This is a genomic window from Sphingobacterium sp. 18053, assembly GCF_902706145.1.
In the GTDB taxonomy this organism is placed as follows: Bacteria; Bacteroidota; Bacteroidia; order Sphingobacteriales; family Sphingobacteriaceae; genus Sphingobacterium; species Sphingobacterium paramultivorum.
In genome coordinates, this window is the sequence record NZ_CACSJW010000003.1 from 692058 (window position 1) to 736881 (window position 44824).

39 protein-coding genes and 1 tRNA gene (1 of these 40 running past the window's edge) are annotated in these 44824 nt (G+C 38.5%); 18 read left to right on the plus strand and 22 right to left on the minus strand.

The annotated features are described in order from the left end of the window. Positions 1 to 278, minus strand: the beginning of a protein-coding gene (locus GVK91_RS09665; protein ID WP_159728223.1) for a hypothetical protein. Its footprint begins 565 nt before the window's first position; the window shows 278 of its 843 coding nt (coding positions 1-278); the start codon lies at positions 276 to 278; its stop codon lies off the left edge, out of view. Between the two features lie 843 nt (positions 279 to 1121). On the opposite strand from GVK91_RS09665, the gene GVK91_RS09670 reads away from it, so the two are divergent. Next, positions 1122 to 1496, plus strand: a complete 375-nt coding sequence (locus tag GVK91_RS09670) for a nuclear transport factor 2 family protein (RefSeq protein ID WP_159728225.1) — start codon at positions 1122 to 1124, stop codon at positions 1494 to 1496. Between the two features lie 104 nt (positions 1497 to 1600). Continuing rightward, the gene (locus GVK91_RS09675; protein WP_159728227.1) at positions 1601 to 2650 is read left to right on the plus strand and encodes a DKNYY domain-containing protein; all 1050 of its coding nucleotides are present in this window, start codon (positions 1601 to 1603) and stop codon (positions 2648 to 2650) included. 104 nt (positions 2651 to 2754) lie between these two features. On the opposite strand, the gene GVK91_RS09680 is transcribed toward GVK91_RS09675, so the two are convergent. Further along, positions 2755 to 3684, minus strand: coding sequence for a ketopantoate reductase family protein (locus GVK91_RS09680; protein WP_159728230.1), 930 nt, complete (start codon positions 3682 to 3684; stop codon positions 2755 to 2757). 248 nt (positions 3685 to 3932) lie between these two features. Between GVK91_RS09680 and GVK91_RS09685 the strand changes: the two genes are divergently transcribed. Further along, positions 3933 to 5114 (plus strand): MFS transporter, encoded by a 1182-nt coding sequence (locus GVK91_RS09685; protein ID WP_159728232.1) that lies wholly within the window; start codon positions 3933 to 3935, stop codon positions 5112 to 5114. 98 nt (positions 5115 to 5212) lie between these two features. On the opposite strand, the gene GVK91_RS09690 is transcribed toward GVK91_RS09685, so the two are convergent. Together GVK91_RS09690 and GVK91_RS09695 are read right to left on the minus strand one after the other, a co-directional pair. Further along, positions 5213 to 5593 carry a YidH family protein gene (locus GVK91_RS09690; protein WP_153846473.1) on the minus strand — a complete coding sequence of 127 codons (381 nt, stop codon included), beginning with the start codon at positions 5591 to 5593 and terminating at the stop codon, positions 5213 to 5215. Positions 5594 to 5802: 209 nt separating this feature from the next. Beyond that, positions 5803 to 7014: an enolase C-terminal domain-like protein gene (locus tag GVK91_RS09695; RefSeq protein WP_159728234.1), complete on the minus strand. Its 1212-nt coding sequence runs from the start codon at positions 7012 to 7014 to the stop codon at positions 5803 to 5805. Between the two features lie 336 nt (positions 7015 to 7350). Here GVK91_RS09695 and GVK91_RS09700 point away from each other — a divergent pair, with 336 nt between their 5' ends. After that, the gene (locus GVK91_RS09700; RefSeq protein WP_159728236.1) at positions 7351 to 8199 is read left to right on the plus strand and encodes an NAD(P)-dependent oxidoreductase; all 849 of its coding nucleotides are present in this window, start codon (positions 7351 to 7353) and stop codon (positions 8197 to 8199) included. A 29-nt stretch (positions 8200 to 8228) separates the two neighbouring features. Here the strand turns inward: GVK91_RS09700 and GVK91_RS09705 are convergent, their stop codons facing one another. The 5 genes from GVK91_RS09705 to GVK91_RS09725 all read right to left on the minus strand — a co-directional run bounded on the left by GVK91_RS09705 (position 8229) and on the right by GVK91_RS09725 (position 12864). After that, positions 8229 to 8660, minus strand: coding sequence for a hypothetical protein (locus tag GVK91_RS09705; protein WP_159728238.1), 432 nt, complete (start codon positions 8658 to 8660; stop codon positions 8229 to 8231). Positions 8661 to 8875: 215 nt separating this feature from the next. After that, positions 8876 to 9532 (minus strand): CPBP family intramembrane glutamic endopeptidase, encoded by a 657-nt coding sequence (locus GVK91_RS09710; RefSeq protein WP_159728240.1) that lies wholly within the window; start codon positions 9530 to 9532, stop codon positions 8876 to 8878. Positions 9533 to 9567: 35 nt separating this feature from the next. Beyond that, positions 9568 to 10263 carry a VIT family protein gene (locus GVK91_RS09715; RefSeq protein WP_159728242.1) on the minus strand — a complete coding sequence of 232 codons (696 nt, stop codon included), beginning with the start codon at positions 10261 to 10263 and terminating at the stop codon, positions 9568 to 9570. Between the two features lie 185 nt (positions 10264 to 10448). Continuing rightward, positions 10449 to 11546: a TlpA family protein disulfide reductase gene (locus tag GVK91_RS09720; protein ID WP_159728244.1), complete on the minus strand. Its 1098-nt coding sequence runs from the start codon at positions 11544 to 11546 to the stop codon at positions 10449 to 10451. A gap of 19 nt (positions 11547 to 11565) precedes the next feature. After that, on the minus strand, positions 11566 to 12864 hold the full coding sequence (locus tag GVK91_RS09725; protein ID WP_159728246.1) for a hypothetical protein: 1299 nt from the start codon (positions 12862 to 12864) through the stop codon (positions 11566 to 11568). Positions 12865 to 12989: 125 nt separating this feature from the next. Between GVK91_RS09725 and GVK91_RS09730 the strand changes: the two genes are divergently transcribed. Continuing rightward, positions 12990 to 14396: a hypothetical protein gene (locus tag GVK91_RS09730; protein ID WP_159728248.1), complete on the plus strand. Its 1407-nt coding sequence runs from the start codon at positions 12990 to 12992 to the stop codon at positions 14394 to 14396. A 149-nt stretch (positions 14397 to 14545) separates the two neighbouring features. Here GVK91_RS09730 and GVK91_RS09735 read toward each other — a convergent pair whose 3' ends face one another. Continuing rightward, complete coding sequence (locus GVK91_RS09735; protein WP_159728250.1) at positions 14546 to 16957, minus strand: outer membrane beta-barrel family protein; 2412 nt, start codon at positions 16955 to 16957, stop codon at positions 14546 to 14548. A 3-nt stretch (positions 16958 to 16960) separates the two neighbouring features. After that, positions 16961 to 17389 (minus strand): PepSY-like domain-containing protein, encoded by a 429-nt coding sequence (locus tag GVK91_RS09740; protein WP_153846480.1) that lies wholly within the window; start codon positions 17387 to 17389, stop codon positions 16961 to 16963. A gap of 356 nt (positions 17390 to 17745) precedes the next feature. On the opposite strand from GVK91_RS09740, the gene GVK91_RS09745 reads away from it, so the two are divergent. Next, on the plus strand, positions 17746 to 18825 hold the full coding sequence (locus GVK91_RS09745; protein ID WP_235032850.1) for a fatty acid desaturase: 1080 nt from the start codon (positions 17746 to 17748) through the stop codon (positions 18823 to 18825). Between the two features lie 21 nt (positions 18826 to 18846). Further along, entirely contained in the window at positions 18847 to 19419 is a 573-nt protein-coding gene (locus GVK91_RS09750; RefSeq protein WP_159728252.1) for a hypothetical protein, read from the plus strand. Positions 19420 to 19625: 206 nt separating this feature from the next. Here GVK91_RS09750 and GVK91_RS09755 read toward each other — a convergent pair whose 3' ends face one another. Further along, a complete protein-coding gene (locus tag GVK91_RS09755) occupies positions 19626 to 22439 on the minus strand; it encodes a PAS domain S-box protein (RefSeq protein WP_153846489.1) in 2814 nt (937 codons plus the stop codon). 426 nt (positions 22440 to 22865) lie between these two features. Here GVK91_RS09755 and GVK91_RS09760 point away from each other — a divergent pair, with 426 nt between their 5' ends. Beyond that, positions 22866 to 23588, plus strand: a complete 723-nt coding sequence (locus GVK91_RS09760) for a ferritin-like domain-containing protein (protein ID WP_159728255.1) — start codon at positions 22866 to 22868, stop codon at positions 23586 to 23588. 21 nt (positions 23589 to 23609) lie between these two features. Further along, positions 23610 to 24443, plus strand: coding sequence for a ferritin-like domain-containing protein (locus tag GVK91_RS09765; RefSeq protein WP_159728257.1), 834 nt, complete (start codon positions 23610 to 23612; stop codon positions 24441 to 24443). A 64-nt stretch (positions 24444 to 24507) separates the two neighbouring features. Here GVK91_RS09765 and GVK91_RS09770 read toward each other — a convergent pair whose 3' ends face one another. The 3 genes from GVK91_RS09770 to GVK91_RS09780 all read right to left on the minus strand — a co-directional run bounded on the left by GVK91_RS09770 (position 24508) and on the right by GVK91_RS09780 (position 26530). Then, the gene (locus tag GVK91_RS09770) at positions 24508 to 25344 is read right to left on the minus strand and encodes an anti-sigma factor (RefSeq protein WP_159728259.1); all 837 of its coding nucleotides are present in this window, start codon (positions 25342 to 25344) and stop codon (positions 24508 to 24510) included. A gap of 2 nt (positions 25345 to 25346) precedes the next feature. After that, positions 25347 to 25913, minus strand: coding sequence for an RNA polymerase sigma factor (locus GVK91_RS09775; protein ID WP_159728261.1), 567 nt, complete (start codon positions 25911 to 25913; stop codon positions 25347 to 25349). A 296-nt stretch (positions 25914 to 26209) separates the two neighbouring features. Continuing rightward, entirely contained in the window at positions 26210 to 26530 is a 321-nt protein-coding gene (locus tag GVK91_RS09780; RefSeq protein ID WP_159728263.1) for a hypothetical protein, read from the minus strand. Between the two features lie 435 nt (positions 26531 to 26965). On the opposite strand from GVK91_RS09780, the gene GVK91_RS09785 reads away from it, so the two are divergent. The 4 genes from GVK91_RS09785 to GVK91_RS09800 all read left to right on the plus strand — a co-directional run bounded on the left by GVK91_RS09785 (position 26966) and on the right by GVK91_RS09800 (position 30069). After that, positions 26966 to 27955: a preprotein translocase subunit SecD gene (locus GVK91_RS09785; protein WP_159728265.1), complete on the plus strand. Its 990-nt coding sequence runs from the start codon at positions 26966 to 26968 to the stop codon at positions 27953 to 27955. Between the two features lie 162 nt (positions 27956 to 28117). Further along, on the plus strand, positions 28118 to 28561 hold the full coding sequence (locus GVK91_RS09790) for a hypothetical protein (protein ID WP_200845578.1): 444 nt from the start codon (positions 28118 to 28120) through the stop codon (positions 28559 to 28561). Between the two features lie 173 nt (positions 28562 to 28734). Continuing rightward, on the plus strand, positions 28735 to 29793 hold the full coding sequence (locus tag GVK91_RS09795) for a hypothetical protein (RefSeq protein WP_159728267.1): 1059 nt from the start codon (positions 28735 to 28737) through the stop codon (positions 29791 to 29793). 194 nt (positions 29794 to 29987) lie between these two features. Further along, positions 29988 to 30069 (plus strand) — tRNA-Leu (locus tag GVK91_RS09800). A gap of 66 nt (positions 30070 to 30135) precedes the next feature. On the opposite strand, the gene GVK91_RS09805 is transcribed toward GVK91_RS09800, so the two are convergent. Then, positions 30136 to 30519, minus strand: a complete 384-nt coding sequence (locus tag GVK91_RS09805) for a hypothetical protein (protein WP_145330466.1) — start codon at positions 30517 to 30519, stop codon at positions 30136 to 30138. Between the two features lie 241 nt (positions 30520 to 30760). Next, positions 30761 to 31729: an ROK family protein gene (locus GVK91_RS09810; protein ID WP_088162509.1), complete on the minus strand. Its 969-nt coding sequence runs from the start codon at positions 31727 to 31729 to the stop codon at positions 30761 to 30763. Positions 31730 to 31986: 257 nt separating this feature from the next. Here GVK91_RS09810 and GVK91_RS09815 point away from each other — a divergent pair, with 257 nt between their 5' ends. Beyond that, entirely contained in the window at positions 31987 to 33279 is a 1293-nt protein-coding gene (locus tag GVK91_RS09815; protein ID WP_159728269.1) for a TIGR00341 family protein, read from the plus strand. Positions 33280 to 33519: 240 nt separating this feature from the next. Here the strand turns inward: GVK91_RS09815 and GVK91_RS09820 are convergent, their stop codons facing one another. Continuing rightward, the gene (locus GVK91_RS09820; protein WP_159728271.1) at positions 33520 to 34011 is read right to left on the minus strand and encodes a hypothetical protein; all 492 of its coding nucleotides are present in this window, start codon (positions 34009 to 34011) and stop codon (positions 33520 to 33522) included. A gap of 168 nt (positions 34012 to 34179) precedes the next feature. Here GVK91_RS09820 and folE point away from each other — a divergent pair, with 168 nt between their 5' ends. Both folE and GVK91_RS09830 read left to right on the plus strand, forming a co-directional pair. Beyond that, positions 34180 to 34851 (plus strand): GTP cyclohydrolase I FolE, encoded by a 672-nt coding sequence (gene folE / locus GVK91_RS09825; RefSeq protein ID WP_153846501.1) that lies wholly within the window; start codon positions 34180 to 34182, stop codon positions 34849 to 34851. Positions 34852 to 34917: 66 nt separating this feature from the next. After that, positions 34918 to 35928 (plus strand): GTP-binding protein, encoded by a 1011-nt coding sequence (locus GVK91_RS09830; protein ID WP_159728273.1) that lies wholly within the window; start codon positions 34918 to 34920, stop codon positions 35926 to 35928. A gap of 91 nt (positions 35929 to 36019) precedes the next feature. Here the strand turns inward: GVK91_RS09830 and GVK91_RS09835 are convergent, their stop codons facing one another. Together GVK91_RS09835 and GVK91_RS09840 are read right to left on the minus strand one after the other, a co-directional pair. After that, positions 36020 to 37507 carry a SusD/RagB family nutrient-binding outer membrane lipoprotein gene (locus GVK91_RS09835; protein ID WP_159728276.1) on the minus strand — a complete coding sequence of 496 codons (1488 nt, stop codon included), beginning with the start codon at positions 37505 to 37507 and terminating at the stop codon, positions 36020 to 36022. A 23-nt stretch (positions 37508 to 37530) separates the two neighbouring features. Continuing rightward, the gene (locus GVK91_RS09840; RefSeq protein WP_159728278.1) at positions 37531 to 40698 is read right to left on the minus strand and encodes a SusC/RagA family TonB-linked outer membrane protein; all 3168 of its coding nucleotides are present in this window, start codon (positions 40696 to 40698) and stop codon (positions 37531 to 37533) included. Between the two features lie 457 nt (positions 40699 to 41155). Between GVK91_RS09840 and GVK91_RS09845 the strand changes: the two genes are divergently transcribed. Then, complete coding sequence (locus GVK91_RS09845; RefSeq protein WP_120336360.1) at positions 41156 to 43195, plus strand: M13 family metallopeptidase; 2040 nt, start codon at positions 41156 to 41158, stop codon at positions 43193 to 43195. 61 nt (positions 43196 to 43256) lie between these two features. Here GVK91_RS09845 and GVK91_RS09850 read toward each other — a convergent pair whose 3' ends face one another. Both GVK91_RS09850 and GVK91_RS09855 read right to left on the minus strand, forming a co-directional pair. Next, the gene (locus tag GVK91_RS09850) at positions 43257 to 43892 is read right to left on the minus strand and encodes an IS3 family transposase (RefSeq protein WP_159728280.1); all 636 of its coding nucleotides are present in this window, start codon (positions 43890 to 43892) and stop codon (positions 43257 to 43259) included. A gap of 200 nt (positions 43893 to 44092) precedes the next feature. Then, positions 44093 to 44626 (minus strand): helix-turn-helix domain-containing protein, encoded by a 534-nt coding sequence (locus GVK91_RS09855; protein WP_159728282.1) that lies wholly within the window; start codon positions 44624 to 44626, stop codon positions 44093 to 44095. 90 nt (positions 44627 to 44716) lie between these two features. Here GVK91_RS09855 and GVK91_RS27740 point away from each other — a divergent pair. Beyond that, a partial coding sequence (locus GVK91_RS27740) for a PT domain-containing protein (protein WP_159728284.1) occupies positions 44717 to 44824 on the plus strand: 108 nt, incomplete at its 3' end.

Consider the following 44824-nt stretch of genomic DNA (forward strand, 5'->3'; position numbering starts at 1 on the left):
CTGAAGAAAAAACTTAACGTAAGAATCATAAGAAATAGGATGACACTCATACTTCCCCAAAATATACTATGATATTGTCGATGTTTAAGATCTCTCTCAATTGTGTTCAACACTTCAACAATTTCCGTTCCCTGTCCATTTTGACTTAATTGAATATCCTTAGTCCCGCTCCCTAACAATCCTTTCGTTCTCCATTGATAAGTCACATGCAATAACGGCGTAACATATGCTTTACCTAAATATGTTCTTTCCAACGAATAAAAGAGCTTTTTTTTCATCTTTATGGCATATACTGGAATATATCCAGACCTTGTAATATCTCTAGAAATTTTTTGATTAAAAAATAAACCCTTTACCATGATAAGACCTTTCATTATTAAGTTTCTTGATTTCAAATAAGATTCGCATAAACAGCTTTTGATCCATGTAAACGACCGATAAATGGTGTACAACAACAAATTGAGCATGTGTATCGTGTTACTTTTCGGTAGGCACCTTTCATTGGCGGTTGATTTATGGCTGAAATCTTTCTCTAACAAATAAGCCAAAAATTCAAAACTTAATCAAGGGTTAAAAGGCTTCAATTTGACCACAAAAACATACCAGAACGACAACAAATCGACTACAACATGCTACAAATTCGTAACTCAGAATATAAAACAATCAATTGCAACATAACACGCGCTGTACAAGAACATCGTTAATTAAAATATTTTCGGTCCTTACTTCAATAGCACTCTCCCATTTTCTCAAAATTTCGAAGACAGAAATAATGCCATAACCAATCACTCTTGTAGCTAAACAACTACAACTATATCCCCTAAAATCATTCGACTAGAGCTCGTACCTGTTCCTGTCATATTGCGTCTATTATCAGGATGTTGTTTTCATTCTTGATAGCGTGAGGATTAGTAAAAATAGTGTGATTCAAAAGCTTTTTTAGCAAAAAGAAATAGTAAATCAGAAGAAATAGTCGTGAACTAGCTCTATTTTTTTTACGTTAATTAAATTTATCATTCTGCTAGCAGGTGTCTCAAAAAAATTAAAACCGAAACAGAACGACAATGATTTACTATTTTTAAAGTAATAAGCACAAAAAAAATTAACAATCTGATAGGGATATGGATAAAATCACGAAAAAAGAAATTGCAGAAGCAGAGAACCAACTTTTCTTGGCACAGCTAGCCAGTAATGTAGATGGTCTTGATCTCCTCCTATATGACGACCTTGTTGCTGTAGCACCTGATGGTCAAATGTTAACCAAAGAAATGGATCTAAATGCACACCGATCAAAAGCTATGATTATTGAAAATGCTTCAACAGAAATTGATGAGATCAGAATAATTGGGGATACCGCGCTTTCCGTTACTACGATGACGGCAAAAGGCAGGGTAATGGGAACACCATTAGAAGGAAAATTTAGATATTTTAGGGTATGGAAACGCATTGACAACACGCTAAAAGTCATTGGTGCCAGTTTTATGCAATTGCCTTAATAAGGGAACGGAAAACTGAAAATTCGGTTTTTTAATTTTGTCGTTGTAAATTTATATAGATGGGTATGATAAATAATAAATTTAGGATTATATGCAATGCAAAAATGAAAAAATATACTTTTTTTCTGGCTTGTATTTTACTTTGCTTTTTTATTTCTTGTCGAAATATTGGCAAACCTGTTGATAAACAAAAATCCGGTTCTTACTTCATCGATTCAAAAGGGCAGATAGCTTATTGTCAGAATGGAAATTGGTTTAGTTTGGGCATTTCACAAATGCAGGCTGATACAAAGTCATTTGAGGTTTTGTCAGAAGATATAGCTAAAGACAAAAATGCGGTATATTTTCGTGGCACGACTCAAAAATTTGTGGACAAGAATTCCTTTTACGTCGATAATCAGATTCCAAAAGATCGTTTTCATGTCTATTATATCGATCAGGCCCTAGGCTTTAATATCATCCAAGGAGCAGATCCAAAAACATATGAGCTCGTAAAGGACCATATAAACTGGGCACGCGACAAGGACCATTACTTCTACAGTAATGACATGATAAAGGCAGATCGGAAAACCTTTTCGTTCGTCAATGACTATTTTTTAATGGATAAAGATTCAGTTTATGTCTCTCCGAATATAGGTGCCTTTAAAGCAGTTGTTGCTAACTCCGGAAACATTGAAGCCATAAACAAATATTACATGAGAATTGGCAATACTATTTATTACCCACCATTTCAGCAGGGATCAGATGTCATAACGAGGTCTTTTAAGACCATTGATAAAATTCGTGTACTTGATCATGATCATATTAGTGTTGACAACAAAACGATCCTATTCAGGGGGAAAAGCTTCAGATATGAACAGGTAGATGCTCCTTCCTTTGCGTTATTCCCGATTGATGAAAAGAATGATGTGTACGGAAGCAACTCCTATTCAAAAGACAAGAATAATGTGTACTATAATCAGGAAATAATTCCGGGTGCCGATATTAAAACGTTTATACCTTTAGGTCACGATTTCGGAAAAGATGCAAAAAATGTCTTTTATCAAAAACAGCTGCTTGAAGGAGTAGATGCAAATAGTTTTAAGAAGGACGGTGATTTTTATAAAGACAATCGAGGCAATAAATTCAGCGGCCTTACAGGAAATAAAATCTAATCAGCTTTCTTTTGACAGCTAAACCTACTTTTTGTATTCAAAAAAAGCTTGTCCAGAGGAATTTATCGATTGAAATTTCCAACTCGCAAACTATTTTAATACAGCTAGTCAGATTTTAGGCGTAATACATCAAACATTAGTTGATATTCAGGTGTCTCGAGATTATACTTTTTAGATTCACGAATAACGTAAGCTGTCAAAGATGCCAACTCTGTTTTCGGTCGTTTATTAAGATAATCCGTATGCATGGATGAAGTCGCATCGTAAGGCATTTGTTCCATTTTGTCCAAGGTCCTATGTACAATATGATCAGCAATAACAATTCCTTTTTCCTGAGCTAATGTTGTAACCTCCTGAATAAGTTTAATAACCGCATCTTTCTTCTTTGGATCTTCCATTATCTGACCAATAGAACAATCAAAATAAGAAGTAGCTGTGGCCATAGCGGAAATAAAAATAAATTTGTCCCATATTATTTTCTCAATTTCATCGGAATAATTCACATGGATATCAGCCTGTTGCACAAGATGATATAACCTATCCAGTCTTTCATCATGTTCTCCATTCAATCCGAAATTCATTGTACCCCATTTTCCTGTCACTTCAATTACTCCGGCAGCCTTTAACCGGGACACAATATAGGCGCAACCATCCACAACCAAATTATTCGGATAATATCTGTTGATACGTTCTTTGCTGTCCACTCCATTCTGTAAGGGTATGAATACTGTATCTGCGCTCACACACGGTCCTAATAAGGCCATAGTATCTTCTAGATCATAAGATTTAGTACAAAGAAAAATGTAATCCATTTTTGTGAAGTTTTCAGCCTCACTGGAAGCCTTATAGGGCTTCGCTGTAAAACTTCCCTTTTCTAATAACAGCTTTAAACCATGTTGGTTAATCTCCTCAAGATGGTTACCTCGCGCCAAAAAATTGACATGAATATCAGTGTTTTCATACTTGCGCGCTAACATACCGCCAAAATATCCGCCCACTCCCCCCAGGCCCACAATTAATATATGCTGTTCCATTAGTTTTTTTATTTCGTATTCCTTATCTGTATTCAACCTTAAAATAAATCTAAAGTGAATATAAAGGAACTTTTGACAACACACAACTTATCAATGTCAGGCGGAGATCAATTATTCAGGAACAACTTTTCTTTTACCATTACTTACAAATTTGTTAGTAACACACAAATAGCTGCTTTACATCCAGAAGCAAGTATTTGCCTTTACATTTGCTCGTATAATTAATCATGTACAACAAGTTTTTATTTATGAAAAAATACGCATACATCGGAGCTTTGGGTTTTCTCGCAGTAATCACAACCGAGTTTGGCATTATTGGCATCTTGCCCCAAATAGCCGATCATTATCATATCAGTATCGACAAAGCAGGTTATTTATTAAGTGCTTTTGCCTTGATCATCGCCTTAACTGGGCCATTTATGACATTGTTGGCTTCGGGATTCGACCGCAAGAAAGTCATGTTAACTGCCATCGCTATTTTCTTAGTCACGGCGATTGTCTCTTCATTATCTCCTCCTTTTTGGTTATTACTTACTGTAAGAATTCTTCCTGCCTTTCTCCAACCTGTCTATATTGCGACAGCATTGTCTGTCGCCATTTTAAAAGGGGGGAAGAAAAATGAAAATGAACTTATGAGCATTGTTTTTAGCGGTGTTGCAATTGCTATGGTGACAACAGTCCCCTTCGCCACCTACATTGCCAGTCTCTACTCCTGGACATATTCTTTCACGATACAGGCTATTGTCAGTATTATAGCACTGCTGGCAATCTATTTTGCCATTCCTCCTTTGCCCATAAAAGAAAAAAAATCCTACGGCAGTCAGATGAAAATATTAACCAAACCCATTTTTATGGTCAGTACCGCAATGAATTTCTTTATGGTATCAGCTTGGTTTTCTACCTATAGTTACTTCGCCGAATATTTAAACAAAGCAAAGAATATGGACAGCACCATGGTTAGTTATATGCTATTTGTATTTGGTATTATTGGAGTCATCGCAAACTGGGTGGCAGGGAAAATGCTCAACCGAAATATTACGTTTACCACAGCATTCTTCTTATCGGGTACACTTATTATTCCTTTATTACTGTATTTTTCAGATGGCAATATGTTCGCTACGGTCTGTACGATTGCCTTATGGGGATTTCTTTATTCTCCTAGCTTCTTAAACGCATCTACCTATATGATTTCTTCCGCTCCCGAGGCGCTAGAATTTGCCAATAGTCTAGCGACTTCATTTGGCAATCTCGGGGTAACTTTGGGAACTACCATAGGTGGCTGGATTATCGTTTCGAAAGGTATAGAATTTTCGCCCTGGCTTACGATGGCTTTTGGTTTTCTCGCCTTTCTGATGATCGCCCTACGACAGTTTTTAGAAAAACGTGGCACAACAAATCAAATCACCGCGGTACAGTGTACACAGCAATAATATATTTTGCCGGTATTATAAATAGCCAATGCACGACAATTTAGATCTAGTTAGCTTGGATAATCATTCCAGCGCGAACTAGATCTAACGCTTTCTCCTTAAAGACCATCGATAAGATACCAACTCAGAATAATACCTATGACAAAAATTAATACGGCCACAATTGTGATGCTATTTGAAGTTTGAGTAAAGTTTTCTTCTTCGATTTGTTTGTTCGTTTTACGATATTTAAAGAAAGCGACAATAACCGTCAATGCACCAATGACCACAATGGAAACGCCAACAGCACCAGAATGTTCATGCTGGGAGCCTGCAACTACATCTTTTTTTAAAATGAGCTCAATCTGACGAATAAATAGTGAAAACTTAACAACCACAAAACCGAATCCCATAATCCCTAGGCTTGTCCGGATCCAAGCAAGGAAAGTTCGTTCATTAGCAAGATGGTCATTTACCTTTTGTGGAGCATTTTTAGACATTCGAAATAATTTTGATCAACAACTAAGTTAAAAGAATTATAAAACCCATTCCTTGGCCCTTAAACAACGTTTTACAGCTGTGACTATGCTTTAGCTCATTTCGTTCACAGGTTAGTCAATTTTTTAAGGTTAAGAAGTCATTTTGTTTGTTCTTCATTAAACGCTGCAAAACGTTGAAAAGTTTGAAAAATATTTTAATGTTTCTTCTTTCAGATCTTTTTTATTAATGGAATACCGAACCCTGCAGATGAGGAAGGAATAAGTTTCCCATCTTTGACGAGATATCCCGACAAATCCACATCATCAGATGTACTTGTAACCCCTTCAATGGTTACGGTATTTCCGAGCCCTCCGGCTAAATGCGCTGTATAGTAGCTCTTGAGAAGCGATCCCCAGGCATGTGGAGATGCTTGTGCTCCGAGTTGTATTAACTTTGGCATTAAGTTCCTCCAATTCGTAAATCCAAGGCCTTCAATATCCGTAAGGTGAACATCCAGCAGTTTCTTTTCAAATAAGGTTCTCAGCAAGTTCTGATCAGGATCTGCTTCGCCATCCGCCAGCAAAGTATTTATGCCTTCCGATTTTAAAAAGCCGCTAAGCTTTTGATAATCCATCACCGTTTCATGAAAAGGTTCTTCTATCCAAAAGAGATTTACCATTGGGATACCTTTTAAATACTGAATAAATTGGTCTGATGTAAAACCGTTATTTCCATCAACTAAAATTCTGCAGTCAGGAAATGCGTCTGCCACTGCTTTTGTAACCTCAATATCCCGTTGAAGTCCTTTGGAAAAAGGCATCCATTTATGCCCCCTTCCAATTTTTAACTTAAATTGCCTGTACCCCACTCCATAATCATATTGGCATTCCTCAAGAATACGGTCAATTCCTGATGGCCTATCCGCTGGTTCTAAGTCATCGAAATAGATCATACCACTATAATAATCTGTTATGATCGGATCTTTTCGACCAAGTATTTCATAAACAGGTTTATTTAAAATGACTCCTGCGAGATCATGAAGAGCCATATCAAAGGGAATATGTGTCTGCAGCAGTGTACCGACTTTGGGAGAAAAAAGATCTGACATTTTCTTGCCTATCAATTCTCCCGAAATTTTTTCAGCTTCACGTCTTGAGCCACGGAGTGAGGCCCAGCCCATTGCTCCCTGATCTGTCCTTATAACACATATTTCCACATCAGGTCCATAACCATGTAGGTCGAGACGGGCATTTTTCCCCACAAGCCTCGGATAATTCATCTTTACGGTAAAAAATCTGATATCTTTTATCTTGTGATAGGACAGGACCTTGTTTCCTGGTTCAGCATCAGAGGAAAATAAAATTTCATTTGCGTAACCTTTATACAACGTAGCTGAGGCAATGCCAAAATTCAGCGCCTGAATAAATGTTCTTCTTTTCATAGTTGATTTATTTCGATTATCCGAAACCGTCAGGAAAGACTTGTTTCTAGTTTTTTCCTTTACACAGCGTAGGCATAACTAGCCATCTAACCAAAGCTTTATAATTAGTTTATAAATATCCATATGAAAGATACTGCATACGCGTTTGTATTTATTGACAGGCCGTATCAATTGCTGTACAATTTGTATCATTTTTTTTTATAAATGTCTCTGTTGTGTACAATTACCGTATGACTATCTTTACTGCTTCGAGCAGCCTTATTACCTCATACCAATACCGCAGAAAAAAATTGCATATAAATACCTATGTCTTAAATTTTCCTTTATTTTGTATATATGCGCATATTGGTAACAGGATCTTCGGGAAAATTAGGAAGTGTAACAGTTCGGAATCTACCTCGGGCTGGACACGATGTTACGGGAGTTGATTTATTGGAAAGCGATACCACTGATCAATTATTAGATGTAAAACGAGCCGGGTCAGTTAATGAATTCACAAGTGGTTATGAAGCCATTATCCATGCTGCAGCGCTGCATGGTAGACATATGGATTTGAATTATAGCCGGCAAAGTTTTATAGATACCAATATAACAGGAACATTAAATCTGTTAAATGCCTGTGTAAAGAACGGAATAAAGCGTTTTCTTTTTACCTCTACAACCTCCATATATGGCAATGCACTTGTTGATGCGGAAAAAGCGGTGTGGGTTACAGAGGAACTTATAGCCCAACCCCGTGATATTTATGATATTACCAAACAGGCTTGTGAAGAGCTCTGTAGAGACTTTTTCGAAAAAGAACAGCTAATGACCAGCGTCTATCGCGTTGGCCGATTTCTTCCAGAACCCGATAACCTTATGCTAAATCATCGTTTGTATCGGGGATTAGATGAAAGAGATGGAGCTGAGGCTCTTCGACTAGGTGTTGAGACCAACTTTACGTCGTTTCAGATTTTTAATGTTTCTAGCGGTTCGCCTTTTGAAATTGAGGATTTAATTGAACTAAAATCTAACCCTTCCCATATCATCGCTAAGCGTATCCCAAATGCCGTTGAAATATACCGACAGAGAAGCTGGAGTTTTCCAACATCGATAGATAGAGTGTACCGAAGTGATAAAGCAATGCAATTACTTGGTTACACTCCGCAGTATACTTTCGAATTTCTTCTCAATCAACTTCCATAAAACAGCAAGACGGCACTTTAGTTATTGATCTACACCGATAAAAACGCCTTCATTTTATTTATTGATTGCAAGGAAATAGCTAAATCTTTGTTGAGCACGATTTGTCCACTTGATTTTTCCCGAATAATTAAATTAGCATATTGTGTTCTAAATAATGAAAAAAGTGGCCTATCCTTTAGCGGTAGATACTTTTCAACAATAGAAACTGCGTAACTATCGAAAACATATTCTTTTTTTCCAATGCTTATCCGGTCACTGAATAGCGTACAACGGTTTTGCCGATAGGTGGAAACAAGTAAGGCTGGTAAAAGAACAAATCCAAAGAGAGCAAAGGCTCCAAAAGAAATAACCGTACTTGTACCTGAAATAATTCCCAAAAGATTATAGATTGATCCGAAAATAATAAAGGGCGCCAAGACACCATAAAAAATAAGTGTACGCTGTGATAGATTGATTTTCATACTAATTATAAAAAATTGATTTAATACACCAAAATAGTTAAAAGCAAAAGGAATCTCCCACATAATATAATTATCGCTTTGATCTCCTTAATATTCGTCCACTATCAATAAATAAGGGTAATACTTTTGCCATATTTAGTCGGCTGTTTTTCTATCGCCAGATTCTTGTCTGAGCTTACAAAGCATATGAAACAAGTCTCAAAAAACAACAAAATCTATATAAGTTTTCCAAATTTCCCAGTATAGATTAGGATAAGGGTAATCATATCGAATAGCGCATGTGAAATGATTGAAACCCAAAGATTATTATTCCATTTTTTATATAAAATACCCCAGTACAATCCTCCCAAACAAGCAGCTATAACAGCAAATATATCTTGCTGCAGATGATAGAGACCGAAAAGAATACTGGTTATCACGATAGGCAACCAACGTCCAATTCCTTTAAACAATCTTTTTTCGAGTATATTCTGGATATAGCCCCGAAACACAACTTCCTCATAAAATCCACCAATAATCCATGCTGCAACAATTGTCATAATCAATCTCGCTATACTACTCCTAATAAAATTATACTCCGTATAATCGGGAACATTAAATAGATGTTTGATAACTGGAATATATATTATCTGCATAAATATTACCCAGGCTAATGCAGAGAGAATTCCTAAAAGAATAGCACGCGAAGAAAGGTTTTTCTTATCTAATCCCAAATCCCTCAATGTCCTGCCTTTTCTTCTTAAAACAAGAAAAATTGCTAGAAAACAAATGACTGCATAGGAATAAAAAGGTAATGGCACAGCATGTGGAAATACGACAAGAAATAGGATGAACCCGATATCCTGAATTATTGAAAATGCTTTCCTTTTCATAGGTGCAGTTATGAAGTGCGTATTATTTCAAAAATTTAAGCAACTGTAACACCAAAAAAGTGTCCTATTAACGCTGTCACTCCCATTGCTATTGTCCCCCAGAAACATATTCTGCCTACTGCAACTCCGATACTCGAGCCTCCAGTCTTGGCCGCAATCGCTCCAAGAACCATTAAAAAAATAATCGTAAAACCATACTGCAGATAGACCATCTGCTTAATTGGTGCAAGCAATGAAACCATAAATGGAAGTAGCGCTCCTAACGCAAATGAGCCCAGAGATGCCAGTGCAGCTTGTAGAGGTTTAGCTTGTGTAATCTCATTGATACCCAATTCGTCATGTGCATGGGCGCCCAATGCATCATGTGCCGTTAGTTCACGTGCAACCTGTAAGGCGGTTTCTTGACTGACGCCTCTTCTTTCATAAACGTTGGCTAATTCCTGTAGCTCGATTTCAGGCATTTCTTCAAGTTCCTTTTTCTCACGTAGGAGATCGGCCTTTTCGGTATCTTCCTGTGAGCTTACGGAAACATATTCTCCTGCTGCCATAGACATTGCTCCCGCAATCATGCCCGCTAATGCTGCCAAGACAATGGTATTGCGTTCAGGACTTGCCGCTGCAACTCCAATTACAATACTCGTCGTCGATAATAAGCCATCGTTGGCACCTAAAACAGCAGCGCGAAGCCACCCAACCCGGTTGACATAGTGTTTTTCTAATGGATGGTGCATATCAGTATGTGTTTGTGAAAGACACTTAAATTTAGCAATTATATTTATTTAAAGCCACACTGATATCGCTGTAAGTCAACAACCTATCAAATTACCTACAGTGCCATCCTGATTTTTTTCAATTGTGGTTATCCCTTTTAACCATTACCTTTCAACATTTCGCAAACTTTATTCTACTCAGGGGCTTAAAGAGAAGGTGTTAGGTTTTCTTTTAAGACACGTTCAAGGTCAACTCCAGATCCTCCAGTTTCAAGGATAATCCCATTTCGGTCAATGATATAAACTTTTGGTAACCCCTGTACCCGATAGGTGATGGCCGTTTTACTGTGTAGTGCTTGCTGATCGCCAACATTAATCCAGGATATGTTATCTTCAACGGCAGCTTTTTTCCAGATCTCCCTATTCGTATCTAGATTAAAGGATATAATCTCTAATCCTAGTTTTTTATATTTAGCATACAGCATCGGTAGCTTTTTGTTACTTTGTCTGCATGGAACGCACCAGGCAGCCCAAAAATCGAGCACAACAATCTTTCCTCTAAAATCAACTAGTTTTAGATCATTATTATTAACATCTTGTGCAATAAAGGATGGAGCCAAGTCTCCCTTTCTAAGTTCTTTTGCTTGAATAAATTCCTTTAAAAAGCGTCCAGTCCTACTATTTTTTATATTCTCCGGAAATCTACCATAAGCTAACTGTAAGGAATCTCTTGTTAATGATGTTCTTAGGAAATAGAGTTCCTGCATAAGCGGATAAGAAGGTTTTTTATTAAAAATATTATCGATTCTTAATTGTCTTATGGACCAATAATAGTGATCCGATGCAATTCTCAACTCAGTCTGTTTGACTGAATCAGTTTCAACTTCTATCTCCTTATCAAGTGCAGCGGCTTTTTTCCACATGGGATCCAGCTGTTTATTGATCGGAATGGCCTCAGCTTGTGATCTAGAATTCAGCACTTCGATATTTGAAAAATTCAGGCTATCGCCCAAAATCTTCATCCGTGCAGGCTCTATCCAAATCACGGTTCTCAAATTGGGCTTTGCAGTTAGTATATATAAGGTTGGTTCCAGCAAAGTTCCTTTTATCGTACATTTTCCATCCGTAAGTACACCTGAATAAGACTGACTGTCATTCTGAAAACTGCTCAGTTCAAACTTTGAACCATTAGAAAATCCTGAAAGATCAAATTGAATTTCGAAAAGCTTTCCTTTTTTTTGCTGAGCCAGGCAAGCGAGAGGTAAGAAAAATAAAAAAAGAAGTATTTTTTTTACTATCATCATATGCGTATTAGTTTCCTTATCAAAAAATAATTTCCTTCATCTCCGATCCACTTAAACGAGTATTTCTAATAAAACCTGCCCCCTTAAAACGATATTGAAGACCGACTATTTCAGTTGGTGCATTTTTAATCGTAGTTGCATATACAGGTTTATCATTAATCCAAAATCTAATCTGCTGGTTTTTACAGACTATTTTAAGCTTAGTCCATTCGGAAAGATCACAGCCAAATCCACTGAGGTCATCTTGTTTACTATCCGTATAAAAACCACCAGCTGTAAGGGCTATGTCACCGATACAGGCTGTGTTTACTAAAGGTATAATAAATATATCGTTTTTAGACTGTAAGAGTACTTCCACACGTTGGCAAATATTGCCACTATTGACTATCCCTGTTTTTATGTCCGTTTCAAAACTAAAATTATTGGTCATAACTCCTGTCATATTCTTTTGATTGTAAAATCTAACCGGTGGAGCTTCAGGGAGGAGATCGACCTTATAACTTTTCAGCAGCTCCTGCGTAACGGCAATTTCATGTGGCAATGTGATTTCAGTTTTTTTGAAATATAACGGTTCTTTTCCCCACGCTGCTTCTACCAATCCTAACCAGCCATCTGTTTTAATCTGTATATCATGTTCTCGAACAATTTTGTCCCCAATAATCAGCTTGGCCCTGAAGTAACCTGGATAGTAATAAATAGCGGAGTGATGTTTGTCGTTTCTATCCACCTGCGTCTTGCGGCTAGTGTCCCAGCTTTGTGCAATGAATACCGAATCGTCTTCATTTGCTGCCGAAGCATCATAATCAAATACAACTGAATTGGGTAACCCCTGTGTCAGCATTGTCTTGGACGAAAAGTGGAAAGCGTTACCATTAAAATGCTTCTTTTTTTGGACAAAGCTATTACCAAATAGTAGGACCACGACAAGGACAATGACAGATGAAATAGCTATAATCAATATAGAACCATACTTTTTTCGTACGCTCACTTGTGGCTCAACAGCGGATTTACTATATAGCTGATTCTGCGTTATCTCTTTCTGTACATAAGCATTGCGGAAAGCTCGCCAGTCTTCATAACCAAGATACTGTGCCAATGTATTTAATGTCGTCAGGGCAGGTTTACTTTGGTAATCAATCCTACCAAAAATCCGCTTCAATGTAGAAATGCTAAGTATAACCCCCGTTTTTTCCTGAATCTTTTCCGAAAGTTTTTCGAAATCGGCGGTACTCCAATTGGAAGTTTCACCCCATTCAAGTTTATTTTCAATGGAATTCTTAAGATGCTGAAATAATTCAGGATGACTCGACTTAATCATAATTTACTACATATCAGAATTTTAAAAACAAACAATCATCTTGAACAAACTTGAATAAACTTGATGCAAGGTTGAACGCGTTAAAATAATGCCTACACGCTAAATTTATCAAAAACTTTATTAACATGAAAAAAACATTCTTGATACTAGTCTTAATATTGGTCGCTTTATTCCAAAGTGACGCTCAAGAAAAGAAAATTAAGACATCAGCAGGCACAAATATTACACTAAGCGCAGAAAAATGGGTCTTTCAGAACGGAAAAGTGGATTTTCTAAATTTTAAGGGCCGTAGAGCAATAAAAATCGCTCCAGCATCTGGTCCGGTAATGATTAGAGACTTAATTTTCAAAGATGGAACCATCCAGTATGATGTGATACCTGCGAAAACAGAATTTGCCAGCGCCATTTATTTCCATCGAAAAGATGAAAGAGAACAAGAGATTGTCTATCTGCGAGTGCCTAAAATGACCGACCCTTTTGCCAATGAAGGTATTCAGTACTGTCCTATCTTACACGGTGTCAACATGTGGGACATGTATCCCCAATATCAGGCTGCTGCAGCGGCCAAAGCAGATGAATGGAACCATATTAAACTCGTCATTTCCGGAATGCAAATGCAGGTTTTTGTCAACAATAGCCTCAGATTGACGGTGCCAAAACTTGAGGGGCGCGAACATAGCGGATACATTGCATTTGACGGCGACTCCTACATCAGCAATATCGAGATCAAACCCAACGAAACGGAAGAATTACCACAGGTTGAAGGTGTAGACCTGACCCGCCATGAAGCAAATTATATCCGAAATTGGTCTATAACCCAGTCCACGACTTTGGAGGAAGGAAGGGAGCCAACTACTTTTCGTGACCTACCTAAAGACGAAGCCTTTACAGAAAAAATAGCCGCTGAGCGATATGGATTGATAAACCTGACAAGACGCTTTGGTGCTGCAGAAAAACGCAGGATAGTTTGGCTAAAAGCCGTTATTACCGTGAAGGAGCCTACGTTCGTCAATCTCCAGCTCGGATTCTCGGATGAAATATGGCTTTATCTAAATAATCAGATCACCTACACTGACAAAAATATCTTCCGTCAGAATATGAAAAAATATCCTGACGGAAGAATATCTGTACAGAATGGAAATGCTCGATTAAAGCTTAAAAAAGGTGAAAACCAATTACTCGTAGGAGTATCCAATGATTTTTATGGCTGGGGATTAATGGCCCGTTTGGAAAATATGGAAAATATTACCGCTATAGAACCATATCAGGAAAGAAAACATTCCATCGAACATATCGATAGCTATTTGGGTACCTATGCGGATGAGACAGCTCCCACATCTAAGTTAACCTTTGTAGAAAAGGATGGTATGTTAATTTTAGAGGCCCCTAATCAAGAAAATGTAGCACTCGATTATCTCGGAAATAACTTGTTTAAAATGGGCCTCGGTATAGAATTGCAATTTACGCCCGATTTACAACAGGTGGTGAGAAAAGAGAATGGATTTGAGATGAAATTTATTAGGGAACGATAAAATAAAATCACTTCATAGCGCAGTATATACCTTGCCTCAACAGCTCAGTCCAATTTCAATTAGGACTGAGCTGCTTGGTTCTCCTATCATCCATCTCGCGGCAACTTTCGCACCCGTGTTTGTGTTTTTCCTTCAGAACGTTACGCTCTTTAAAATTTATAATTATATCCTAGTCTCAGCACCTGCGTTTCGTAATAATCGTGGCTTGTATAATTAAAACCAATACCATCTATTTTTCGCTTAATAACCATCGTATTTAATAAATCCGTTGCATTAAAGAAAAGCTCGCCTTTTCCTTTTTGAACGGATTTTTTTAGTCCTGCATCTATTGAAAACCTCGATTGGATTTTTCCCTGCGGTATAATATCCGGTGCCAAATAGATTGCTGTAATCTGCCCGTCCCATCCTCTTGCAAAACGAAACATATTGTTAAACTTCAAGTTCCCTGAAAGTGCAGTCTGCCGATCTGCTGAAAAAGTATTGAGTTCGGGATAAAGATTTTCTACTGTAAAGGCATTGATTTGGTTTCGATAGAGATTACCATTAATATTAAAGGAGTAAATTGAAGATACTTTTTGATTCAAGATTGTTTCAATCCCCGTATTGAAGCTCTTTCCTGCATTTTGGAATACAGCATAAATTAATTTACTGTCCGGAAGAGTACTCGATATCCGTGTAAAAGTTCCATCAGCGAAACGGTGATACATTGCGGCGTAAAAGTAACCCTTGCTCCAGGTGTTCTTATATCCCAATTCGACAGAATTGGTGAACTGAGGACGCAAGCCTGGATTTCCAACCTTGATAATTTCAGCATCATCATACTTTGGAAAAATACGAATGTCAACTTCATTAGGTCGGTCCACTCGCCGATTATAAAAAGCCGAAAGCTTGTTATTGTCGTTAAGTTTGTAGGCCAATCTCATATTGGGAAAGGGTTGCGTATAATTGTACCCATCGCTTTTATAGGTGTTATGATTTGGATTTACATCATATTGAATTTTCACATATTCTAGACGCAAGCCTAATTCAGCCTCCCATTTTTCATTTTCGAAAACATAATTCCCATACACTGCTTGTATTAATTCCTTGTAATTTGCCCAGCCGCCAGCATCCATATCAAGAACAGAGTTGGCGCCCGGTTTAAACTCCATATTAGTTGGAATATTCCGGTTTCTCACCTTTATTCCGGTTTCAATACGTCCATATTTCAGCGGTTTGATATAATCTACATTAACATCATAAACCTGTTCGTCAGATAGCAGCTTAAAAGAGTCTGTTCCTTTCGAAGAAGGTAGATAATTGTCATAGAAGTACTTTTCGTCTTCTCGATGAAATGTATAATTAAAACCAACATTGAGCAAATGCCCGGCATCTTTAAATTTGTGCTGATAAGAAGTGGTCGCCATGGCTGTTGTCTTCAATTCATCTTCCAAAAATTGCCAAAGACGCAAGCGTGTTGAAATATCAGCATTGAAAAAAGGTTGATCGCCCCGGTCAATAATCTTCTCACTACCATACATCCCCGAAATAGTCAGATTATTCTGCTCGTCAATATGCCAATCTATCCCCGCTTTCGTCGTTAGAAAATTCGTATTCCGATTTCGTTTCAGCTGTGAGTTAATTATTGTACCATCTTCATATTTACGAGTTACAAATTCATTCTTGTTCAGTGTCTGTGTATAGAGATTATCGGCCTGTATGAAAATGTTGACCTTATCTTTTCTGTAATTTAATGATACACTGGGATTGATTTTAGGTGTTAAAGTATATTGTGGTCTTATGGTTGGTAGATTTTCCTTCCGTATCCATAATGAACCCAATCCGGAACTGAAACCTACTTTACCATTAAATCCATTTTGATTACTTTTCTTCATAATGATATTAATAATACCTGCATTTCCGTTGGCATCATACTTCGAAGAAGGATTATTGATGATCTCTATTTTATCTATCGCTGATGACGGAAGATTATCCAACCCAGATTGGCTACCAAAACCTGTCAAGGCGGTTTGTTTTCCATCGATAAGCACGGTGACTTTGTCATTGCCTCTCAGTTGAACTTTGCCATCCTGAACCGTAATTCCGGGCAAATTTTGCATCGTCTGCAAAACAGAACCGCCGGTCTGACTTATATTATCGGCAACGGAATAGATTTTCTTATCCAGTTTATTACTTACATGACCTGCCTGAGCAGTCACGGTAACCCCTTCTAATGCGATGGAACGCTCCTCCAACTCGATCGTTGGGATATCCAAAAACTCCGAAAGACTACCAACAAATAGGGATTGCTTCTTATCCTCAAACCCTGTAAATGAAATGTTTAATTGGTAATTTCCTGGCTTAATTTTGGAAATGGTAAACCGGCCTTCATCGTTTGTCATCGTTCCGGCGATAAAAGCGTCGTCTTTATCAGATTTGACCACAACATTAACGTATTGAATAGCCAATTTATCCGTCTTATTTTTTATAATACCTGAAAGGCTAACAGACGATACCTGTGCAGAAACAACCGAAGAAAATATGACTAAAATAAAAATAAAAAATAACCGTAATTGAACCATAATCTAATCCCTAACCTCCTTTAGAAATTTACCCTTATCATCAAAAATTAAGTCCCTACCATCGACTTCAGCCTCATAGCTAACATTATTTCTAGCATCAGTAATTTTAGCTGCTTCTTTGATATTTTTATGTGGATAGTTTTTGATTACATAAGCTTTAGCGTCTGCAGGAAGCTCTCCGGCAGGAATTCCAACCTCGGTTTCAATAATATCTCCTGCGGCATTTATAAGGACGGAATAATTAATTTTCCCATCCTTAAATCCAGCTTCATAATTTCCCTTTTCTTTTTCCCATTTAACCGACTTTACATTAGGGTATTTCTGTTGAAACGCCAGCCTAATTACTGATGGAACTTTCTTTTCTGAGACTTCTTGAGCTTTGGCCAATGATACGCTTACCATCAGGGCCAAAATAAAAATTAATCTTTTCATGTTCTTTTTATTAATGATTCCATAAAATTCAAAAACAATTTAGAAGAAATTTAGAACTCAATACCAACCAGGACAATGGAAATTGTGGAGCTAATGAATAGCTATCATCTTCGGAGATTACTCGGTGCTTGTTCGGTGCTTGTTCGGAACTTCTTCGGTGCTTCTTCGGTTGGAAGCGAATAAATAGCGATTAAGTTCCGAGGAAAAAACGTCGATTGTATGAGTGAATATCGAAAACTATATAAGATTAAACTTACCGCGTATGGGATTCGCTTTCCTTACAGTATTTTATTTTTCCAAATAGCCTGATACATCTTAAGGATATGTTAAACTTTTCGTATTAACACTTTTTAACGATGTTAAATGGTAGCTTTAGCAAATATTATAATTTACATCAACCACAAATGCCCTTTTTAGACCATGTTCTGCAAGTTCCTACCTACGGATGGAAAGACAACGATGGAAACCTCGTAAAGCCAAGCAAAAAAGAAATTTTCAGCGAATTCTTCAAACGCCTCAATATTTTTAAAGATAAAAGAAATTGGTTACCCTTTTTTAGCTGGCTAAAAGTAGCTTGCCTCATCCCCTTTTTTATCATCTTTTTGGTGTATCACTTCAGTTGGTGGACTGTCTTGGCAGCATTTGTCTACAGTATGATCGTTATGGGGACTCATGGTACGATATGGCACCATCGATTTGCAACACACGGCGCATTTAAATTCCGGAACGGATTCTGGCGTTTTTTCACACAGAATCTGACTATTAATGTAATTCCAGAAGAAATATATGTGATTTCACATCATGTTCATCACGCAAAATCTGACACCCCTGGTGACCCTTATAATGCACAAGCTGGCTTTCTATACTGTTTTTTAGCCGATGTAAATCATCAGCCTATTGCTAAGGACCTTACGGAAAATTCATATAACCGTGTCAAATTACTGATGCGACACACTGGTGTAACCGCCAATAGTTATGCACAATATCGAAAATGGGGGTCGTACGTAAATCCTTCTCATGCTATCGGATCCTGGATACTAAACTGGGCTTTTTGGTATGCCATTTTCTATTTGATCGGTGGCCACGCACTTGCCTGTACACTCTTTGGTGCGGCCGGTTTCTGGGCAATCGGTGTACGGACATTCAACTATGAAGGCCATGCAAAAGGTGAAGACAAGCAACGTGAAGGTATTGATTTCAATGAGAAAGACAAATCGATAAATCAGTTATGGCCCGGAATTGTAGCGGGTGAATGGCACAACAACCATCATTTATATCCTAAGAGTGCACGAAGTGGTTTTAAACCTTATCAGATTGATCTCGCTTGGTGTTATATCAAAATGATGCATAAACTCGGCGCAGTCAGTAGTTATCGTGATGACAAGAAAAGATTTGACGAACAATATCGTATCCCCTACCTAAAATCTAAGGGATAATCAATCGCTCTTATTATAATTTTGTTAAGCAGCGTTGGAGCTGATTTTGATGCTGGAACAGGACCAATTCGCGGTCTGCACCAAATTGAAGAGATATACAAAACACTACGCGATGTTCATATTACCTTTTTGCGTGCCGGATATTTCTACACGAATTTTTATAACGATATTCCATTAATCAAAAACGCAGGTATTGAAGGATCAAACTTCCCCGCAGAGATAAAAATTCCATTGGTTGATCCCTTAGATATTGCTACTGCCGCAGCCGATGCGCTCCAAAATTCAGAAGTTGGACATCACGTGCGTTATATTGTTAGCGATTATGTTTCAGGAGCAGAAATTGCCCACACATTGGGAGCTGCTATTGGTAATCCAAACCTGCCATGGATTGAATTTACCGACGAACAAGCTTTGGACGGTATGTTAAAGGCGGGACTTCCAACAGAAATTGCATCACTCTATGTAGAGATGGGGCAGGCAATCCGTGCAGGAAAATTACAACAAGATTTTGAAATTCAGGGTCAGCCTATCTATGGTAAGATCCAATTAAATCATTTTGCCATTGATTTTGCTAAACGATTCCAAAAACTATAGATCAATAAAAAAGGGTATTTTAAGTTGTAATAACTAATAAGATCGGCCCTTTTTTATTAAATTTAATAGCGATGAGCACGATATTCAATCGGACTCATCCCTATTAAATCTATTGAACTAAACATCCTGCGCAGCTGTCTGAATAGGTTATGAAAAGCTTGAACTTCCTTTGTATCATACCATTAAAATTATCCATGTGCCTAAAGTTAAACGGAAATACTCTTTATTAAAACAGAATACAGGTCTTCAGGCTTGACAGGTTTGATTAACCAGCAATTTATAGCCAGAGAGTGACAAAGCAGCTCTATGTCTTGCTCTTCAGCACTAAAAATGGGAATTATGTTGTGCTCAAAATTGTTATTAAATTTTTTTTCGCGAATATTCTTTATTGTTTCGATACCACTGATAATAGGCAATTGATTGTCGATCAAAATAGCGTCAAAACAGCGTCCTCCTTTTAACATCTGTAATACTTCAAATCCAGTTTTTGCCTGTACGCTATCAATATTCTTTAAAGATAACATCCGAGCCAAGGCATTTCGTTCAGATTCTTCCTCGGCAACAACGAGTACATCCTTTATTTTTTTCAATCCCTCCCACTCATTTATTTCCCAGATAGAACGCACATGAATGTTGAAAAAGAAACGGCTTCCTACACCAAAAGTACTCTCCAACTTCAATTCACTGTCCATCATTTTAAGCAGTTTATTCGATATCGTCAGTCCTAAACCAGTGCCGCCATAACGTTTAGTCATCGAGTTATCTTCTTGCGTAAATGCATCAAATATCCGCTCCAATTTATCCTCTTTGATGCCTATGCCTGTGTCTTTGACACTAAAACACAGAACAGCATGTTCTGTATCATGTGATTCTACTGTAATGCTTAGTTCAATGGTTCCCTTCTCGGTAAATTTTGTGGCATTGCTCAATAAATTCATCAATACTTGCTTGATGCGTAGGGCGTCAACCCAGATATAATGCGGTACATCGGCAGCGATATTCAGATAAAACGCTAGATTTTTGGTTTTGATCTGCAGATTAAGAAAGTTCGTCAGCTGAATAACCAGGTCGTAGAGATCGGTCTGTTCAATCTCCAGTTCTAATTTGCCGGCTTCAATTTTAGAGAAGTCCAGAATGTCGTTTACGATTCCAAGCAATAAATTAGCGGATTGATCAACGATCGTAAGGTATTCGCGTTGCGTATCTTCAAGTGCTGTTCCAAGCAATAGATCGGTAAAGCCAAGAATTCCATTCAGCGGTGTACGAAGCTCATGGCTCATATTTGCCAAAAATTGTGATTTTGCTGCACTTGCCTGCTCGGCTACTAATTTTGCCTTTTCCAGCTCCTCGCGTTGATGAATAATCCGGCTTATATCTGTCGCAATCGCAAGATAACCGATGACATTATCATTAATATCCCTAATAAGTGTAACTGCTAAGGAAACATGTAATTGAGATCCATCTTTTCGACAATAGGTCCACTCTCTCTGCTCAGCACCGTGTAGCTCTGCCATATCTACAAAGAAACGAAGTTTATCTACCGAACGTCCCAATTCGACCTCCAGTTCTTTCGTCCTCAACACGAGCTCCTCTTCTAAATGAAAGTGTGCAAGACCAAATTTACCAATCACTTCTTCACTACGATATCCCAAGAGGTTTTCAGCCCCTGTATTAAACAATGTAATTACACCTGCGTTGTCGGTCGCAATAATACCGACAGCAGAAGTTGCATCCAACACTTCTGCAAGTAGTTTTTTTGAATTTGAAGACTCTGCTTCGATACGTTTACGCTTATCAATATCCTGAAAGGTACCGTATAAACGTACACAATGACCATTTTCAAAATCAGCATTTCCCAACGCACGTATCCACAGTTCATGACCAGCGAAGGTGACAATCTCTAGTTCCAAGTCCCAAGCTTCTCCCGTAGCGAGTGCGTGTTCAATTGCAGTCCATATTTTATTTCTACTTGCTCCCGCTTTATAGAACTGTAACGCAGTTGTCAGCTCTGGTTCATAGTCTTCGGGTACCTCATGAATTTCTCTCGTAATTTCGGACCAAACAATCTTCCCATCAGCAGGCGTATATTCCCAGCCCCCAATTCTAGCTACCCTTCCAGTCCGCATCAATGTCGCCTGTGCATGCTTAAGCTTCTTTTCTAGAAAATGTTGTTCTGTAATATCTACTGCATTACCAATCACATAAGGTATTTTGTTCTCACTGGTCTGCAGAATATTGTTAAACATCCAGATACGCATGTCACCCGAACGAGTCATGGTACGCATTTCTCCTTTGATTGTTCCATGCCGAACAATCGCGTCCAGGTAGTCCTGTAAATTCTTGTGCCCCTCCGATGGAACAATATCAAAAAGAGATAAAGTCTGAATCTCATCTCTCGTATAGCCTAAGATCCTGGCTCCAGCATCATTGACGGTGATGAAATTCCCTTTCAGATCATGGGTACACATAAGCCCCTGAGAATTATCGAAAAATGCTTTCAGCTTTTGTTCACTTTCCCTGTACTTTTCTTTCTCCTTTCTGTTGACAATAAGCGTAACAACTTCATCCCGGAGAAGGGTTAGAATTTCTTTTTGATGCTGGTCGAGCTGCCTTGGAACACGATCGATAACGCATAGCGCACCTAAGGCATAGCCATTGGGATCGATTAATGGTAAACCAGCATAATAACGGATATTTGGTTCTCGGGTAACAAGCTCATTTGATTTGAAACGTTCGTCTTTTTCAGCATCTTCAACTTCCATCAGTTGATCTTCTTCCAAGGTATATTGGCAGAAAGATACATCCCGTCTGGTTTCTTCAGTCTCCAAACCAACGCGCGACTTAAACCACTGCCTGTCTTTATCCACCAATGAGATCAATGAAATAGGTGTACCGCATACAAGCGATGCAATTTTTGTAATGCGATCGAATTCTTCCTCTGTTGCAGTATTTAAAATTTCGTACTCATGCAACACGCGTATTCGATCCGATTCATTTGTAGGCAACAATTTAGCATTCATACAAAAGCCTGTATTCGTTATTAGTTTTATCTTCGAAATCTTTATAGGTCCTAATGTCTAGCTTGCTCTAGCGTATAAATAATATTTCACTAATCTTCTAACGATTGATTTAATCATTCCAATGCCCAACTAATCTGGATTTAGTATTGACTTTCCTGAGTCTACAGTAAAAAGTAGAAAACCAGCGGTAATAGCATAATAAAATATAAACATGAACACCGCTACACTAAAATAGTTTTAAATAAAAAAATAAACTATAAAACTAAAAGTGCATAAACAATGAGCTAGAGCGTTTCTTTTTGCTTGATTTTTCAATGTGAGGAAATATATTTAAAAAAAAAATGAACTTGTGAAATCCAAGCCTTCCAAAAAGTCGTAAATGGGTATAAGTACAGAGAAAAAATTATAAACTAAAAGACTTTTGTTATGGAAAAGATAACCTCCCACAACGAAACACTATTGAACTCCAATAGTGACATGGACAAAAGAGATCTCAGACGAAGAGACTTTTTAAAATATGCAGGAGCCAGCGCAGCGACATTAGCCATACTCGGTATATCGAGCTGTAAAAAAGACCGCGATGATGGCATGGATAATGGCGGCAAGGGCATGTATTTTGGCAGCGGCGACATTGCTATCCTAAATTATGCCTATGCACTTGAACAACTTGAAGCTGCATTCTACATCCAGTTAGTCAATAATCCCTATAGCGGTATGACGGATATGGAAAAATCTTTTTTCACCGATATCCGTGATCATGAAATTGCTCACCGTGAGTTCTTCAAAGTGGCCTTGGGTGCAAAAGCCATTTCAAGTCTCGAATTTAACCTAGCTGGCGTCAATTTCAGTAGCCGTGAAACAGTACTGGCAACAGCAAAAACATTTGAAGACCTTGGTGTTTCGGCCTACAATGGTGCTGGTTGGCTAATCAAAGATGTCAATTATTTACTATTGGCAGGTAAGATTGTTTCCGTTGAAGCACGACATGCCGCTTGGGTCAGGGATATGATCGACAACGGCAGTTTTGCCAATCAAGAAGTAGTGGATTCAAATGGTCTTGATCTCGCAAAGAGTCCAAGCGTGGTGCTTAGTGCCGCTGCACCATTTATTAAGTCCAAGATTGATGTTAGTGATCTACCAACCTATTAATTCACCAAAAATCTGATTATCATGAATCTCTTAAACGTTTTTGAACAAATAAATGCTGTAGATCCTGAATTCAGCGATCGCATCAGCCCTCGCCGTGAAGCAATCAAAAGTTTGGCTTCAATGAGTAAAAAAGTAACCTTGGCTGCCCTGCCCTTTATGATAGGTGAACTCTTTAAAAAAGCATACGGTGCCACCGCGCCCACAGATGTAAATGGTGTACTCAACTATGCCTTGACATTGGAATATCTCGAAGCAGAATATTACACAATGGGTGTTGCCAAGGCAGGTCTTATCCCCACAGGTAAACCACTTGGTGCGATAACCACCATTCGTGACCATGAAGTTGCACATGTGAATTTTCTTAAACAGGTATTGGGCAGTAAAGCTGTTTCAAAACCAACCTTTGATTTTACTGCTGGTGGCACTTTTGGCAATGTTTTCAGTGACTATGATACATTTCTAGCTGTCGCACAAGCATTTGAAGACACTGGTGTAAGAGCTTATAAAGGCCAGGCGGGAATTTTACTTGGCAATCGCGTTGTACTGACTGCCGCGCTGCAGATCCATTCGGTTGAGGCAAGACATGCCTCCCATATCCGTCAAATGCGCCGTGCCCGCGGAGGTGGAGCCGCCAATCAAAAACCTTGGATTACAGGAAGCAATGACAGTGGTATAGGAGCAGTTGTCGATCCGGTATATGCAGGCGAAAATAATGTGACACAAGCGGGAGTGGATATTACGACTTTGCCAGGCGCCTCGGGGAAAATTTCGACCAATGCGGCAACCCAGTCATTCGACGAACCTCTAACTGCAGAAGCTGTACTTAATATTGCAGGTTTATTTATAAAATCCTAACAAAAGACGTAGTTTACCTGTTTTTAGCATGTCCTGATCGGTTTATCCCATCAGGGCATTTTTTTTATATACTCCCCATCACACATAATGCACTGAGCGTTGGCGCATCTTTCCCGCCTTCATCTTCCAGCGTAATGGCAAAAGCCTGGGCCTGGGGAATATCGAGCATCTTACTTGCAGTGTCTCCTTTTGAGTCCAATGGAACAACACCTGCATTAACAGGTTTACCGTCAACCATTGCCCACAGCTGATATTGCTTTCCTTTAGGTGCAACTGGCATGTGCTCAATGCTTAGATAAACTGCCTTTGATGCCTGATCCCAAAATACCAAGGCACGGTAGTCGGGTGTATGCTCAACTCCCTTAAGAGGGATCGTTTTTATCGTTGGATTTTGAACGAGGGTCCATTTATCCTGTAAGGTTGCGAGTTTTTCTTGTTCAGCATCAAGTAAGGACGTTGTCTGATTTAACTTATTTGCTGTATCCTGTTTACGTTGATATAAGAAAATATTGGCACCAATACTAACCGCTAACAATAGACTCGCGGCAACCGTCCATGTGTAAGATCGAGCACCGAGCGTTTTCTTGTCGGCATCGATAGCAATTACTTCGTTATGGACTGTCGAGGCGGGGGCAAGTACTTCGTTGACTTCCTGATCTTCGCTTGGCACTAGATTTTCCGCTATGAGTTTATTCCATATATCTTGTTTGAACTGCATAGGCATCTCCATCGCTTGGCTATCAGCCAACTCTTCGAGTGCAATTTCTGCTTCGATGATGGCTTGTTCCACTTCGACATTATTTTTTCGAATACAATTCAAGATGCTCACTTCCTCTTCAGAAGCCAGCCCCAAAACGTACGATTCAATAATCCCCGACGATATGTATGCTCTAATATCCAAAATTAACGATACTCCTTTAGTAATTGTTGTAACTGTATAAATGCCGCTCTGGTACGAGTTTTTACCGTTCCCAGCGGGACATCAAGTTGTTCAGCTATTTCTTGTTGTGTATATCCTTCATAGTAGGCCATCTCAATCAAGATACGCCATTCAGGCTTCAATTTATCTAAAATATTTCTGAATCCAATAAAATCTGCTTTCGTATGTAGTTCGCCCTGACTTTGATCTTGTTCTTCCTCTCTATTTACGATATTTGAAAGCGGTTGGTTTTTCTGTTCGTTTACGATCGCTTTTGATTTTCGATGATCGAGGGCTGTATTACGGGCAATGTTGATCATCCAGGTATAAAGACGGCCTTTTTCAGCATCGAAAACATCGATGTGTCGCCAGATTTTGACAAATACGTCTTGTATGACTTCTTCCGCATGCTCAGTTGAGGCCACTATACGACAAACCACACCAAAGAGCGCATTGGCATAGTGATCGTAAAGATAACTAAAAGCCTGCTGATTCTTCTTTTTCAACAAAAGAATCAATGTTTCTTCAGAAAGGTTATGTAATGGACTCAAATTTCACGCTTATAATGATCTAAAGATGGATATTAAAAATCAGAAAAAAAAGCAACTAAAATAAAATAAGTTAAAGTACCTATAAAACAGGTTAAAATACCTACTATACCATAGCATATATGCGGATGGCATTTGTTATTAGTATTTTACATTACTCAATTCCTGTTTTTGGTTACTTAATTCCACTAGTAGTCCCACTAGAACGGATCAATTTAACTTAATTAGGCCAGATAATCAGCTTGTAGTTTTCATTTTCCGCTAATCTGGTATCCACAGTTAGATTTACTAAAATTTATCTAATAGCTTAATTTACAAGAAGAATTCCCCTTAGAAATTGGATTTATCAACAGCATATCACATGTCGCCAGATAAAATTCATCAATTAACTGGATAATCAAATCATCTCTTTCGTTATTAAAAGCTAGTCCCACCCAATTTTTGGAGGGAAGATATTTACTCCGAGTCCATTGAACAGGCTGTTCTAGTTGTTTTTCTGAACGTAACCATTCTAATCCACTATCATTGAAATATATCTTTTCATTTGACAAATCCATCACGATGAAAGGTCTTTTCTTAAAATAGAAAATACTCATATCAAGATCTGCAATTACATTCATTCGAATATGTTTTTTGAGATGCATATATGCATTTATACGGGTTAGTGTTGACATCTATTTATCTTATTGGCTATAAAATCATCATAAATTTCCATGAACATTCAAAGCAGGCGAAGTGTTCATCAGACGAGAATCAAAGATATTCGAACCAGCGGTGTAAGTGGGGGTATATTTTGTTCTAATAGGTGGAAAAAAATATTAATGTAAGTTGAAATTACGACGGATAAAACCACTAATTTACCAAGCGAAAGGATATGTGTCAGTTTGCCCCTTACAGGTTTCGGCGAATCGTAAAATCCCTGCACGGATTGTAAATACCACCATTGAACCAGTGTTGCAATGGTTTAAATTTGATAAACAACAAAAGATATGCGGAAAGAAAGTAAAAGCACGTCATTCATTAAAAAAATTCTAGGCTTAATTAGTCTTATCCTTATGGTAACAAATAGTAAAGCACAGCAAGTCACGCACTATTTTCCAAGCGGAAAAGATAAGGCAAAGACAATCAGTGGACAGTATGGTGGTAATAGCGGAATTTGTCTTTTTGAAGATGGCAAATTTCTGTTATATGGTTATGCTACATCTGTTTTCGGGTCCTATGTTTTTGAAAAAGATTACCTGCTTTTCTATCCGGATGAAGCCCCTTTATTTCAACTGTATGGGCGTCACAATGCTAACTTCAAAGACAGTACTCGTTTCAATCTGGCAGGTTTTGAAAGCGGAAAAACCTATGTACAATTTGATAATGACAGTACAAATCGGGTTTTCAATGACAAAGCAAACTGTTTCAGCCCTCCTTTTGTTCATCAGGAATCCAAACCGGTTCAATCGCTTAAATTCATTGTACAAAGTCAGTATATGGAAGATGATAGCACTTATCAAGTCTTTCAGTATACCAATGAAGCAAAATTCAATGATTTTATAGCTGCTTATAACAAGCCCCAACGTGCACGTCAAAATTTCAGCGCTTACCTATATTTGGCTGAAGGTAATAAATTAGCTATCAGGCTCTCCAATTATGGTGGAGAAAGAGGTTTTTTAAGAGAAAATCAAGACGGTTCAAATCAAGAGCATTGGAACGAAATATTGACCATGAAGAAGGATTATGATCAGTCAAACTATATCGACCCCACAGAAATATTTAGCAATGCACATTACACAACATTTTACCCTGACCTCGAACAGTACATTTTAGATCCTGTCACCAAAAGATATATCAGCAAGTTTGCATCAGACAATGAAGCTTTTTTTGCAGGAAATCCTGAGCAAGACGATCGGTATTTAAATAAGTACATCCGGCAGGGTCTGTCCTTTCTGCAAGATGAAAGATTCGATAAATCAAAACTAGCTAAGACCAGCTTATTCTTTACGAGCTGTGACGAACCTCAAAAATCATATCATTATGAAAATGGATCACAGCAATAATCACTCAAAAGCCACAGCAATGATCCAAATAGGATTTTAGCACTATTAAGAGTGACAAACAGTGACATAAACGGCGATTAATACTAGCGAGACCTCTTAAATATGGCTTAATTTTGGTAGTAATAACCGGATAACATATACACTAGTTTTATTTCGGCAAAGATGATGAATTATATAACGATTATTATTGGACTAGGAATTTGCTCACTAGCAAGTTGTGCAACGCAAAAGGAAAGTATTGCAAATAGAAAAGAGACAGAAAGTGTATCCTTAGCTGAGGGACAAATAAAATCATTGCGAGAATATCCGATCAAGATCAAATTTAATGGTATTTCAGAAGATAGCCGTTGCCCTGAAGGCGTCAACTGTATCTGGTCTGGAGTTGCAGTAGCAGAAATTGAGATCGCAGAAAAAGCAACCAAACCCACGATCATAAAGCTCGCTACAATAGATTTACAGGATAGAGGCTATCAAAGAACTGCCAATACCAACGGATATACCATTTCATTACAAGATATCGCCCCTTATCCGAACAAGGAACAAGGGACACAAACGCTACGGGGTAACTACAAAATCTCTGTTATCGTACAAAAAACTGTAAAATAAGCCCGCAGCGGTTCGCCAGTAATCGTACTATGGCAATAGTCATTGAAGAATGACCCAATTCTATTGAAGAATGACTCAATTCTTAAAAATACCAATACATATATTTTAATTATATGCATGGATACTTATTGGTTCATTCCTTGAAAAATAATACCTTTGCCAAAACCTCATTTATGAAAAAGTTTTTTAAATTTATTAAGATCACATTTTTTTCTATACTGGCCATTACTGGGTTATTATTCCTCTATTTTTTCATTTCCAATCGGATATTTATAGGAAATACCACTGCGGAAAATATAGCGTATCTCAAGCTCCATAAAACGGAGATTAAGGATCGTATTGTAGATTCTCTATTCGACAATAGCTTCTATAACTCGGATATTTTTTTACTTGGGGAAATTCATGGCTACGCAGACAATCAAAAGTTGGACAAAGAGCTGCTATTCTATTTGAACAAAAAACTCGGTGTTAAATATTACATTGCTGAGATGGATAGTACAAATGCCAATAAACTAAACAGCTTTTTATCCAAGCCCCTAAAAGATAACGCCCTACTCAAAGATGTGGTTAGCTCCATTCGCAAACGGATTCCGCAACAGTCTAGTTTAGAGCTATATCAAAAATGGGGTGAAATTTATGATTATAACCGCAACCTTCCCGATTCGGCAAAAATCACTGTTATTGGCATAGACAAAAGCTTTACAGCGGATAAATCTGACGTGTCCAGGGATTCAGCTATGCTATTAAATTTGGAAAATTATATTAAAAATCACCATATCGATGGTCAAAAATTATATGGATTATTTGGTTTCTTTCATGTTTTACAAAAAGGAAAGGATGCAACCAACGATCCTTTTGCTACACGCCTGAAAAATAAAGGATATAAGGTCTCTAGCTTTGTTAGTTATACCATTGCTAGTGAAATGTATCTCCCAAAGAATCCTCAATTTCCAACCCCTGCAGATGAAAAAGTAGATTGGGTAAATGCAGATGGCCCACTTATGCTCGTGAAAGGCATTCAGGATCTAAAAGAATTAAGTCGACCAAATAGTATATCATTGTTTAAACTCAATGCAGCACATTCACCCTATGCTACTTCTCAAAATTTAATAACTGTAAAATCACGGCTTTTTGGCGAGAATATCATACCCGCTGAGAAAACTCATACAACTGATTTTTTTCAATATGTATTTTTGTTGCGAAATTCAAAGGCCTTAACAAAACTTGATTAGGACAGCAAGCATTTCATCGAAAAATCGGGTAAACAGGCCGTCTGCAGATCATGTGATCAAAGAGACAAGTATCCTAATGAAAAATATTCCATTCATAAACAGGATGATCCGTATTTAAAAGAAGGAATCTAGCTTATCGACTTGCAAGATATCACTTTGGTTTATATATTTGCGACATCATAAGAAATCCTAATGCGGAAGTGGCGTAATTGGTAGCCGCACCAGACTTAGGATCTGGCGCCGCGAGGCGTGGGGGTTCGAGTCCCTTCTTCCGCACAAAAAAACTCCCGAGCTCATAAGTTCGGGAGTTTTTTTTTAGAAATTAGTTCTTAGCTACACGATTTAAACCGACCAGTCAAATGGTTTTGTACAAGGATCACATTCAAATTTTAAAACCTTGCCTAGACTTTTGGCTTTTTTCCCTTTTTTCACAAATACATACGCTAAATCTACATATTCTTCCACTTCCACTCCGCTTTCGTCTCTACCTTTTACGATAACAGAATAATATTTCCCATCAGGATATTGCTTGAAAAATACTTCGTTTACAGTAATCTTTTTCGGTGCTTGATTGTCGCAGCAGCTACACCATAAAATAACAATGGGTTCTTTCTTAAGATATGCAACTGCGGTTTCCGCTTGTTTTTGTGTTAGGGCCTGGAGTTGGTCTGCTTTTGAGAATAAGGCTGTGCATAACAACAAAAGAAGAAAAACGGTCTTTTTCATACAAATAGTTTTAAGTTTAAAAGAATTCATCAGCAAAGACTATGCCTGTAGATGCACGAAAAATAACAGCAGCTTTCCTTAGGAATGAAATAGTCGGTTATTTCTTCGCTAATTCTGGTCAGCGTATTGGATTTACCCTAACAGAAAGACCTTATAAATTAACAACTTAAAAAACCTGTTCTCAAGATACAAACGGTGTCCCTAATAGATGGCGTTAGTATCTTGAGAACAAATTAATATTTTATTTTTCCCAAACCAATGCACTTGCGCCAAGAATAGCAGCATCAGCTTCTTCCAATTCACTAAAGACAAGTTTCACTTTATTCCTAAACAAAGGAAAAAGATTTCTTTCCATATGCAGCTTCGCAGGTTTTAAGATAAAATCACCAGCTTTAATTACCCCACCAAATAGGAGAATTGCTTCAGGAGATGAAAACATCACAAAATTGGCCAAGGCCTCACCCAGCTTCTGTCCCGTATATCTAAATACTTCGATGGCAATCGCATCCCCTTTCAAAGCACATTCATGAACAGTCTTGGAATTTATAGCATCTTCTGGATACTGATTTAACATCGACTCAGGAAATTCAGCTCTCATTTTCTTTGCCGTGATCGTTATTCCTGTCGCGGATGCATAAGCTTCTAAACTTCCTTCAGAACCTGTGCTCCAATGCTTCCTTCCTCCAGGTTTAACAATGGTATGGCCTAATTCTCCAGCAAATCCGTCATGACCATAGATAAGCTTTCCGCCGGCGACGATACCGCTGCCTACACCTGTCCCTAGGGTAATCATAATAAAATCTTTCATTCCCCGCGCTGCACCAAAAAGCATTTCACCATAGGCTGCAGCATTGGCATCGTTGGTTATGGTACAGGGAATGTTAAACTTAGCGGTCATTAAATCACTGAATCGAATGACACCCTTCCAAGGAAGATTTGGCGCATGGTCTATGGTTCCAGTATAATAATTCGCATCCGGAGCACCAACGCCAATTCCATCAAAGCTATCTTTACCTCCAAAATTTTCAATTAAAGGAGATGCTTTTTCATACAACGCATCGATAAACTCCTCTACTGTCTCATAATCATCTGTTTTTATGCTTCCCTTTTCAAGTACTTCACCGCGATGATTGACCACGCCAAATTTCGTATTGGTCCCTCCGATATCTATTCCCAACGCTACGCGTCTTGATAAATCTATTAACGACATTTCTATTTCTTGTTTCTTAGTTCTAAAATTACTAAAAGATAATATTTTATGAGCAGTCGACAAAATCTTCTTGCCATTTTATACCTGTAGGGAACGCTATTTATGATCACGAGCAATCCGATCAAAGTTGGATGTGTCCGGCATCGCTACTTTATTTTACCGCCTACGCACAACAAATTACCAAAGGCGGCATAGTTTTAGCACGTTAAGAATAGTTTAGGCCCTATATTTATATTTTTTAGTACAACAATAAATTTATGAATAAAATATTACGATTTTTTGATCTACACCAAGGTGAAGAAAAAAAGGAAGCTGTTCTGGAAAATGTTGTCAGCAATATTTCTTTTCGCGGAGCTAATGCCTGGATTCTAGCCTGCGCGATTGTAGTGGCGTCTGTTGGATTGAACGTAAATTCTACTGCCGTCATTATAGGAGCCATGCTGATATCTCCGTTAATGGGGCCAATAGTAGGAGCTGGATTTGCCTTAGGGACTTTTGACTTTCCGTTATTAAAAAAATCGTTAAAAAATCTACTGATCGCCACATTGATCAGTTTAGTCGTGTCGTTTATCTATTTTCTTTTAAGTCCCTTCAAAGAGGCACAATCTGAATTACTAGCACGCACATCACCCAATATTTACGATGTCATGATTGCAATCTTCGGTGGTCTGGTCGGTGTCATTGCTATTACAAGAGTGGATAAGGGCAATCCAATTCCCGGAGTAGCAATTGCAACAGCCCTGATGCCTCCGCTCTGTACCGCGGGCTATGGGCTCGCAATAGGCAATTTCAGCTATTTCGCCGGCGCATTATTCCTATATATAATAAACTGTGTTTTTATCTGCATTTCGACCTTTGTGATTGTCAAATATTTACGGTACCCCAAAACACATTATGTCGATCAGCAACGGGAAAAAAGAATTACGCAAAGTATTACCATCATCACAATTATACTTGTATTGCCGAGCGTATATTTTGCCTACAATCTACTGCAAGAAAAAAAATACACAAACAAAGTAAATCAGTTCGTTCAACAAGAATTGAGCAATAAAGGTTATACGGTTATTTATGAAAAACTGGAGATGAATGGTAATCCAAAGAAATTAGAACTGGCTTTCTTATCAAAAAAATTCAGCAAAAAAGAAGTTGAGTCTCTACAACACAGCATGGAAACATTTGGGATTACCAATACCTCGCTGGTTATTCATCAGGACAGTTTAGACCTAAAATCGAGTATTCTTAGCGAAATCGATAGGCGTACCGCTGCTGTAAGTGAAAAAGACCTTACCATAAGAGCTCTCAATAATGAACTTACCAAATACCAATTGGCCAATCCACAGCTCGATCGGGATATCTTGGTATTGTTCCCCGAACTAAGCTCCTATAGCATTGGTATACAACAGCATTACAGCAAAAAGGATAGCTTAGCCAACCTTGTCGCATTTATTTATTCTACCAAAACTCCGCTATCTCAAACACAACAGGAAAAGCTACAACAATGGCTACAAAATCATTTTCCGAAAGATAGTGTGGAAATTATACGTAAATAGACTTGAGTCAGCTCGTTCTATGCCGACGATCTGACGGTTTAAACAAGCTCTTTCTTCACTTCCTGAAATCCACTACCTTTTAAGACAATTAGCCGTACAACACTGATATCTGCCTTTCTTTCACAATCGACTAGTTTTCCGGAGACAGTTTCGAACTATTTTTACTGCTTGCGGTCGCTGTGCTTATTTATGGAATCATTCTTTGGTGGACCTGGCGGAGTCGTTAGCTTTCGATGATCCTTACTGTTTTAAAAGAGCTGCATCTCTTATAAAGATTTCAACCCTGCTCCGATCTTTCTCATTTAATTTGACATAACCTTTTACAATAACAGGATTCTCTTTTAACCACACTTTATTGTTGTCGCTCAGCGTAACCTCCACCATTGGTGGAATACCATTTTGTCCGCAAAACATACATTGCTGCACTGGCAAAACCGACAAAAGGAACCTATTATGGCGAAGACCGGCCTTTAACGGTACCATATAGCCTTGCAACTCTACACTTGTTCCATCCAGTTTCGCCAGCTTACTCGGAAAATAGGGGGTGTAAACCGTCTTGCCATTAACCTTGTTAACTTTATAGAGCATAGTGTCAAAGGTTTTCCAAACCTCATTCATCAAAGGCTTATGATCGACCAAATGTTGTGATTCCGTTACCCCTTGAGAAAAGACTGGATTAGTTTTACTTCCTGCAATAACAAACAAAAAAACTAGAATAAATTGCTTAAACATAACGTATTAAAGATTTGTCTATCAAATATAGTTAAAAAACACAAAAGCAACCATATTGCATTTACTGTTTTTTAACTATATTTATAACACGAATAGCGCTATGAAATGACAACTCCATTTGACAATAGGCAACAGGTATAATCAGCACGATTTGATAAAAATTAATATATGAACACATTATTAAAAAAAGATGCGGCATCCAATCCGGAAGATTTAGGAGACCAACACATGATGACTTCAATGGATACTCCCTTACGCTCCGATGCATTTGATCGAACAGACGAAGAAAAAATCAACAAGATATCTCAACTTTTTAAGGGCATTATGTATGAACTTGGCCTCGACCTCCAAGACGACAGTCTGAGCGGAACGCCCTATCGTGTAGCAAAAATGTATATCAACGAATTGTTTTATGGCCTTAATCCGGTTAACAAGCCCAAGCTGTCCACCTTCGAAAATCGCTATGGCTACAATAAGCTATTGATAGAAAAAGACATACGGGTAAATTCAGCCTGTGAACACCATTTTTTACCAATCGTAGGGCGGGCACATATAGGCTATATCCCCAAAGACCGCGTAATAGGACTATCAAAAATAAACCGCATTGTAGACTATTATGCGCATCGCCCACAGGTGCAGGAACGTCTTACTTTACAGATTTACAATGAGCTCAGATGTACCTTAGCAACAGATGATATTATTGTTGTGATTGATGCCGATCATCTCTGTGTCTCCGCTCGGGGTGTCAAAGACACTAGCAGCAGTACAACAACACTGGAATACAGCGGTATATTCTTATCAGAAAGTAAACGAAACGAATTTTTCAATTTATTGAAATAAGATCTGCCTTTCCCCAACTTTCGTTGGGATAATAACAGAAGCAGATTAAATGTATAATCATCGCAAATGAATACAGCTCATGCTCGTCCAGTAACCATTTTAACTGGCTTTTTAGGTGCAGGAAAGACGACTTTTCTAAATGCCCTAATGAAATCCTATCCGAAAAAACGTTTTGCTATCATTGAAAATGAGATAGGACAACTAAATATAGATAGCTCCTTGCTCAATGAAAACTATGGACAACTGGTAGCACTCCAAGAGGGATGTCTCTGTTGTACGCTGAACGATGAACTTTACACCGCACTCGAATCGCTCTATCAAAAACAGGACAGCTTTGATGAACTCGTTATTGAATGTACAGGTCTTGCTATACCCGATGCTATAACAGAACCCTTTACAATGCATCCAATGTTTAAGAACTACTTCCCATTAAAAAAAATTATTTGTTTGGTTGATGCTGCACTTATTGAAGATCAGATCAAGGAAAGGGATGAAGTGTTACGGCAAATCACGGCCGCCGACGTCATTATCATCAACAAAACGGAAGCGGTACATTCAGCATATTTGAGCTATTTAAGCAACTACTTAGCACATGTAAACCCACTTGCGAAAACTCTCCAGTCAACAGTAACGGAGGGATTTCCTTTCGAAATAATTGAAGGAATAAAGTACACAAAAAAAATAGAAGCTTTTTCTTTTCTGAAGAATGTTAATCTAAGCAGTTCAATGATACTTGGCAAATCAAGTCTGACAAAACAACATCTGAGTGATATTGCAACGCGCGTCTATACTTTTGCTGAAGAATTTAATTTCGTAAACCTTTTTCTCGGCTTGAGCAAACTTGTCGGCAAGTATCCAAACAAAATTTACCGAATGAAGGGAATTGGTTATAAAAAAGATGAAGAAAATAAAATCATTATACAGACAGTCGGTTCACGTGTCGATATGGACTACGGTAACCATTGGAAAAAGGATGAAAGAAAAATGAATACACTGGTATTTATTGGAAAAGAGCTGGATAGCCTCTCCATACAAGACCTCCTGATACGTATGTTAACCATCAAAGAGAAGCAATAAACGATTTATAGAAACGATTGTCTACGTAAAAAGAGCTCTCGAATTTGCGTCCGAGAGCTCTTTCCATGACTAATTCCGCTTACTTTGTATTTTATTTAATAAGCCAAATAATGTCATTTTGGGTATCTGATCCATTAAACTGACGTTGCAAAGCTTCTTTCAAGTAAGTTTCGTTGGTACTGTATTCGGTCTTAGGGTATGCCCACCGTTTCGGTATCTGGTTATTATTGGCATTCGAAGGTCCTATATCAAAAACTGGCACTCCTGTCCGGCGCTGCTCAAAAAATGCCTGTTTTCCTGAGTTTTCAAAAAATGCCACATATTTTTGTGTTAAGATCTGCTTTAACCCTTCCGCATTGTTTCCTTTGTAAGGATTTGCCTGTAAGAATAAATTGATCTTGTCTTGAGAAACTCCGTAGAACAGCATCGACTGACTTATCCCCGACTGAAATCTTACCGCAGCATCTCCGCTAGCCCAACCGCGATTGATACCTTCTGCCAGGGCAAATTGGACTTCGGAGGCACCAAGTTGAATAGACGGAACCCCCGACGGCGAAGCGAGCCAATAATCGAAATTGATCATAGATAGCTGTCCATCCGCCGCTTGTTTTAGCAAGGTACTCTGTAGGTCGCCTGTTTTCCCGCCATTGTATACGTCGAAGGGGCGCGTAGGATCAGAAGGCATCGCCGAAGCCGGCAGTGCCTGAATCAACAATCTTGGATCCTGTAAAGTCTTTAAAATATTCAGGTAGGTTGCTCCCAATGTGTTTCGCACATCCTTTTTTATAATCACACCGTCTGTTGGCCACAGCGGATAGGTGTTAATATTATTGTAAAGGAGTTGAAAATTATCCCGATTTTCAAGAATCAGCGGGTATTTGGTTGGATTCGCTAAAACTTCCGCAAAGCGTTCCTTCACCCGCAATGCGGGACTATCATCGGCACGTTTGCTGAGGCTAATTAAAACACGTAGCTTAAATGAGTTGACCAGTTTCTGCCACTGCTCAGGCTTGCCATTGTAAAAGAAATCGCCATCTAATGTATTGCCTTTTTCTTTTAGATTTGCTAGTTCATTATTCGCCTCCTCAAGCCAGCTAAGCACTTGCTGGTATACCTCCAACTGGGTATTGTATTTGGGGGCAAAATTGCCAGCTGATTCACCTTGCAGAGCCTCTGTCAATGGAATATCACCAAACATTTCAGTCGTTCGGGCAAAGAAATAAGCCTTGAAAAATTTGGCCATGGTCATATAAACAGCACTCAATTCAGGAGTTTTTGCAGCTTCGATTTCCATACGGTACACATCACGCAATATACCATAGGGCGTTTCAAAAGAGCCTGTAGTCCATCCATAAGGCTGCCCCGCATAATAGGCCTCATTTTGTGTCATGTACTGATTATGTCGATGATCTTCACTCCATGGCGCATCATAAGAACGCATGAGTATTCCTGTAAACAAAAGTTTTGGAGCAGGATTATATACAGCCGCTGGGTCTTTTTGTAGATCCGTTATCTTTTTACAGGAACTGAAAGAGCACCCGAACAGGAGAAGAATGAGAGTGGATTTAAAGTACTTCATTTTTAAAAATTTTGACTAAGTTTTTAGAAGGTTACATTAAGATTTAGACCAAAGCTCTTTACTGATGGTGTCTGGTAGTCTGAGCTAGCACTGGTGAATTGGTCCAAATCCATATTTTGGGTACCTTTTCCAGTGAAATACAGCAAATTCCTACCGACCACTGAAACACTTGCACTGCGGAAGAATCTGGAATTTTTCAACAAGTTGGCAGGTACATTATAACTGAAAACGATCTCCCGTAATTTGACAAAGGTTCGGCTTTTGGCCGTAATTGGTCCCGACTGATAGTAATTAGTGGCCCAATTTTGCCACAACACAGAAATATCATTTGGGGCAAATTCCCTTGTATCGGAAATTATCTTACCATCCTGATCTGTATTGAGCTGCCCCTTGACTATTTTTAACCCATTGGTCATGACAGTTCCTTTATAATCTTTGACATCCCTATTTTCCCAGTCCTTTAGACGATATTCATTTGCTGATTCGGGGTGTGTTCCCGATCCCCACTGTTTGGCATCCTGCACATTTTTTATTAAACCACCAAAGCGGCCGTCCACAAGAAAACTAAAACTGAAATCACGGTATCGGAAACTATTGCTGATACTAGCCGTAAATTTATTATCACTATAACCTATTCTGCTCACATAAGGATTGTAAGCTGGCAAACCATTTGTACCCACAATTGGCATTCCTTTTTCATCACGCTGAAAATCATTCACGTAATATCCGTCCCATCGTTCACCAACACGAACATTCCCCGAACGCGTTTGATGCCCATCGATGTCATGTAGCCAGGCATGATTTGTTGATGCATTGACCATTACATTCCAGCTAAAATCTTTCTGTTGAATCAAAGTCCCATCGATACTCAGCTCGATACCTTTACGCAATAAAGTCAACCCATTGGTTTGTCTCGCTCTTACACCTGAAGTAACTGACGTAGCCAATTCGATAATCCTGGGACCTTCCAGGTTTCTAAAAAAAGCAAAATCGAAACCCAGACGGTTGTTAAATAAACGAGTTTCCAAACCTATTTCAGCCGTCTTCACACGCTCTGCCACGAGATCCGGGTTAGGTAATACATCAGTATATGTTACGCCGGTCAATGAATTGGCCCAACGACCATAATTACTGTATGCCGGCAAAAGTTTATAAATATCGTACTGGGCCGATTCATTGACGAAATCACTCGCAACGTTAGCATATGCTCCACGGATTTTTAATGCGGAAATAACCTTAGGCAAAGTGACCATCTGTGAAATCACAGCGCTTAGTGAAGCCGATGGGTAGAAGTAGGTGTTATTCTTTACCGGCATCGTCGAAGATTTATCAAATCGCCCCGTTAGATTTAAGAATAACATGCTTTTATAGTCTATATCCATGAATCCATAAACACTTCCGACCTGGCGCAGGGCGCGATCGTTAGTAGACACCGTGGGCATGATCGAATTGCTTAAGTCATAAACACCGGGCACAGTCAATCCACGATCTGTACGTGCAAACAGCGATTTGACACTGACGGTTCTTAAATTACCAAATACTGAGCCTGAGAAGCCTATGCCCTCGGCGATACGGTTTTGGTATTTTAAGGAGACCTCTGTATTATTTTCCCAAAAAGTATCATAGGTTTCCTGATAACCTCCAACACGGCTTCCACCGATATTATAATTATATAAGTTGGCAGAAATTGGAATTTTAATCGTTCTATTCCTATTCCAGGTACTAGCACTTGTACGTGCATTTAATGACAATTTATCATTAAGCTTGTAATTAGCCGACACGTAACCGTAGATATCATCCTTATCATAAGTCCTCAAATTTTCATAAGCCGTCATCCAAGGATTGTCATAAATGGTGTATTCACGATTGTACTGCTGTACATTTTCTTTCCCAGGCTGCCAATAGTTGCGAAGATCATCAATATCATAATCTGCCGCTCCCCACAATGTAAGAATGTATATAGGACTATTTGGTCCATAAGCAATATTTGGATAATTTGGTGAATACTGCTTATTGTAATTTATGCTCGCATCGAAACGGAGCTTACTACCAGCGTTAATGCCTCCGGTAAGATTTATATTGGTACTTCCCAATTTCGTGTTAGGCGTAGTTCCCCGTTGAAACATCTGAGACGCAGATAAGCGTAGATCACCATGATCATTTTTGGTCGATATAGCAATATTGTTCGTACTCAAAAGACCATTCTGAAGAAATTTCTTCAAATTATCTTTTCCTTTGGCCTCCCAAGGTATGGGAATAAGCTGTCCTGTTTTTGGATCTATCGGACTGTTATATTGCGGAATAAGCTGTCCTTCAAATCGGGGTCCCCAAATGTTGTAATCGTTGTCATTGATTCCACCCCCACGACCATCTTTAAAAGCATATTGATAATTTGAACCCGGGCCATATTCGGTTTGAATTTTTGGTATGGCATTATACCCCGTCTGCAATTGTGTACTTGAGTTAAATTCAACCTGGAAACCTTTATCCTGTGATTTTGCTCGTTTTGTCGTTATCACAATCGCTCCATTTTGACCTCTGTTCCCATATAATGCCGCAGCATTTGCCCCTTTTAAGACAGAGTAGGATTCGATATCATCCGGACTAAGATTCCATGAGTCGGTATTAATCGGCATGCCATCGACCACAATAAGAATATTACTCCGACCACGTAACGTGATACCCGGGTCTCCAAATAAGTTTGTACTCGGTGTAATTGTTAAGCCAGACACGCGTCCAGCTAAACCAGAAATAGCATTTGGTTCCCGAGCTTTAACCATCTCTTTGCCTTTTATTTCCTGCACTGAATAGCCAATAGCCTGCTTTTCTTTTTTGATACCAAGCGCAGTTACAACCACCTCATTGAGGGATTGTTGGTTCGGTATAAGCGAAATAACGGATGAAGGTTGATTACCAACAATGAAAACCTTGGGAAGATACCCCATGTAGCCAATTCTTAGCGTATCACCGATATGTGCATCGATCACAAATTTACCGGAATGATCCGATGAAACAAGCTTAGCTAAATGAGAATTACGAATTGTTGCGCCATGAATAGCGCCTTGACTCAATGAATCGACCAGTCTCCCCTGGAACGATCGGGTCTGGCTAAACCCCTGCGTAGCCAGCATGGCCAATGACAATGTTAGGCCAGTAACTTTAGGTGAAATTGAATAGGATAGTTTGAACATAATCGCTTACTTATAGATGAAAATGTAAGCAATATTAAACATCGTTTATTAATACTAAACTAAATTCATATTAAGTTTAGTATTTCCATATTAAGTTTAGTATTTCTTCTTGTCCTAAAACAACTTAGCTAAGTCAGATAGTGGAGCGTTCAACAACACATCAAAGGATGTACTTTAAAAAGTACATCCATGTTATTCGTTAGCAAACGAATAACATGCTACTCTACCCGATTAGTTTAATAAAATGACAGATAATGATCAAATTTACTTGTTGCTGAATTAGAATTTTCCGTCATTTGTGTAAATGATTTTTTTAGCTTAAAAAAAATCACAGCTAATTATTGACATGGCTGCTACAAATCGAATTACCCGGAGCAAATAACATAAGCTATTTTACCCGTAATTTGTGCGTACTCCCAGATTGAATTATTGAAAATCATACAACATTAAAACAACAATGAAAAAATTAACACTTGCCCTAATTTTCTTGGCTGGAGTCTACACACAGCATGCGGAAGCACAGACAGCAGGTACAGGATCCGACAAAGGACTTGATCTGAGCTTAATGGACAAATCTGTACGTCCACAGGATGACTTTTACAACTACGTAAGCGGGACCTGGATGAAAACGGCTAAAATTCCTTCTGACAAACCCACTTGGGGAAGCTTCAATAAATTGGCAGAAGATACGGACAACAATTCGATGAAAATTCTGAACTCACTTTTAAAAGATAAATTTCCTGAAGGAAGTGAGGGTAAAAAAATACAGGACCTGTATGCTTCTTACATGAACTTACAGAAAAGAAATGCAGACGGTATTAAGCCGATTCAGGGAAATTTAAACAAAATCGACGCGATTAAAAACCTAAAAGATCTTCAGAATTATTTAACTTCCGTAACGAAAGAAGGTGAGAATAATTTCTATGGCTGGGGGGTCTACGCTGATTTAAAAGATTCCAAAATGAACGCGGTCTACTTAGGAGATGCCTCCTTAGGACTAGGAAGAGATTATTATCAAAAAGAAAATGAAAAAAATACCGAAGCTATTGCCGAGTATCAAAAATATGTAGCTTCCATGTTAACCGAATTAGGCTATAAAAATGCTGATGCTGCCGCAAAAGGAATCGTTGACTACGAAAAAAGCATTGCGAAGACCTACTTGACCAATGAACAAAGCCGTGATAATACGTTACAGTACAATCCGCAGACCATGGCAGAGTTAACCGCCTTGGTTAAAAATGTAAATCTACCTGAGTACCTTAAAAAAGTAGGTGTCAATACAGAAAAAGTAATCATTGGGGAATTAGGTTATTACAAGAACTTCGATAAATTGGTCAGTGCACAAAACCTTCCTGTTATTAAAGATTACTTAAAATTCCATATGATCAACGGTAGTGCCTCTTATTTAAGCGAAAAATTAGGAGACATGCGATTTGCTTTTTATGGTAAGTATTTAAGAGGTCAACAAGAACAAAGAGCATTAAATAAAAGAGGATTTGAACTGATCAATTCCACATTAGGTGAAGCTTTCGGAAAATTATATGTCGAAAAATATTTTCCAGCTGAGGCTAAAGCACAAATGGTCGAATTGATCGACTATTTAAAGAAAAGTTTTGCAGTCCATATCAACGATTTAAGCTGGATGTCTTCGGCTACAAAAGGAAAAGCGCTTGAAAAATTAAACAAATTCACTGTAAAAGTTGCCTATCCTGACAAATGGAAAGATTATTCTAAATTGAATATTCTATCTGAAAATAAAGGCGGTAATCTGTATGCTAACCTCCAAAATATCACCACATGGCGATATGAAAAGGATCTGGCTAAAATTGGTAAGGCTGTTGACAAATCAGAATGGGGAATGACTCCACAAACAGTAAATGCCTATTACAATCCCGTAAACAATGAGATCGTGTTTCCGGCCGCTATTCTTCAACCGCCATTTTTTAACCCACAAGCTGACGCAGCTGTCAATTTCGGTGGTATAGGTGCCGTAATTGGCCACGAAATGAGCCACGGATTTGACGACTCGGGCGCACAATTTGATGCGGACGGAAACTTGGTAGACTGGTGGACACCAGAAGATAAAGCCAATTTTGAAAAAGCAACAAAAACACTCGCAGCTCAATACGATAAATATGAACCTGTAAAAGGCACTTTCGTCAACGGAACATTTACAAACGGTGAAAATATCGCGGATTTAGGAGGTGTAAACATTGCTTACGATGCACTTCAACTATATTTAAAAGATAAGGGAAACCCAGGTGAAATAAGTGGATACACGCAAGATCAACGCTTTTTCCTAAGCTGGGCAACTGTATGGAGAACCCTATCCAGTGAAAAATATATGGTCAATCAAGTTAAAACTGATCCACACTCTCCAGGATATTTCAGAAGTTTTGGTCCATTGATCAATGTTGACGCTTTTTACAAAGCTTTTGATGTTAAACAAGGAGACAAACTATACAAGTCACCGGAAGAAAGAATTAAAATTTGGTAATAAGCATTATACAGGGGCTGTCTCAAAAATGGACTGCCCCCAAAAGATTGGACAAATTTAGTTAATTAGATTTGTAATAATGAGCTCGATATTCTGTCGGGCTCATTCCATTTAAATTTAGTTTTATCCGTTGATTATTGTAATAGGAGATATAATCTTCTATTTCGCTTTTTAACTTCTCTGTTGATTCATATTGTTTTAGATAGAACAGCTCTGATTTTAAAGTTCCAAAGAAATTTTCAATTACAGCATTATCAAGGCAATTTCCTTTTCTGGACATGCTTTGAGTGATTCCGTTTTCTTTGAGCCACTGTTGATACTTCTGCATTTGATATTGCCATCCCTGATCTGAATGTAAAATCAACTGTGAGGATACTTTTGCAAAAGGAAGTGATTTTTTCAACATGTCCATTACCGCCTTGAACACCGGTCTGTCAGTAAGCTCATAACTGATAATTTCCTGATTGAACAGATTAATGATCGGGGTAAGGTAGAGCTTTCTTCCCCTGACTTTGAACTCTGTAACATCAGTAGCCCATTTTTGGGCTGGGCTGTCAGCCTTGAATTCCCTGTTAAGGATATTGGGAGCTATCTTGCCCAGGTCACCCCGGTAGGACCGGTATTTTTTCACCCTGATCAGGCTCTTCAGCTTCATTTCTCCCATCAGCCTAAGCACGGCCTCATGGTTGATGCTCACTTCATATCACCTGAGCATCAGTGCGATACGGCGATAGCCAAAGCGCCCCTTATGGTCATGGTATATCCTGCTGATCAGGTTCCTTACCCGTTCATACCTGTCAGGTTGTCCAGATTTCCCGGAGTAATAATAAAAAGTACTCCTTGCCATTTTAACACAGCTCAACATGGTATCCAGGTCGAATTGATGCCTTAGCTCCATTATGGCTTGCGCTTGTTTTCTTCTTGAGCTAAGGCTTGGAGCTTTTTTAGCAAAGCATTTTCCGCCCGTAAATACTCATTCTCCTGCAAAAGTTCCTCTTCACGCGTGAGTGGTTTATTCGTTTTCCCGGCCTTTCGCTTGATCTGTTGGTTTGCTTTCTTAGTCATAGGTTGTCTTCCTTTAGCCCGCGGCTCCAATCCTGCCGGACCAAACTCATCCAGTCTTTTCTGCCAGTTGATAATGTGGTCATCCGAGGAAAGGTCGAAGCGCACGCGAGCCTCTTTCAAAGATAAACTTTCTTCACGGATTGCGTTAAGGACTGACAACTTAAAAGACGGGCTAAAGATCCTTTTCCCTTTTTTGGGAAGAAGTCCTGCAGATCCATGATACTTATATATCCTATACCAGGTATCAAGTAACGAATAGGTGATTCCTAATTCTCTGCCAAGAGATTTTGCAGAGCGATAATGCTCATCCATCTGTTTAACACAGCTCAGCTTAAATTCAAAACTGTGCTTCTTTTTCTTATTCATAAAAAATGCCCCCAGAAAGTGTCTAACTTTTTGGGGGCACTGCAAAAAAGGCAGCTCCTGTAGTTTTGTTTAATCCAACATATATTTCTTTTGCGCACCAACCAACCAACCAACCAACCAACCAACCAACCAACCAACCAACCAACCAACCAACCAACCAACCAACCAACCAACCAACCAACCAACCAACCAACCAAC

Coding starts and splice junctions, on each gene's coding strand:
- GVK91_RS09670 (WP_159728225.1), top strand. CDS start 1,122: ATGGATAAAATCACGAAAAAAGAAATTGCAGAAGCAGAGAACCAACTT.
- GVK91_RS09675 (WP_159728227.1), top strand. CDS start 1,601: ATGAAAAAATATACTTTTTTTCTGGCTTGTATTTTACTTTGCTTTTTT.
- GVK91_RS09680 (WP_159728230.1), bottom strand. CDS start 3,684: ATGGAACAGCATATATTAATTGTGGGCCTGGGGGGAGTGGGCGGATAT.
- GVK91_RS09685 (WP_159728232.1), top strand. CDS start 3,933: ATGAAAAAATACGCATACATCGGAGCTTTGGGTTTTCTCGCAGTAATC.
- GVK91_RS09690 (WP_153846473.1), bottom strand. CDS start 5,593: ATGTCTAAAAATGCTCCACAAAAGGTAAATGACCATCTTGCTAATGAA.
- GVK91_RS09695 (WP_159728234.1), bottom strand. CDS start 7,014: ATGAAAAGAAGAACATTTATTCAGGCGCTGAATTTTGGCATTGCCTCA.
- GVK91_RS09700 (WP_159728236.1), top strand. CDS start 7,351: ATGCGCATATTGGTAACAGGATCTTCGGGAAAATTAGGAAGTGTAACA.
- GVK91_RS09705 (WP_159728238.1), bottom strand. CDS start 8,660: ATGAAAATCAATCTATCACAGCGTACACTTATTTTTTATGGTGTCTTG.
- GVK91_RS09710 (WP_159728240.1), bottom strand. CDS start 9,532: ATGAAAAGGAAAGCATTTTCAATAATTCAGGATATCGGGTTCATCCTA.
- GVK91_RS09715 (WP_159728242.1), bottom strand. CDS start 10,263: ATGCACCATCCATTAGAAAAACACTATGTCAACCGGGTTGGGTGGCTT.
- GVK91_RS09720 (WP_159728244.1), bottom strand. CDS start 11,546: ATGATGATAGTAAAAAAAATACTTCTTTTTTTATTTTTCTTACCTCTC.
- GVK91_RS09725 (WP_159728246.1), bottom strand. CDS start 12,864: ATGATTAAGTCGAGTCATCCTGAATTATTTCAGCATCTTAAGAATTCC.
- GVK91_RS09730 (WP_159728248.1), top strand. CDS start 12,990: ATGAAAAAAACATTCTTGATACTAGTCTTAATATTGGTCGCTTTATTC.
- GVK91_RS09735 (WP_159728250.1), bottom strand. CDS start 16,957: ATGGTTCAATTACGGTTATTTTTTATTTTTATTTTAGTCATATTTTCT.
- GVK91_RS09740 (WP_153846480.1), bottom strand. CDS start 17,389: ATGAAAAGATTAATTTTTATTTTGGCCCTGATGGTAAGCGTATCATTG.
- GVK91_RS09745 (WP_235032850.1), top strand. CDS start 17,746: ATGTTAAATGGTAGCTTTAGCAAATATTATAATTTACATCAACCACAA.
- GVK91_RS09755 (WP_153846489.1), bottom strand. CDS start 22,439: ATGAATGCTAAATTGTTGCCTACAAATGAATCGGATCGAATACGCGTG.
- GVK91_RS09760 (WP_159728255.1), top strand. CDS start 22,866: ATGGAAAAGATAACCTCCCACAACGAAACACTATTGAACTCCAATAGT.
- GVK91_RS09765 (WP_159728257.1), top strand. CDS start 23,610: ATGAATCTCTTAAACGTTTTTGAACAAATAAATGCTGTAGATCCTGAA.
- GVK91_RS09780 (WP_159728263.1), bottom strand. CDS start 26,530: ATGAATGTAATTGCAGATCTTGATATGAGTATTTTCTATTTTAAGAAA.
- GVK91_RS09785 (WP_159728265.1), top strand. CDS start 26,966: ATGGTAACAAATAGTAAAGCACAGCAAGTCACGCACTATTTTCCAAGC.
- GVK91_RS09790 (WP_200845578.1), top strand. CDS start 28,118: ATGATGAATTATATAACGATTATTATTGGACTAGGAATTTGCTCACTA.
- GVK91_RS09795 (WP_159728267.1), top strand. CDS start 28,735: ATGAAAAAGTTTTTTAAATTTATTAAGATCACATTTTTTTCTATACTG.
- GVK91_RS09805 (WP_145330466.1), bottom strand. CDS start 30,519: ATGAAAAAGACCGTTTTTCTTCTTTTGTTGTTATGCACAGCCTTATTC.
- GVK91_RS09810 (WP_088162509.1), bottom strand. CDS start 31,729: ATGTCGTTAATAGATTTATCAAGACGCGTAGCGTTGGGAATAGATATC.
- GVK91_RS09815 (WP_159728269.1), top strand. CDS start 31,987: ATGAATAAAATATTACGATTTTTTGATCTACACCAAGGTGAAGAAAAA.
- GVK91_RS09820 (WP_159728271.1), bottom strand. CDS start 34,011: ATGTTTAAGCAATTTATTCTAGTTTTTTTGTTTGTTATTGCAGGAAGT.
- folE (WP_153846501.1), top strand. CDS start 34,180: ATGAACACATTATTAAAAAAAGATGCGGCATCCAATCCGGAAGATTTA.
- GVK91_RS09830 (WP_159728273.1), top strand. CDS start 34,918: ATGAATACAGCTCATGCTCGTCCAGTAACCATTTTAACTGGCTTTTTA.
- GVK91_RS09835 (WP_159728276.1), bottom strand. CDS start 37,507: ATGAAGTACTTTAAATCCACTCTCATTCTTCTCCTGTTCGGGTGCTCT.
- GVK91_RS09840 (WP_159728278.1), bottom strand. CDS start 40,698: ATGTTCAAACTATCCTATTCAATTTCACCTAAAGTTACTGGCCTAACA.
- GVK91_RS09845 (WP_120336360.1), top strand. CDS start 41,156: ATGAAAAAATTAACACTTGCCCTAATTTTCTTGGCTGGAGTCTACACA.
- GVK91_RS09855 (WP_159728282.1), bottom strand. CDS start 44,626: ATGAATAAGAAAAAGAAGCACAGTTTTGAATTTAAGCTGAGCTGTGTT.